The following is a 57,671-nucleotide window of genomic DNA, read 5'->3' as shown; positions in this document are numbered from 1 at the left end:
AGGCCCGGAAGGCGGAGGAGCCCCCGGCCAAGGCCGCCGAGGACGCCGGGAAGGGCGGCGAGCCGGAGAAGGACGCCGAAGCCGGGGAGAAGAAGGAGACGGCGAAGAAGCCGTCCGGGAATTCCGGCGCCGAGAAGAAGCCGAACGCCGGCAAGCCGGCCGCGGGCCCGGCCCTCGGGGCCCCGGTGACGCTGCGCAGCCACCTGTCCGGCCGCTGCCTGGACGTACCGGGGAGCGACTTCAGCGACGGCAAGCGGCTGTGGGTGTGGGACTGCAACGGCGCCGACGCGCAGAAGTTCCACTTCGCCTCCGACGGCACCATCCGCATCAAGGGCCTGTGCATGGACGTCGCGTGGGCCGACTTCAGCGACGGGACCCCGATCCAGCTCGCGCACTGCTCCGGCAACCCCGCCCAGAAGTTCGTGCTCAACCCGTCCCACGACCTGGTCAACACGGTCGTGGGGAAGTGCGTCGACATCGTCGGCAGCGACCGGGGACGGGGCGTCTGGCTCCAGCTGTGGACCTGCACGGGTGCGGACAACCAGAAGTGGAGCGTCTGACCCGGAGCGACGGGGGCCAGGCCCCCGTGCCCGCTCCCACGCGGGCAGGATGATGGCAGAGACGGTTCGCCGGACCGCGGCCCCCACGACGGGGAACGCCCCCGGACGGCGACGAAGCAAGGAGGTTCGCGCGTGTCGCGCCAGGTACTGTCGGTCGGCCCTGACGACCGGGACCGCTACCGGACGATCGGTGAGGCACTCGCGGTGGCCCGTTCCGGCGCGGTCATCAGCGTCCGGCCCGGAACCTACGCGGAGAACCTGGTGATCCACACCCGGGTCACCCTCACCGCCGCCGAGGGGCGGGGCACGGTCGAGCTCCGCCCGCGCTCGGGCAGCGTGCTCGCGCTGCGCGCCGACGCCGTGATGCTCTCGGAGCTGACCCTGCGCGGTCAGGACCCCGAGGCGCCCGCGGTGGACGTACGGCGCGGTCAGGCAGCGCTCGACGGGTGCGAGATCGTCGGAGCGGCCTGGACCGCGCTGCTGGCCGGGGGCACCGGCTCGCTGGCGCTGCGGGACTGCCGGGTCAGCAACCCGCGGGGCGCGGGCGTCGTGGTCACCTCGACCACCCCGTCCACCGTGGAGTCCTGCACGCTGGAGCATCTGGGCACCAGCGGACTGGTCCTCGCCGAGCAGGGCGAGGCGCGCGTGCGCGACTGCACGGTGCGCGACGCCCGCGGCAACGGCCTGCTCGCCAACGGCGAGGCCCGGGGCACGGTCGAGGACTGCGACATCTCCTCCACCGACAAGCCGTCCCTGGCCCTGGAGCAGAACTCCACACTGACGGTCAGCCGCACCGTGGTGCACGACACCAGCACCGGCGTCCACCTCAGCAGCGCGGGCCGCACCACGCTGGAGGACGTCCGCGTCACCGGGACCTCCGGCACCGGGATCACCCTTGCCGCGGGCACCGACCCGGTGCTGCGCCGCTGCCGTGTCTCCCGCAGCCGGGGCCACGGCCTGGTCGTCACCGACCGGGCGCGCGGCACCTTCGAGGACTGCTGGATCGACGCCGCCCAGGACGCGGCCCTGCGGGTCGCCGGGGCCGCCTCCCCGGCCCTGACCGGTCTGACCGTTCGCGACTGCGCCGAGACGGGCCTGCTGCTGGAGGAGGACTCGGCGGCCGAGCTGGACCGGCTGGAGGTGATCGGCGGCGCGCCGGCCGTCGCGGTGCGCGGCGGCGCCAACCCGCTGCTGCGCCGGGCCCGGCTGGTGCAGCCGGTCGGCGACGGCATTTCGGCCGCCAGGGACGCCCGCGGCCGGATCGAGGACTGCGAGATCGTCCGGCCGGGCGGCGCGGGTGTCCGGGCGGCTCTCGGCAGCACCCTGTACCTGGCGGGCGGCGGGGCCTTCGACCCCGTCACCAGCGGCCTGGTGCTGGAGAACGGCGGCAGCGTCACCGTGCGGGACTTCCGGGTCGAGAGATCCGGCGAGGAGGGCGTCGTCGTCGACGCGGGCGGCGAACTGACCGCCAACCGCACCTCGGTGCTCGCCTCCGCCGGCCACGGCTTCCTGCTGCGGGAGGGCGCACTCGCCTCCCTCAGCGGCTGCGAGGCGGCCGGCGGGGAGCAGGACGGCTTCCGGGTGGAGTCCACCGCGCCGGTCTCCCTGGTCAACTGCCTCACGCGGGAGAACCAGGGCGGCGGCCTGGTCCAGACGGTGCCCGGCGACCGGCTGGCCGTGGAGGGGCTGAGCAGCACGGGCAACGGCAAGCGCGACGCCTGGGGGACCGGCAGCGCCGAGAACACCGACCCGGCGGGCTCCGGCGCGGCCGACGCGCCCGCGCAGGACCGCGCCGACGGCCCGCTGGGCGCCCTGAACGCGCTGATCGGCCTGGAGAACGTCAAGGAGCAGGTGCGTACGCTGGTCAACCTCACCCAGCTGGCCCAGCGCCGCGAGCAACTCGGCATGCCCGCGCCGCCGATGAGCCGCCACCTGGTCTTCACCGGCCCGCCCGGCACCGGCAAGACCACCGTGGCGCGGCTCTACGGCGCGATCCTGGCCGAGCTGGGGTCGCTGCGCAGCGGGCACCTGGTGGAGGTCTCCCGCGCCGACCTGGTGGCGCAGGTCGTCGGCGGCACGGCGATCAAGACCACGGAGACGTTCGAGCGCGCCCTCGGCGGCGTCCTGTTCGTCGACGAGGCGTACACGCTGACCTCGGACAGCGGCCACGGGGGCGCGGACTTCGGCCGGGAGTCGGTGGACACCCTGCTGAAGCTGATGGAGGACCACCGCGACGACGTGGTCGTCATCGTCGCCGGGTACACCGACGAGATGCGGCGCTTCCTCGCCTCCAACCCGGGCCTCGGCTCACGCTTCTCCCGGGCGGTCGAGTTCCAGAACTACACGGTTCCCGAACTCGTCGCCATCATGGAGAACATGTGCGCCGGGCACCAGTACGAGCTGGGGGAGGGCACGGCGGCGGCGCTGGCCGAGCACTTCGAGGCGATGCCCCGCGACGCGGGGTTCGGCAACGGCCGTGCCGCGCGCGGGGTGTTCGAGGAGATGGTGGACCGGCAGGCGATGCGGCTCGCCGCCCTGCCGCAGGCCGGCGAGCGCGACCTGCGGCTGCTGCTGCCGGAGGACGTCTCCGCCACCGCCGCCGCGCAGGCATCCGAGACCGGCGTCCCCGACGACGACCCGCTGACCCGCCTCGGCGACATGGTGGGCCTTGCCGAGGTCAAGCACGACGTCACGGACCTGGTCAACCTCATCACCACGGCCCGCCACCGCGCCGCCGCCGGGCTGCCGGTGCCCTCGCTCGGCCACCACCTGGTCTTCACCGGCCCGCCCGGCACGGGCAAGACGACGGTGGCCCGGCTGTACGGGGAGATCCTCAGCAGGCTCGGCATCCTCCAGCGCGGCCAGCTCGTCGAGGCGGCCCGCGCCGACCTGGTCGGCCGGTACGTCGGCCACACCGCCCAGATGACCCGGGAGCTCTTCGAACGGGCCCGTGGCGGCGTGCTGTTCATCGACGAGGCGTACACCCTCACCCCGCGCGGGAGCAGTGCCGACTTCGGCCAGGAGGCGGTGGACACCCTGCTGAAGCTGATGGAGGACCACCGCGACGACGTGGTCGTCATCGTCGCCGGGTACACCGACGAGATGCAGCGCTTCCTCGCCTCCAACCCCGGCCTCGCCTCCCGCTTCCCCCGCCGGATCGCGTTCGCCGACTACACCTCCGAGGAACTGGTCACGATCGTGCGCACCCAGGCCGTCGAGATGGGCTACGAGTGCGGTGCCGGCACCGGACCGCTGCTGCGGGAGTACTTCGACGCCCTGCCGCGCGACCGCTCCTTCGGCAACGCCCGCCTGGCCCGCCAGGTGGTCGAGTCGATGGTCACCCGGCAGGCCGGGCGGCTCAGTTCGCTGACCGCGCCCACCCTGGAAGACCTGCGGGTCCTGCTGCCGGAGGACGTCGTCGCCGCGACCGCGAAGGCGGTCCGGTGAGGCGTCCGGGGCCCGGCCTGTCCCGCCCGCTGTGCGGCGCGGCGCTGGCCGCCGTCCTGCTGCTGTCCGGGACCGCGCCGGCCGGCGCCGGGCCGCCGGAAGGCGTACCCGCCGCCGACGGGAAGGGCCAGGAACTGCCGGGCATGCCCTCCGTGCTCGCCGACCGGGCCGGCTGCACACCGGCTTCCAAGGCCAAGGCGGAGAAGCAGGACTGGTCGCGTCAGCGGCTCGACCTGGAGCGCGTGCGGCGGCACGGCACGGGCGCGGGCGTGACCGTGGCCCTGATCGACACCGGAGTGGCCACCGGCGCCGCCGGAACGGACGGGCGGGTCACCGCCCGGGGCGCGGCCGGTGAGGACTGCGTGGGGCACGGCACCTTCCTGGCCGGGCTGATCGCCGGCTCCGGCCGAGGCGACGCGCGGCTGGCCGGGGTCGCCCCCGGCGCCGAGCTGCTGGCGCTGCGCGGCACCGACGAGCGCGGCCGGCCCGAGGCGTCCCTGGTGACGCGGGCGGTGCGGGACGCCACCGAGGCTGGGGCGGAGGTGATCGCGGTCGGCGTGGCCCTGCCGGAGCGGAACGCGGGACTGACCCGTGCCGTCGCCGACGCCGTCGAGGCGGGCGCGGTGGTGGTCGCCGCCGCCGCCCCGGACCCGCCCTCGCGCGCCGTGGGAAAGGAGATCCCGGCCCGCACCTACTGGCCCGCCGGGGAACCCGGCGTCCTCTCCGTCGCCGACATGCTCCCCGGCGGCGCCCGCCCGGACGGCGCCCTGCCCACCGACTCCGTCGACCTGGTCGCGCCCGGCGCCGGGGTGGTCTCCGGCGGCCCGCGCGGCAGCGGCCACTACCTGGGCTCCGGCCCCTCGGTCGCCGCCGCGTACGCCGCCGGGACCGCCGCCGTGGTCCGCGGCACGCGTCCGGACGACTCCCCCGAGGAGGTGGCCCGTCGGCTGAGGGCCACCGCCTACCCGGCGGACATCCCGCAGCTCGACGCCTACGCGGCCGTCACCGCCGTGCTCGGCGAGCCGGGCGGAGCGGCCGTCGCGGACACCGGCTCCGAACCGGTGGCCCTCCGCGACACCGCGGCGGCGGACCGGGCCACGGGCCGCGCCGTGGTCTTCGTCCTCATCGGCACGGCCGGTGTCCTGGCCGTGCTGTGGGCGGGGTACGCGGTGCCCCGTGCCCGCGCCCGTGGCTGGCGCTCCGCGGACGCGGGCGGAAAATGACGAGGTGACAGGGGGCGGAGCCTTGGACCCTCCGGCACATGTCAGAAGGCGGGGACCCTGTGGGTCCCCGCCTTCTGACATGTGCGGTCCCGGGCGTCAGCCGCCCTGGCCCCGGGCCTCCTCCACCAGCGCCGTCTGCACCAGCCGCGCCTTGCGCCGGGCGACGTGCAGGGCCCGGCCCGGCGGGAAGTTGCGAGGCTTGGTGTTGCCGAACAGGCTGCCCTCGGTGGGCGGGCAGGAGAGCAGGACGGCCGGGTTGTTCGCCTCGTCCAGGCGGCGCAGCAGGGCGTCGCTCAGGCCGCGTCCGGCGCCCATCGCGCTGCGGGCGACGACCAGGTGCAGCCCCATCTCGAAGCCGAGGGTCAGGTGCTCGAACAGCGGCTCGAAGGGGCTCTGGAACGAACTCTGGGACACCATGTCGTAGTCGTCGACGAGGAGGAAGAGGCGGGGGCCCGTCCACCAGTCGCAGTGGCGCATCCGGGCCGGGTCCAGGTCGGCTCCGGGGACGCGGGTCTTCATGGCTCGGGCGGCGCCCTCGACGGTCTCCTTCAGGTTGTCCAGGGAGATCACGTGCCCGATCCGGTACTCCTCCGGGACGGCGTTCACCAGGGTGCGGCGGTAGTCCACCACGATGATCTTCGCCTCGTGGGGTGCGTACCGGCTGGTGATGCCCTCGGTGATACGGCGCAGCAGGTTGGTCTTGCCGCTCTCGGTGTCGCCGACCACGATCAGGTGCGGGGTGCGGCTGAAGTCGTGCCAGACGGGCTCCAGCGCGTCCTGGTCGATGCCGAGCGGCAGCCTCATGCCGCCGCCCTCGGTGGCCTCGGGCGGGGGGAGTTCGGAGAGCGGCAGCTGGTGCGGCAACATGCGCACCTGTGGGGCGCGGGGGCCGGTCCAGTGCCGGGAGACCTCGGCGACCAGATGGGCCACGCCCTCGCCGAGGTCCTCCAGGGAGCCGCTGCCGTCGAGCCGGGGCAGACCGGCCAGGAAGTGCATCTTGCTGTCGGCGGTGATGCCGCGACCGCCGCTGCGCGGCACCGAGCGCGCCTTACGGGTGTCGATCTCGGAGTCCAGCGGGTCACCCATCCGCAGCTCCAGGCGGGTGGCGGACTGGTCGCGGACCTGGGCGGAGAGCTCCACCCAGCGGGTGGTGGTGATCAGCAGGTGGATGCCGTAGTTCAGACCGCGGGCGGCGAGTTCGTTGAACTTCTTGACCAGGTCGTCGTAGTCCTGGCGAACCGTGGACCAGCCGTCGACCACCATGAAGACGTCGCCGAACGGCTCGTCGGGGAACTCGCCGGCCGCGCGGCGGCGCCGGTAGGAGTGCATGGAGTCGACGGCGTGGTCCACGAAGAGCTGCTCACGGTGGGCCAGCAGCGTCATCACCTCGGCCACCGCGCGGTGCACGCGCTCGGGGGTGAGCCGCGCCGCGACCCCGCCCACGTGCGGGAGCCCGGCGAGCTGGGAGAGACCGCCGCCGCCGAAGTCGAGGCAGTAGAACTGCACCTCGGCCGGGGTGTGCGTGAGCGACAGGGCCGTGATCAGTGTCCGGACCAGGGTGGACTTGCCACTCTGCGAGCCGCCCGCGACGGCGATGTGGCCCCCGGCGCCGGAGAGGTCCACGACGAGCGGGTCGCGGCGCTGCTCGAAGGGCTTGTCGACGAGACCGACCGGGACCCGCAGCTTGCCGGTGCCGGGCCAGCCCGCCGCGGTCAGGCCGCGCCCGGGGTCGGCGGTGATGCCCGGCAGCAGGGCGTCCAGCGGCGACGGCTCGGACAGGGGCGGCAGCCACACCTGGTGGGCGGCGGGGCCGGAGCCGCGCAGCCGGTCCAGGGCCACGTCGAGCAGGGTCTGCGTGTCCTCCGTCTCCTCGGCCGCCGGCTCCGGCCCGGGCGCGGTGTCCGGGGTGCGCGGCACCACCCAGCCGCTGGTCCACGGCACCACCTGGCTGGCCACCCGGGCCTGCACGACGGCGCCGGTCCTGCGGGCGTAACCGCCGGAGGAGTAGGCCGCCCGGAACCGGGTCAGCGACTCCACCCCCGATTTCAGGTAGCCGTTGCCGGGCTGCGAGGGGAGCTGGTAGGCGTCCGGCACGCCGAGCACACCGCGGCTCTCCATGGCGGAGAAGGTGCGCAGGCCGATGCGGTACGACAGGTGGCTCTCCAGCTGGTGCATCCGGCCCTCGTCCAGGCGCTGCGAGGCCAGCAGCAGATGGACTCCGAGGGAACGGCCGAGTCGGCCGATCATGACGAACAGGTCCATGAACTCCCGGTGCGAGGACAGCAGCTCACTGAACTCGTCGACCACCACGAAGAGGCTGGGCAGTGGGTCCAGGGCGGACCCCGAGGCGCGGGCCCGTTCGTACTCGAGGGCGGAGGTGTAGTTGCCCGCGGAGCGCAGCAGCTCCTGGCGGCGCATCAGCTCTCCGTGCAGCGCGTCCTGCATGCGCTCCACCAGGGCGACCTCGTCGGCGAGGTTGGTGATGACGGCGGAGGTGTGCGGCAGCTCCTCCAGGCCGAGGAAGGTCGCGCCGCCCTTGAAGTCGACCAGGACGAAGTTGAGGGTCTCGGAGGAGTTCGTCAGGGCGAGGCCCAGGACCAGGGTGCGCAGCAGCTCGCTCTTGCCGGAGCCGGTGGCACCGATCAGCATGCCGTGCGGCCCCATGCCACCCTGCGCCGACTCCTTGATGTCCAGTTCGACCGGGCGCCCGTCCACCCCGACGGCCACCGGCACCCGCAGCCGGGCGGCGCCGGTGTGGCGGGCGAAGTGGGCGCGGGCGTCGTGCCGGTGGAGATCGGCGATGCCCAGCAGCGTGGTCAGCTCGACGTCCGTCTCCATCGGCTGGGCGATGTCGGTGCCGAGGCTGATCCGCCGGGAGGTGAGCAGCCGGGCCAGCGACTCGGCGCCGAGCGGCCCGAGCCGGTCGGGTCGCCCGAGCGGCACGGACCGCTCCTTGCGGCTGCGGTCGGTGCGCACCAGGTTCACCTGGTCCGGACCCACGGTCAACCGCAGCGTGTTGCGGCCCGGACGCCAGCGCATCGCGCCGGAGATGTCCAGGAGCAGGGAGTTGCGGTAGCCCTGCCCGGCCCAGCGGTGTCCCTCGGGCACCGTGACGCCGTCCAGCACCACGACGGTGAACGGCTCGTCGCGGCCCGGCTTGGCGTCCGGGTCGAACCCGGGGCGTTCGGCGAACTCCGAGCCGAGCAGGTCGTCGAGTTCGGTGAGGTCGGCGGTGATCCGGCGGACCGGGCCCGCCCCGTCCTCCTCGTGCGGATGCAGCACGTGCGGCAGCCACTTGACCCACTCCCAGTCGGGGCGCCGCTCGTCGCTGACGCAGAGTGCGAGCCAGAGTTCCTCCGGGGCGTGGAACACCGCGAGCTGGCCGAGCATCGCGCGCACCAGGGCCCGCAGCGCCTCAGGGGACGGGCCGTCGGCGCCGCCGCCCGCGCCGTCCGTGCCGTTCGTGCCGAGGGGCCGGCCCTGCGGCGGCACGGACGGCTCGCCCGCCTCCTCGCCCGTCCTCTCCTGCGGCCGCACCAGAATGCGGGCGGAGGAGCGCAGGTACAGGCCCAGCGGCTGTTCGGGGATGGTGGAGTAGGCGCGGACGAAGCGGCGCAGCGCGTGGGCGCAGAGCGGCTCGAGGTCTTCGACCGGGCGGGTGGAGACGGGGTTCAGGGTGAGGGCGAGCTGCTGCTCGCCGACCGCGATCCGGACCTCGCCGAAGTCCTCGTCGGCCGGGCGGCGCTCCCAGAGCCGCGAGGTGCGGGCCAGGGAGCGCAGGGAGGCGGGCTCGGGGTGCCGCCAGGCGAGCGCCCGCTGCTGTTCCACGATGGTCGCGCGCACCCGCTTGCGGATCTGCGCCAGGTAGCGCAGGTAGTCGCGGCGTTCGCCCTTCAGGCGCTGCTTGCGCTCGCTGGAGCGGCGCATGAGCTGGCCCAGCAGCATGGCGGCCGCGGAGAGCGCCATCACGCCGAGCGCGAGGTACATGAAGACGCCGTTCCCGCCACCGGGGCGCAGGAACATCAGCATCATCGAGACGGACATCAGGGCCATCGGCAGATATGTCCATATCGCCGAGGTGTCCGGCACGGTCTCGGCGAGGACCGGCGGTTCCTGGAGAGTCAATTGCCCTTCGGGCATTTCCGGCCCGCGCCTGCGGGCGGGACGACGGAACAGCACCACGCTCAAGGGGTCAAACCTCCGGTCTCGCAGGACAATCCGGCCCGACCCGACAGCCGGTGCGCCGGAGCGCGGAATTGGCCGCGCCGCACCGGTGCCCGAGGCCCCGCGCATCGTCGGGCGAAGGGGGAATGCGTCCGGCGGGAGGGGAACGGGAGACATCCCGGCCGGTGAACTCCCTGTCCGGCTACGGATTCAGGTCCGCAGCGCGACCCGGCGGGCTTAGGCAGTAGTCTGCATTCACGGGACACGACCTGTCCACGTGGGGCGGTCCGTCACCCGGTGTGCGCACCCGAATTCCACCGCTATCTCCGTAACCGGCCCGCATTCCGCGCCGCGTCGGTGTTCCCCGCACCTCGCTTTGCCCCTTCACCGAAAACTCCCCTGCCAAAGCCCTCACGGAAGACGAGAGTTCTGCTGATGACCGACAGCGCGGTCGCCGGACTGTGCCGCTTGACCGTACGTGCGCCGAACGTCTCGGTGGATCTGGCCGTGCCGGCCGACGTGCCGGTGGCCGATCTGCTCCCCACCCTCCTGCGCTACGTCGGCGACGAGGCCGGGGAGGCCGGACTCGACCACGCCGGCTGGGTGTTGCAGCGCCTCGGCGAGGCGCCCCTCGACGAGGAGACCACCCTCGGCCGCGCGGGACTCGCCGACGGCGACGTGCTCCACCTGCGTCCGCACACCGAGGCCCTCCCCGAGGCGCGCCTCGACGACCTGGTGGACGGCCTGTCCGAGACCGTGTACCGCCGGATGCGCACCTGGGGCCCCGAACCGGCCCGCGCGCTGCTGGCGGGTACCGCGGTGGCCACCGTCGTGGCCGCCCTGGTGCTGGTCTTCTGGCCCGGTGTGCAGGCCGGTGCGCTGCGAGTGGTCTGCGCCGGTGTGGCGGGCCTGCTGCTGCTCGCCGGGGCGGGATCGGCCAGCCGCGCGGTCGGCGACCGGCTGACGGCGACCGTGCTGGGCCTGCTCGTCGCCCCGTGTATGGCGCTGGCCGGCTGGGAACTGCCGGGCGGCGAGGTGGGCGGACCCGACGGGGCCGCGGTGGTGGGCGCGCGCCTGCTGGCCGCGGGTGCCGCGGGAGCCGGTGGCGCGGTGCTGGCCCTCGCGGCCACCGCGGTCGGCGGCCCCGCCCTGTTCGCCACCGCCCTGGTCGGGGTGGCCACGGCGGTCACCGGCGCTCTGCTCGGGTACGCCGGGCTGGACGCGTCGGCCTCGGTGGCCCTCGTGGTGGCCCCGCTGGTGCTCGGCGCCGGGGCGGTCGCCCCGTTCGCCTTCAAGCTGGCCGGGATGCGGATGCCCGCGCTGCCGTCCTCCGCCGGCCAGTTGCAGGAGGGCATCGAGCCCTACGCCGGCGACGAGGTCGCCGAGCGCACCGAACTGGCCGGACGCTGGGTGACGGCGCTGTTCACGGCCACCGGTACCGCGGTCGCGGCCGGCCTCGTGGTCCTCGCCGAACGCCCGGACCTGCCCGAGGTGCTGACCGCGCTCGCACTGAGCCTGCTGCTGCTCCTGCACTCCCGGAGCCTGGTCCATCTCGGCCAGCGGCTGGTGCTGGCCGTGCCGGGCCTGTGGGGCCTGTTGCTGCTCGCCCGCGCCTGGTCGGCCGAGAGCGGCGCGGGCGGCCGGGTCGTGGTCTTCGCGGTGCTGCTGGCGGCGGCGGCCGGGCTGGTCATCGCCACCTGGACCGTGCCGGGCCGGCGGGTGCTGCCCTACTGGGGGCGCGCGGCCGAGCTGGCGCACACCGGCCTCGCGGTCGCGCTGATGCCGCTCAGCCTGTGGGTCGCCGGTCTTTTCGGCTGGCTGCGCGGCCTGTTCGGCTGAGGCCGCCCGCGTGCCGGGCCCCATGGACGACGAGACGAGGAGAGGCCGTGCAGTCCAAGCGCGACCAGGTACACGCCCACACCTTCATGATGGGCAGGCTGAGTTCGGGCCTGCTGACCGCCGACCCGGACGCCCCGGAGAGCCCGCTCGGACGCACCACCCGCGGTGTGGTCTTCGGCGTGCTGATCACCGTCCTGATCGGCGCGGGCACCGTGGTGTACGGACTGCTGCGCCCGGGCGGCAACGACGGCTGGCGGGCCGGTGAGCACCTGGTGGTCAACCGTGAGACCGGCGCCCGGTATCTCTGGACCGCCACCGACGGCGTGCTGCACCCGGTACGCAACTACGCCTCCGCTCTGCTGATCGGCGGCTCCGACCTGGCGACCGAGGATGTCGGCACCGCCTCGCTGCGGGACGTCCCCGTGGGAGCCCCGGTGGGGATACCCGGGGCCCCCGACGCCCTCCCGGACGCCGCTCAGCTCGACGGTTCCGCCTGGCACATGTGCGTCACCGGGCCCGGCGGAGCGCTGCCCGGCACCTCCGGCACGGCCCCCGGCGGCGGGGTGGAGGAGCCGGGCGCCACGACCCTGGTGGCCGGGGCGCCGGTGGACTCCACCGGCGTCGGCGGCGGCCGCGGGCTCCTGGTGCGCGGGCCGGACAAGGCCGAGTATCTGGTGTGGCGGGGCAGCAGGCTGCCGCTGGACCGCGACTCCGACGCCCGCAACGCCCTCGGGTACGGCTCGGTCCGGCCGGTCCCCGTGTCGGCGGCGTTCCTCGACGCGCTGGCCCCCGGCCCCGCCCTGCGCGCTCCCGCCGTGCCGGGGCGCGGGTCCCCGGGGCCGGAGCTAGGCGGCGAGGCCACCCGGATCGGCCAGGTCTTCGAGGTCGGTGTGCCGGGCGGCGCCGGCACGTACCACCTGCTGCGCGAGGAGGGCCTGGTGCCGCTGACCAGGCTCGGCGCCGCTCTGGTGCTGGGCGACCCGGCCACCCAGAAGGACGCCTACCAGGGAAGGTCGCCCGAGGCGCGCCGAGTCGGCGCGGACGCGCTGCGGGAGCACCGGGCCGAGGGCGCGGACGAGGCCGGCTCCGTCGGCCTGCCGACGGCGCCACCGGTCCCGCACACCGTGCCGCGCGGCAGCGCCCTGTGCGCGCAGGTGGACGGCGGCGACGGCGGGGCCCGGATCGGCTCGGTGCTCGTGCCGCTGACCGAACTTGCCCCGGTGACGGCGGCGCAGAGCGGCGGGCAGCCGCTGGAGGACGCCTGCGTGCCGACCGACGCGACGGTGGTGCGCCCCGGCCACGGCGCCCTCGTGCGGGCGCTGCACGCCAGTGGCGCCGCGCACGCGGGCACCACCTATCTGGTGGCCGAGAACGGCGTGAAGTACCGGATCTCCGGCAAGGAGGCGCTCGCCGCACTCGGGTACGCGGCCAAGGACATCGACTCGGTGCCCGCGCCCCTGCTGGCGGCACTGCCGACCGGCGCGGACCTGGACCCCCGGGCGGCCTCCGGAGCGGCGCGGCCGCGGGTCACCGCGCCCGCCTGTGGGGGGCGTGACGAGGAAGGTGCGGGCGACAGCGAGCAGGCGGCGCGTGCCGGGGACGTGGCGGACACCTCCGGCGCACCGGACGGCGTCACCTGATCCCGGAAAATGCTGCAAACGGCCCCCTGTGAAGGAAAAGGGGCGAACGCGGAAGCGAGTTCCCGTCGTACGCGGTCCGCGCGCCGACCGGCCCGCCGGGCCTTCCGTTCACCCGTCCTTGCGGGGGCCGCGGAAGAAGCCCGCGCATTCCGCATCGGTACCGCCCGCGGAAACCGGGCGTACGGTCGCGCGTCTCTCGGCCGGAGCGACCGTTCGCCGTTTTTCGCTGCCCGTTTCCGGCCCGTTTTCCCTGAGCTCGGCCGACGGCCCATGACCGGTACCCCGCGACCTCGGCCCGAGGCGTTCACTTTCTCGAAACGTCGGGTCAACTGGGCTGTGCAGAAGGCGATTTGCGAAGGGCCAATGCTCAAATCTTCCCCAACACGCGTTGCGCGGAACGTGGCATTCTCTTTAGCCTCAGCGAGCAACACCGCGACGTGACCGCCTGAACGAAGGGAGTGCGACATGGCTGACAGTGCCGCCAGGAAAGCGGACTATGCCAAGGGCCTGGGAGGAGTCTCGTCCCTGGAGACGGCCCGCGACCAGGTCGAGAAGATCCAGAACAACGTGGCCGAGATCGCCGCGCGTTCCGGTGTGGGCGGCGACGAGGGCCAAGCCCTGCTGAAGCTGTTCCGTAGCTGGAACGGCGAGGCGCAGAAGGTCGTCGTCCAGATCAGCAAGATGGTCGACGCCCTCCAGGAGAACGTCACCTCCGCCAACCGCCTGGCGCAGGAGAACCAGGACCTGACCGAGGTCCTCAACAGCAAGACCAGCCAGGGCGTCTTCGAAGCGCTTCGCTGACCCGTCCAGCGCCGCCCCGCACCGTCCAGGGTGGCACGGCCCCGCCGGGGGCCGGTCCCCGTCAGCTTTCCGGGCCGAGGCGCCCGCCCACCCCAGAGGAGACGTCATGGCCGACGGCATCATCGACGTGCAGTACCCCGTGGTCCTCAAGGTCATCGAGGAACTGAAGGACCAGACCCAGCTCATCATCAACGCCCTCAACAACCTGGAGGACGAGCTGAAGCCGCTCGTCAGGACCTGGGAGGGCGCGGACCAGGAGATGTACATCCAGGTCCAGGCGGAGTGGGACCAGGCCACCAAGAACATGGCCCTCCTGCTGGGTGACAACGGTCAGCTGATCCAGACGATCCACGACAACCACTCCCGTGACGAGCGTCGTAGCGCCGACAACTGGGGTAACGTGCGCGCCCGTTAGAAGGCGGCGCGCCCCGCAGCGCTTTTCCGCGGCCGGGCGGCAGGGGGGCCGGTGACGGCCCCGGACCCGCGGCCCGGCGCCCGTGCCCCCGGCCGCCGCCTCCCGTCCTGGGCCGGCCGTCCGGCCTCGCGGGCGCCGGCCCGAGCCCCAGGTATCCCGTCCGGCGCCGAACGGCAGGAGACAACCGCATGGCCGGTGAGAAGGCCGACGTCAAGCATTTCGACCTCAAGCAGATGGAGAGCTTCCGGGACAACGAGGTGCAGCCGGTGTACACCGCCGCGAAGAAGCACCGCGAGGACGGCGACGGCACGCACATCCGGCCGCTCGGCGACCTCATCGACGGTCACACCACCCCGGGGAACCTGCTCCAGGACCAGCAACTCCTGCGGATCGGCAAGATGGTCACCGATCCGCTGGTCTCGGGACCCAAGCTGATCGAGGCGATCCGGGAGGCGGCCACCGAGGTCGACAAGCTCCTCGGCGACCAGATGGAGCTGTTCAAGGAGTTGAAGGAGGCCCTCACGGAGACCATCGAGGAGGCCGGCAAGACCAAGGACAAGAACCTGGACGCGATCGACGCCCAGACGCTGCTCCAGACCTTCGACGAGGTCGACACCCTCACGGCCGGCGGCACCGAGGAAGACCCCACCTGAGCCGTCCCGGCAGGGGCCGGCGTGCCGGTGACCGAGCCCGGCCGCGCTCTCGCGCCGACGAGCGGGCGCGTCAGGCCGTACGACTACTGAACAGAAAGGGCGCCCGGTGGCCGATCGCTACGACTCCCAGTCCGACGAGAACCTCGAGAAGTTCGAGAACGCCAAGGACCCGTCGTCCGACACCTGGGCCTCCCTGGTCACGCACATCACCGGCTACCCCGTGCCGGATCGCGCCACCGTCTTCGACACGCTCCGCTCCGACCACGGCGGCAAGCTGTTCCGGATGGACATCCCCGAGCGCAGCCTCAGCATGGTCGTCAAGGACTCCGGCTTCCTGACGAACAAGGGCGAGGACTACGACATCTACTTCTTCGACGCCGGCAAGAAGCGCTCCATCATGCAGGCCCGGATCGTCTTCGAGGGCCGTGTCAAGGCGGGCGACGAGGTCATCTTCGCCTCTCCGGGGTCCGACGACGTCCACGACGCCCAGGTCCGGGAAGGCAACGAGTTCACGGACTACAACAAGGACAAGATGAGCACCATCCCGCTCGCCCGGTACATGAACGGGCCGCGGGCGGCGCTCATCGCCCTGCTGAACGGCAACACCTCCGAGGCCCGCTTCAGCGATCTGGGCGTGGACGACACGGCCGTCGTGGATCTCAAGTCCTTCGACGCCACCGGCCGTTCCTTCGACTTCGCCGCGAAGTTCTTCCGCGACCACGCGACGGTGCTGAAGGACTGGGAGGACCGCTTCGGGCGGGACGACGCGAGCTGGAAGGGCGAGGCGGCCGAGGTCTTCCGCAGCTTGCTGACGAAGATCCGCGAGAACTACGACAGCTACATCGAGACCTTCGACTCCTCCCCGGCCGACGGCGAGGGGACCGAGGTCGGCGGCACGGTGTACTCCCGCGCGCTGGCGCTGGGCCGCGGCTACCTGGAGGACTCCGCCACCAAGCTCCTGGACGCCTGGCTGGCCTGGGCGAAGTCCCCCTACTACGACCCCCATCAGGTGCTGCGTTACGTCCTGGACGACCTGGCCCAGTGGGTGGACGCCAACAACGTGGCGAAGACGGACATCAAGTCGACCACGAGCGGCGCCGGTTACTCGTACTACACCACCATCAGCCACAGCCCGCAGCCCGGCTTCACCCAGACCCACGACGAGTACGGCGACCTGGCCGACAAGGCGAACTGGGCCAAGGTCGGCGACAAGGCGGTGAAGGTCTGGACCCAGGGCGTCGACGAGTACCTCGGAAAGCCCGCCGCGCAGGTGCTGTCCGACCTGAACAACCACTTCCTGGAGCTCCGCTCCGACTTCTCCGACAACATCCCCGCCCCCAAGTCCACCACCACCGCCTCGGAGCAGTACGAGGAGCGGAAGCTGGAGGAGGAGAAGGAGGAGATCAACCGGCAGAACGAGGAGAACCGCCGGTACCAGGACGAACTGCGCGAGGAGCAGGAGCGCCAGCGCGAGGAGGACCGCCAGTACCAGGACGAGCTGCGCGAGGAGCAGGAGCGCCAGCGCGAGGAGGACCGCCAGTACCAGGACGAACTGCGCGAGGAGGCGAACCGCCAGCGCGAGGAGGACCGCCAGTACCAGGAGGAACTGCGTGAGGAGGACCGCCAGTACCAGGACGAGATCCGGGAGGAGCAGCGGGCCGCGCAGGAGGAGGCCGAGCGGGAGGCCGAGGAGCAGCGCAAGGCCATGGAGGAGAGCCTCGGCGGGCTCAACGACCCCAACGCGGTCGACGAGCAGAACCTCGGCAACCTCGACGACCTGCTGAACCAGAACGTCCCCGTCACCGAAAGCCTCGGCGGCCTCGGTGACCTGAACGGCACGGGCGACCTGAACGGCACGGGCAGTCTGAACGGCACGGGCGACCTGAACGGCACGGGCAGTCTGAACGGTACGGGTGATCTCGACGGCCTGGGCGGCGAGAACGGGCGTCAGGTCGACATGGGGCCGGTGACCCAGAGCCTCGGCGCGCTCGGCGGCCTGAACACCGGGGGCGGCGCGCTGAAGAACCCGACCGGCAGCAACAGCCGGCTGGAGGACGGCGGTCTCACGACGCGGTTCCCGGACGGGAGCAGTACGAGTTTTGATCCGGACAGTGGGTTGTTGACGACGACGGGTCCGGATGGTGCGACGACGACGGCGGATTTGGGGAACGGGTTGGAGGTGACCAATCCGGATGGTTCGGTGACGTCGTTGGGGGATGACGGGAAGTTGACGACGACGTTCCCGGACGGGACGACGCAGAGTGTCGACCCGGCGACGGGCCAGGCGGTGACGACCGGCCCGGACGGGTCGACCACGACGACGGACCTGGGCAGTCTGGGGGGTCTCAACGGCGGGTTGAACGGTGATGCGGTGTTGGAGACGCCGACGGGTGGCAGCAGTGAGCTGACGGGTGACGGTGACCTGGCGACGCGGTTCCCGGACGGGAGCAGTACGAGTTTTGATCCGGACAGTGGGTTGTTGACGACGACGGGTCCGGATGGTGCGACGACGACGGCGGATCTGGGGAACGGGTTGGAGGTGACCAATCCGGATGGTTCGGTGACGTCGTTGGGGGATGACGGGAAGTTGACGACGACGTTCCCGGACGGGACGACGCAGAGTGTCGACCCGGCGACGGGCCAGGCGGTGACGACCGGCCCGGACGGGTCCACCACGACCCAGAACCTCGGCTCCCTCGGCGGGCTCAACAGCCAGGGCGGCGGCACCGGCGGCCTGGACTCCCTCGGGGGCCCCGGCGGCGACCTGCCGACGGAGTCGATCGGGGAGCTCGGCAATCTGGGTGACCTGAACTCCGGCCTCTCCGGCCTGGACAGTTCGACCGGCGCGGTCACCTCACTGGCGGGCGACGACTTCCTCACCTCGTTCCCGGACGGCAGCAGGGCGTCGTTCGACACGCAGAGCGGCATGCTGACCACCACTCACCCCGACGGGTCCGTCACGACGACCGACCTCACCCACGGGGCGCGGATCGCCAACTCGGACGGCTCCACCACCTCCCTGGACGACGGCAGGCTCTCCACCACGTTCCCGGACGGCAGCACCCAGGTCATCGACCCCGACACCGGCGTCGCCACCGTCACCGACGCGCAGGGCCGGACCGAGACCATCGACCTGCACGACCTCAACACCGACGGGGCCTTGGACCGTACAGACCTCCTCGACGGACTCGGCGGCCCGGGCTCCTCGGGCACCAGCAGCCAGGACCTCTCCTTCTCCGACCTCGGTCTCAGCGGCGGAGCCCCCGTGACCTCCGGAGGCGGGCTCCCCGGCGCCGGTTCGTCCTCTCCCGGGGCGGGCCTCCTCGCCGGCGACGGGCTCAGCACGCCCGGCGGTGTCGCCCCGCTCTCCGACAGCGTCGCGGCGGGCGCGGGAAGCGGGCTCGGCGGCGCCTCCGGCCCGGCCGCCCCCGGCACGCCCGGCATGCCCGGAACCCCCGGCATGCCGATGGGCGGCATGGGCGGCATGGGAGCCGGGGGCGACCGCGGCAACGGTGAGAGGGTCCGCGCGGTCCTGGTCGACGCGGCGGAGGAGAGCGAGCGCCGCAACCGCAGGCGGCGCAGCCCCTGGAACCGTCAGGAGGACAGCGACACCTTCCTGTCCCCGGCCTCCCGCGTCGCCACCACCGGCGGCGGCTCCCCCGAGGAGGAGACGGAGCAGGAGCGCCGGGCCACCACCTCCGCCGACTACCTGGAGGAGGACGGGGACGTGTGGGGGACCGAGGAGGGCGGCACCCCGGCCGTCATCGGACGATGAGGGCGGTCCCGACCCGGCCCGAAGGGGCACCGAGGACGGGCACGGTCAGGCGCCGTGGGACGAGGATCTCCCGGCCCCGGCTGTCGCCGGCCTGTCCCGACCAGGCAGGATCAGGAGAACATCTGACGGCCCGGCGCACCGGGCGAGCAACAGGCATGACGGCCCGGCGCACCGGGCGAGCAACGGGCACGGGAGGAGCGCCACGGCGCGCGGTCCGGCCCGGTGAAGGGGAGCGGCAGTGACGGAACCACTGGAGAAGCGGCTGGAGAAGGCCATGGCCGAACTCCACTCGGCCCAGGCGGCACTCGAACGCACCGAACGCGAACTGCGGTCGGCCTCCTTCGCCGTGCTCTCCTCCGACCGCGCGGTCCGCGCCACAGCCGGCCCGCAGGGCGAGCTGACCGGGATCGAGTTCCTGGAGGAGAAGTACCGCGACATGTCGCCCCAGGAGCTGGCCGCCAGCGTCCTGGAGGCGGCGAGCGCGGCGCGGCGGAAGATGAACCGGCACGTGATGAAGGCGATGGCGCCCTTCGCCGAGCCGAGCAGCGAGATCCCCGAGCTGAAGGGCTTCGAGCTGGACTGGGAGCGCATCTTCGGCCCGGAGGTGCTGCGCGAGGACGACGACGACTCGGCAGGCCGGGACGGCGCCACCCCCGCCTGGCGCGACGCTCTCGGTGACGACGGGGAGGAATGACCGTGGGGCAGCGCTACTACGTCGACCCGGCCCGCATCGAGGCTCTGGCGGGTCAGCTGGAGGAGATCGGCGCCTTGGCCCGGAGCATCACCGAGGAGTTCCTCGACGAACTCGCCCCCACCGTCTCCTGGCCGGGTACGCAGGGCGAGTTCGCCGAGAAGGCCCGTCCGCAGGAGCAGAAGGAGCGGCAGACCACCAAGGAGACGATGATGTCCATCCGTGACGCCCTGGTCGGCATCACGGACGCCACCTTGAGCCAGGTCCGCATGATGAAGGACACCCGCGACGCCAACCTGGAGGAGATCGAGCGCGGCAACAGCCGTATCGAGACCGGCGGGATCGACGGCGACACGGGTGGGCATGGCCGCCGCTGACCATGGCCGCGCGAGCCGCTCCCGCACGGTGCGGCGGGCGGTCGCACCGGCCTGCCCGCCCGGCACCGGGGGGCGCCGCCGATGAGCATCATGCCCTCGCCCGAGGTCAACGCGATGATCTTCATCCTCACCGGGGAACGGCTCATCGACGCCGACGAGGATCTCGCGTACGAGAGCCGGCGGCCCTACTCCGGGCTGGGCCGCAAGCTCGACCGGATGTCCTCGCTGATCGACAAGTCGGTGCACGACATCGCCGCTTCCATGCCCGACGACCTCGCGAAGGCGTACAGCAAGGCGATGGGCACGCTCATCGACGACGGCGGCCGCAACTACCTGCGGGAGTTCTCCGAGCAGCTGGACAAGATCGCCGAAGGCAGGCGCAAGACCTCCATGGACATCATGGAGTCCAAGTGGCAGGTGATCGCCGAGGTCATCAGGCTGCTCATCGAGATCGCCCTCTACCTGGCGATGTCGTTCTTCACCGGCGGCGCCTCCGCGAGCCAGATCATGATGGCCAAGCTGCGCAGCCGGTTCTTCATCCTGACCACGCTCACCCACCTGCTGCAGCGGCTGCACATCGCGCCCTCGCTGACCGAGGCGTTCTCCGAGGCGTTCACCACCTTCGCGGTGCGGCTGGCCATGATGAACTTCGCGCCCGACGGCCGCCGTCCCGATGGTTTCGACTGGAGCCAGATCCTCAAGGACGCCGCGTTCGGCGCCGCCGCCGGTCTGTTCACCAGCATCCTCGACGACTTCGCCCGCAACATCGTCCGGAGCTTCGACAAGAACTTCCTGAAGAACGGCCCGGACCTCGACTTCAAGAATCCGCCCACCTGGCGGAACAACCCTGACATCGACCTCAACCACCCCGCCCCCAACGCCAAGCCGGCCCCCGTCCCGACCCCGCCCCCGCACCGCGACACCCCGCTCAACGGCCTCGATCCCACGCCGTGGGGAGGCGGCCCGAACGCCACGCGCAAACCGCCCGTCACCTTCCGCGACGACCCGCTCTCCTTCCGGAACAACCCGGCCCTGTGGCGCAACAGCCAACTACTGCGCCACAACGCCGACCGGCCCGGCGCGTTGGCCGGGCACTACACGCTCAAGGGGACGACCGGCTTCCTCGCCGCCGGTCTCGGGGAGTCGGCCGCGGAGATCGTCATCAAGGGAGCCTTCGAGGGGGACTGGTCGACGAGCTGGTCCACCTTCGTCGGCGCGGGGCTGAGCAGCCAGGTCGAGGCCACCCTCAGCAGCACCGCCGTGAACAGCGGGGCCGAACTGCGGCACACCATCGACCAGTTGCGGTTCCCGCCGCCCACCGGCACCGCCGGCACCCAGCCGCGCGACGGCTCTGGTACCACCGGCACCACCGCTCCCGGCACCGACACCGGGCTCCGCACGGAGTCCGGCGGCGGTACCGGCGACGGGGCCCGCGCGCCCGGCTCCGCCGGCACGCCAGGTGCCGCCACGCTCGGCCCGCCCCCGCCGTACACCAGCGGCACCTCCACGCCTCACACGTCGGCCCCGCCGCCGTACACCCCGCTGAGCCCGCCGTACACCCCGCTGCCCGTCACGCCGGGCCCGCTGCCCGCCGCCTTCCCGGAGAGCGAGCTGTGGCAGCAGGTCCACGCCGGTCCCGCCGAAGTCCGCGAGCAGGCCCTGCGCGACCTCGCCGCCCTGCGCGGCACCCCGCCGCCCGGCGCCCAGGAGGCCGGTGTCCGCGGAGGTCTGCACAGTTCACTGTCGCAGGTGCCCGAGATCCGCCTCGTGCCGGAAGCGGGCCCGGCTCAGGACGTCGACGCCGAGCAGGTCCGACGGGCGCTGGAGAACCTCGGCACACCGGTCACGGTGGACAGGCCCGCCACGGCCCCCGCGGACCATCTCGCCGGGAACCCGACGGGCCCCGGCCTCGCCGCGGGACCGGGTACGGCGACCGCGCCTCACCCCGGCCCGGGGACCGGACGCGAAGCCGGCCCGCAGACGGACGTCGCCGACGGGACGGCGCGGGCGCCCGGCAAGGGCGAGCAGAGCGACACCGCCCCCGGGACGGGCGCGGGCCTCGGCGCCACCGGCGCGGGGGCGAACACCGGCACGGGGACGCATTCCGGTACGGGCGTCGCTGCGAACTCCGGCGCCGGTAGCGGAACGGGTATGAACTCCGGTTCCGGTACGGGCGCGGGCCCCAACTCCGGCCCCGGTACGGGCGGCCGACCGGCGGGTACGTTCCCCACGCAGAACGGCACGGCGCCCGCAGGCCCCACCGGGCAGGTGCCGGCGGGCTCCGGCCCCCTGGCACCGAGGGACGGGGCACAGGTCTCCCCGGACGCCTCGCCCGGGGAGCGGTCCCTCACCCCTGCGGCCACCGACGACCTCGCGTCTCCGCCGCGGCCCGTCACGACCGGCTCGCACGGCGGTACCGATGTCCCCGGCGACCTCGGCAGCGTGTTCGGCTCCGACGGCGCCACCGGGGTTCGGGGCGGGGCCGTGGGCACGGTCGGTCCGGACGGTGGCGCCGACGTCTCCGGGGAGGTCGTGAAGACCCCCGAGGGCCCCGCCGGGCGTCAGGCGCCGCCGCTCACCGTCGTGATGTCCACGGGGCCTTTGCCCGCGGCGGGCTCACCGGAGGCCGCGGCGATGCTGGACCGCGCCGGGACCGACCGGGCGGTGGTGCTCGGTCCGCAGGGCACGCCCGACAGCGCGGGACGACCGGCACGCGCGGCCGCCGAGCTGACGCGCGAGTCGCCCGACGCCCCGGTCAAGGCCCGGCCCCTCGCGAGCCCCGCGCCCACGCCCGCCGCGTCGTCCACCCCGGGCACGGCCACCGCGCCGGAGAACGCTTTCCCCGACGCGGACGTGCTGCTGCCGCTCGCCGACGCCCTCGGCGCGGTCCCGGACGCCCGCCCCGCCACCGAGAGCGCCGCCGCCACCGACACGGACACCCCTGCGCCCTCCCCGGACTCCGGCAACCCCCGGAGCCAGGGCACCACCTACGAGCTGCCGCCGACGACAGCCCCCGTGAACGGTGGCGGCACGGTCCAGGACACCGGACCTTCCAGGCAGACGCCCGAGGCGGAACCCGGCCTCCCGCCGCGACGCGACGACGAACCGGCCACCGATCCGCATCTGGAGTCGGGCGGGCCCGACGGCACCAACGGCAGCACCACCGGCACCGCTGCCGCCACCCCGCCACCCCGCGTCGTCGTACGCCCCGCCGACGGCGTCGGGCCCACCGACGGTGACGGAGACAGGACGGGCCGCCCCCGCAGTGAGCGGACCGTCCTCACCCTGGACGGCCACGCCGTACCTCTCGACCAGGTGCGGCGTTGGGCTCCCGACCCGGCCGTGCAGCCCCGGCCGGGCGTGGCCGTACGGACGCTCACCGTCTCGCAGGACCCGGCCGAGGACGGCACGGCGCGCGACCTGGGCCGCCGGGCGCTGCTCGGCCAGGACTCCTTCCGCGGCGTCCGGACGGAGTCGGCGGCGGCCCCCGCCTCCGGCGCCACCGCCGCGGAGGCGTCGCCGCCCGTCCCCCGTACCGTCTTCACCGGTCCGGCGACACCGCTGCCGGGGGCGGGCACCGAGCGGGGCGCCGACTACTTCGTGGGGCACGGCACGCCCCGTACCGTCACGCTCGGGACCGAGGACTCCGCCCGGCCCGCCGTGCGGGTCAGCGGCGTGCAGCTCGGCGAGGTGCTCAAGTCCTGGGCCGCAGACGGCGACGAGGGCCGGCCGCTGGTGCTGTTCTCCTGCGAGACCGGACGCCCGCCGAGGATCGCGGGCCTGCCGGTGGCCCAGCACGTGGCGAACCGGACCGGGCGGCCCGTCCACGCCCCGACCACCGAGGTCGGCACGGCCAGGGACCGGCACGGTGAGGTCCGCGCGGTGCTTACCGAGGGGGAGGGCGGCCCGGGCCGGTGGCGGCTGTTCACCCCTGAGCCCCAGGGTGCGGACCTGGACCAGGCGGCGCGCGACGCCGGTCTCCACGCGGGCCCCGGCCCGGCCGACGCCTTCGCCCGGACCCGCACCCTCCAGCAGATCCGCACCTTGCGCGAGGCCCTCGGCCCGGACGCCGAACAGCGCCCGGAGAACGCGGGGCTGCTCGCCGGACTCGCCCACGTGGACACGGCGCGCTGGCGCTCCTCGCACGGCGCGGCCCGGTACGGCGACGGCCGGATGACCCCGGAGCTGCTGCGCCGGATGGTCACCGACTGGCACGCCGCCACCACAGGACCCACCGCCACCGAGCCCACCACCGCGCAGTACGCCGCCTTCCTGCACGCGGCGGCCGAGGCACGCGCCGCCGCCGGACCCGACACCACCCTCGACACCCTGCTGCCCCCGCCTCCGCCCACCCCGCCCCCCACCGCCCTGGTCTCCCAGGAGGACGTACGCGGACTCTCCTACGCGTCCTCGGCACAGGTCGCCTGGACACTGTCGGACGCTTTGCTGCCGCTGTCCGACCTGGCGCTCGGCCCCGAGGACCTCGCCGAACTCGCCCGGCGCAGGCCCGGTCTGGTGTCCGGGCCGAGCGGCCCGCCGAGCCTCGCCGAGGACCCGGCCCTGTTCAGCGGCCCCGGGCCGACGCCCGGCCCGGCCGGCCTGGTCCGCGCGGACGGCACCACCTTCCTCCGCGTGCCCGCCAGGGGCGACGGGAACTGCCTCTTCCGGTCGGTGCTCGACAGCGCGCGCGGCCAAGAGGTGCCGCCCGCCTGGGCCGCGCGGAGCGTCGACGGGCTGCGCACGCTGGTGCGGGACCGGGTCGCCGGCTCCGAACTGGGTGCCGCCGCGGACGCCCTGGTGGCGGACCCGGTGGCGACCGTCGTGGACGACCTGCGCGTCCGCGCCCTGGCCGGGGTGGCTGACGCGGACACGCGGCGCCGCGTCACCGAGCGGTGGAACACTCTCGCGCGGCAGGTGGTCGCCGACTCCGACCCGGACCGCTGGCGGCAGCTCCTCGCCGACAGCGACTACCCGCACCTGGCCCAGGTGGCGCCCACGCCCGCCGACGCCCGGCGGCTCGGGGGCCGCGGACTGCTCGCCGCCGCCGCGGAGCACCCCGGCCTGTGGTCCTCCCCCTTCGCCGACCTGCTCCCGGACGCGCTCGCGCACACCCTCGACCTCGACCTGCGCCTGGTACGGCCCGACCCGACGGGGACGGGGGACGTCCTGGTCACCGCGGTCCACCCGGGCGGCACCGGCGGCACCCTGCACCTGACGTACAACGGCACCGACCACTACGACGCCCTCGTACCGGCCCCCGCGCCGTCACCGCCGCCCGTTCCCGACCCGCCCGCAACGTCGACCGGCCCCCAGGACCCGGACGGCTCCGACCCGTTCGGGGAGTGGCTGCGCGGCATGGACCGGATCACCGACCTGGACGCTCCGGCGGCGCCCGACCGGGGGGACGTGGTACCGCTGGAGACCCAGCTGGAGCGGCACCGCCCCGCCCGGCTGCTGACCGGCGAGGACGCCCGCCCGCCGGGTCCGGCGCCCCGGACGGTCACCTTCGAGGACGGCAGCAGGCTGCCCGCCGCCCTCATCCGGCCGGGGGCCGGCCCGCGCGACACCGCGCCGGACACGGAGGCGGCGGACGCGACCGGCGGACTGCTCGCCGGGCCCGGCGTCCTGACGCTGCGCTCGCCGGAAGTGGCGGCCCGGGAGATCCTCGACAAGCTGCCGACGGGGCTGCGCGACCGGTTCGACGAGGCGGAACTGCTGCGGCTGCTCACCGATCAGGCCGCCGCCTTCACCTCGCCGCGCGGCGCCCGCCTCGTGGGCAGGGAGAAGTCCGGGGTCGGCCTGGAGATGACGGTCGAGGCCGTGCCGTACCACCGCTGGGAGCGCTTCTCCGACGTGGACGGCGGCACGGTCCGGGTGGACACGATGCGGCGCGGGCAGGCCGGCACGGGCGGCGGGCGCAGCGTTGGCTTCGGGCGCCGGATCGGAGCCGGTCTGAGCATGGGGCCGCCGCTGAGCTGGCTGCTGAAGATCGCCGCCTCCGTGGGGTGGACCCGCCGGACCGACTACACCCAGGGCACGTCGGCGTTCCACCAGGGCGAACACCGCGGCCACGAGGGCTCGCACCTCCACCTGGACGACGTCCACTACCGGGTGCGGGTGGAGCGGGTCACCGAGGCTCCGCCCGCCACCGGGACCGCGCCGCCCGCCGCCGGTCCGAACTGGCGGCGGACGCGGGTGCACACCGCGGAGTTCGGCATGCGGGACGGGCTGAGCTGGCGGCTTCCCGACGACTTCACCGTGCCGTTCACCGGACCCCGCAGGGCGCCCGAGACCCTCGTCTTCCCGGACGGCCGGGAGCCCCGGATGCTCGACTCCACGGGCCTGTACCTGGCGGACCCGCCGGAGGATGTGGCGCTGGCCCTCTCGGCCGCCCGGCCCGGTAGTTCGGCGCACCGCACCCTCGTCTCGTACGTCCGGCCCGGCCGCCTGCTCGGGATCTTCGGACGGCTCACCGGGCCGGTCAGCGGTCCCGAGCTGACCCGGGGAAGCGGCCAGCACCCTCTGGGGCACCTGGTGCTGGAGCGGTCCGTGCCGCACCGCGCCACCCTGGTCACCGAGTCCGCCAAGGTCGAGGTCCGCGAACTGACCCAGACCACCTACCAGAACCAGCGCGGCCACGTCCGCGAGACCCGGTTCGGCCTCCAGGTCACCTCGGGGCCGAACCACACCCTCCCCGGACCGGAGACCGACGTACGGCTCCAGGGCGGCCCGCTGATCCGCACGGACCTCGCCGCCGGGCGCAGCCACCACCTGGGCACCGACGCGGCGCGGAAGGTCACCGGCCGGGTGCGCAACCATCCGGTGGCGCTCTACCAGGTGGAGCGGACCCTGATGGTCCGCAAGGCCGGTGAACCGGCGTCCGCCGCCCGGCCGGTCCGGGTGGTCAGCCTGGACTGGATCTCCACTCAGGACGCCCGCCGGCTGGCCGGCTGGGACAGCCGCACACCCGGCCGCACCGGGCCCCACCCGGACGCCGAGCCGCCGGTGCCGTGGTACCTCACCCGGGAGGACCCCCGGCACCTGGGCGGCCAGGTGCGCGCGGAGGGCTTCCGCCCGCCCGACCGCCCCCAGGCACCGCCGCCCGCCGCCGCGCCCCGGACCACCCCGGTGCCCCCGCCGCCACCCGCCGCGCAGGACGGCACCCCGCCACAGGACCCGGTGCGGGTCTTCACGGACTCCGTCCTGGACACGCTGCACCGCTCGTACCCGTCGTTGTTCGTGCCCCCGGCGATGCTGCGCCACCCCCGGCTGTCCCGGCTGTGGTACGGCGAGGGGCGACTGCGGACCGCGCTGCACAACGACCGGCAGGTGCGGGAGGCCCTGAACCGGCCGACCCTCACCCAGAGCCTCGACGAGCTGGCCACCACCGGCGTCCCGGTCACCCTCACCGAGGACGGCAAGGTCCGCCGCGGCCACCACACGCTGACCCTCCGGGCGCGGCTGACCGACCGCCGCTTCGAGACCACTCTGAGCGAACGCTCCCTGCGCAACGCCGTCGTCGGCAACGAGTTCTCAGGACAGGGGCAGCAGGAGGCCGCCACCTACTCCGCCGGGGTCGAGGCGGGCATCTCGCCCCGCGACCACGACACCGTGCCCGGCCCCGACCTGCCCCGCCGCATCGGCAACATCTCCGTCGGCGCCCGCCACGCCCGCACGTACCAGAAGGCCGGCCGGAGCACGGTCACGGTCGTCCACGACCACCTGACGGCCCAGAACGGCGCCGACCTCTACAGCTACCAGGTGGAACTGGGCGCCTCCTTCGAGGGCCACCGCAGGCCGCGCGGCTGGGCCCGGCTGCTGTCGCTCGGCTCGCTCGGCGCGGGGGTCTTCGTCAGCAAGGTCGAGGAACGCCCGCTGTTCAGCCGGGGCACCGAGACCGTGGGCCGGGTGGAGCTGGCGGTTCCCGCCGCCCACGGGTCCGGGCACCATGCCCCCGCCGAGCCCGCGGCACCGCCCGCCGCCGTGCCGCCCCGCCACCTGTCCGCCGCCGAGGCCGACCAGCTCGTCGACGGTGTGCGCCCGCTGCCCCGGGCCGACGCGGCCGACCGGCGGACCGCGCTGCGGCTGCTGAGCGCCCCGCACGCGGTGCTCAGCACCGAGGGCGGCCCCCAGCGCCGGCAGCTCATGCAGGAGACCGCCGAGCGCGCCGGCCCCTCCTGGCACGTCACCGCACCAGGCGCGCCCGTACGCACCGCCTTGCGCCGGGCGATGGCCAACCTCGCCGTGGCCGGTCAGCTCGGCCAGTACCTCGGCCCGTTCGGGTCGCGGATCACCGGCCTCAACGGCGCCGGGCCGCTCCGCGCGCACTACCTGAAGGCCGTGATCCGCGGCGAGCTGGACAACTTCCGGGTCAAGAGCGACCCGAAGGCGGCCAGCCTGGAGAGCACCGTCGGCAACGAGCACCGCGTCGTCGGCAGTTCGAGCACCGTCTCGCGCACCACGCTCGGCCTCCAGGGCACCACCACCCACCTCCAGCAGGCGCCCGGCGCGGCGCCGGTCTCCGGGGCCTACTCGACGGCGCTCCAGTACGCCTGGGGGAGGGGCCGCGGCGTCTCGCAGGCCCTCACCAGGGGGCGCAACACCACGCTGACCTTCGCCGGGCGGATGTACCTGGTGGTGGCCGACGCGGCGGAGACGGTCGCCGTGCGGGACCGCTGGACGGCCGCGATGGGCGCGGTCGGCACCCGTGCCGGGAACCGCCTCTCGGCCACCGCGGGACGGCTGTCCACGCGCCTCGGGCGCGGCCTGGCCCCGCGCGGCGCGGCCGCCGCGCTCCACCGCGTCCGCGACGCGGTGATGTTCCACCTGCCCCTCCAGGACGCCATCGAGGCCGGGCTCGCCCCGGACGGGCTCGGCACCGGCACACCCCGCAACCTCGGCGGCGGCTACCGCGTACCGGCCTTCCTGCGCGGTCGCCGCTTCCTCACCCACCCCAGTGGGCAGCTCGACGCGAGCGGCGCGGCGCCGCAGCTCATGCGGCGCCTGGAGAAGGCCGGGGTGCCCTCGCACGACCGGGAGCAGGCCCTGCAACGGCTCTCGCCCGACTTCCTCCGCGCCCACCTGCACGAGCTGACCACCGACGGGATGAGCCTGCCCGTCCGCCACCGCGCCTGGTCCAGCCCGCACCGGCTGCCGACCGGGGGCAGTCCCGGACAGCTCCGGTTCAAGCTGACCCCCGTCACCACGCGGGTGGAGCGGCTGCGGACCGGGTTCGAACTGGAGGACTACCGGAGCATCGCCCGCGACGACGCCCGCAGCGCCACCCAGGACCGGGGTGCCGACGTCACCCTGAGCGCGGGGGAGCGGACGCCGGACAACGGCGTGCTCTCCGCCAACCCCTCGCTCCAGGGCACGGCGGCCGAGCAGCGGTCGGGCAACCGCACCGAGACCGACGGCAGCACCGCGATGCCCAACATCGCCACGACGCAGGCGCACATGGAGGTCGTCACCAGCTACCTGCTGACCGTCACCATGACCGACGCGGCCGGTGACCCGCTCCCGCCGCGTGCCGTCGCCCAGGTCGGCACGCTCAACGAGTTCGCCCCCGCCGGGCTGTTCACCCCCGTGGGGACCGGCGACGACGGCGCGCTCACCGCCCAGGACGTGCCCGGGCCCGAGCGGGCCGTACGCCTGCTGACCGCCCCCCAGGCGCTCCCCGACGCGATCGCCGACTGGCGGAACTCCGACGACGGCACGGGCGGCTCCGGCTCCGGAGTCCTGCCCTTCGACGACCGCGTCGGCTCCGGCGTCCTCGCCGTGGACATCCGCGGCGCCGCCGCCGTCCACGACGCGCTGACCCTCGCCACCGCCCGCGCCGACGGCCTCGGCGACAGCGGCCTCGGCAGCACGCTCTCCGGCGACGCCCTCGCCGCACGTGTCCACACGGCCCGCCACACCCCGCTCACCGCACTGGGCACCGCCCCCGCCCAGGCCCAGGAGGAGGCCACCTCGCAGGGCGGCCTGACGGCCGGCTTCCGCGAGGCCCTCGGCCCGGACGGGTCCCGGCTGCCGACCCAGGCGTCCGCCCGCCTGTTCGGCCAGTCCCACACCGCCGACGCCCGCCTCTACGCCAAGATGCACCGCGACGGCGCCCGCCTGCTCGCCGTGGAGAGCAAGCCCCGTATGGAGGCCATGCGGCGGTCCAAGAGCTCCGACGCGTTCGAGGCGGGCATCACCGACAACACCGAGGCGGCCGCGGGCACCGCGCCGCTCGCCGGCACCAGCAACGCGGGCCTGACCAACCCGGGCGTCGCCCTCCCGGTCGGGGGCGCCAACGACTCCACGGCGCTCAAGGGCGCCGCCGACACCACCCTCGGCACCCACGTCAAGGTCGTCACGGACCGCAGCATGCTCTTCGCGGTGCCCGTGACCTGGCTGGCGGTGGCCGAGGCGGACCACCGGATCACCGACAGCCGCCCGTTCAGCGCCCTCGGCAAGGCCCGGCGGGGACCGCGCGCCGCCGAGGCCAGGACCACCGCACTGATCTGGCTGCGCGAGGACCTCGCCCGCGACCACGGGCTGCTGGACGACACCACCTTCCCCGACGAGGCCGCCGCGGCCTGGGACGCCATGGCCCAGGCCGCCGCCGATCTCGCCACGGCCGAGAAGGAGTACTACGACGCCCGCGCCCGGGCCCGCGAGAGCTGGCTCGCGCTCGGCCCGCGGGAGCGCGCGGCGCTCGGTGACGACGATCCCCGGACGGCGACGGTGCTGCCCCGGGACCTCGCCGCCGCACCGGGCGTCATCGCCTGGCAGGCCGCCCGCGACGAGGCCCGCACCTGGCGGCAGCGCACGGACGCCGCCGCCGCGGACCACCATCGGCTGCACCTGGCGGCCTCCCGCCTCACCGCCCACCACCAGGGCTCGTCCGCCGTCCCCCTACGGGACCTGCCGCAGGAGTACACCGCACCCGCCTGGCGCTCCCGGGCGCCCGAGCCGTACACGGTCACCGACGCCTCAGGACCGGCCCCGCTCACTCTCACCTCGCCCGACGGGGCCACCGCGCGCGAGGCGCACGCCGTGCCGCACGACGGGGCGTCGTTCTTCCACGCCCTGCTCGCCGTGGCCCAGGTGCGCGGCAGGCTGCCCCAGTTGCTCGGCACCGGCCTCGCGGCCCGGTTCGCCGCCGCACCCGGCGACCCGGCGGTGACCGCCGAGGCCGTCGGCGCGGCCCGCGACCGCCTCGCCTGGGCGCTGGGCGAGGACGGGAACGAGGACCTGCTGGACGCCCTGGCCCTCGACGCCGCCGACTCCTTCACCCAGGACGAACTGGACGCCGCCGGTGTGGTCCTGACCCCGGCGCAGCAGGCCGAGTTCGACGCACTCGGCCGCCTTCCGACGACCCTCTGGCCGACCCCGGGGCAGCGGGCGGCGCTGGCGGTCGCCGCGCTCTCCCGCCCGTTCGCGGACGAGCCGGTCGCGGCCGGGACCGGGCAGCCGCCGGGCACCGGGGCTCCCGCGCGCCGCGCGGGCGACCACGGGGGCGCCGACCTGCTGCCCGCCCTCGCCGCCCGGGTCCTCGGCACGCCGCTGACCGTGGTCACCGGCGAGGGACGCGACCAGCTCTTCCTGCCGCACGGCGGCGACCCGGCCGCGGTGGACCCGGCAGCCGACCCGGTGCTGTTCCTCGCCGACGGCTTCTTCCACGCGGCCCTGCCGCCGGGCACCCCGGCCCCGGTCGCCACCGCACTGCCCGCCCCGGCGACCGCCGGGAGCACAGCCGCCACGGCGGAGGGGACGGGGAAGCCGCCCGTCCACCGGAGCCACCCCACCGCGCCCTGGCTGCCGCCCGCCGACGGCGACGGCCCGCGCCACCGGCTCGGCAAGGACGGCGTCCTCACCGCCCCCGACGGCGCCACCTACACCCAGGGCACGCCGACCGGCCGCGGCAACGGCTTCTTCGGTGCCCTCTCCACCGCCCTGCGCGCCGCGGCCGACCGGCCGGGCACGGACCGGCACGAGGCAGGCCGACTGCGTCTGCGCGCCGGTTCGTCCCCCGCCCTGCTGATGCGGCTGAACGGCCTGCCGGGGACTCCGGCCGAGCGGGACGCGCTCTTCGCGCCCCCGCCGTTCACCCCTCGGCGCGGCGCCCCCACGCCGAGCGCCGAGGCGCTGGAGGGCCACTTGCGGCGACACCTGGCCGAGGCCCCCTGGGGGCCGGGGGCCGACCGCGCGCTCGCCGAGTGGGCCGCCGCCGCGACCGGGACCACCGTCACGCTCGTCGAGGAGAACGGCACCACCCACACCTACCCCGGCCCGGCCGGTCCGTCCGGCGCCGAGATCCGGCTCCGCCGCCGGGGCGGCGACTTCGTCCCGCTGCTCCCGCGCACCCCGGCCCCGTCGCCGGGAACGACACCACCCCCGGCGACGGGGAAGCGGCCACCGCGACCGGAGGACGGCGGCCACCGTTCCGCCGCCCCCCTCCCCGCCACCGCTCCGCCGCTCCCTTCCCCGCCCGCGCCGCCGCCCGGCGACACCGCCGAGCCGCCGGGCCTGCCGGGGGAGGAGGCGTACGAGCTGAGCACGCTCTCGGGTGGGCGGGACGGGAGCGGCCCCGCGCGCGGCCCGCTCCCGCAGAGCGAGGCGCTGCGGCGTTTCCGGTTCACCGACACCTCCGGCAGCGACACCTCGGACAGTGACGTGTCCGACGACGAGGCCGAGGGCGGGGGACGGGAGCCGGAGCCCACCCCGGAGGCATGGCTCGACCTGCTCTTCGCCCCCGCTCTCCGCGCCGACCACGAACCCGCCATGCTGCTCGGCACCGCGATGGCGCTGCGTGAACTCGCGCTCGCCCCCGCCGGGACGCCGGGCACGGCCACCGGTCCGCTCGACGCCTCCCGGGACCTGGCCCGCAGGGTGCTGGGGCTGCCCCGGAACACCCCGGTCGAGGACCGCCACTTCCTGTTCCTCGGGTCGCTCGCGCTCAGCGCGGCACCGGCGGATCTGACCGACGCGGACGCCCTCGTCGCCTTCCTGAGCCGCCACGACGCGGCCCTGGGCCGGGACAGCCGGCTGGTGCGCGGCGACGACGCCGTACGCAACTGGACCGGTACCGGCGCTCAGGTCCCGCCCCTCGACACCTACGCGGTGGAGGGCGGGGACGGGCACCTGAGTGCCTGGCCCGCCCCCTGGTCGAAGCCGTACGCCGTACTCGCGCAGGAGCACGGGGAGGGCCTGCTGCTCCAGACCCGCCGGGGGCGGATCACCGTGGACGCCGCGGAGTTCGCCCGGCTGGTCGCACGGGACCCCGCGCGCCGCCCCGGAGCCGACGTGGTCCTCGCCTTCCCGCACGAGGACATCGCCTCCCTGGCCCGGCACGTCGCCGAACTGACCGGCGCCCGCGTCTGGTTCTCCGAGCACGCCCCGCGTCCTTCCACGGACTGGCGGACCGGCGGCGAGCGCGTCACGCTCGGCCCCGTCCCCGAGGGCACCGGCACGGTGTGGAACTCCGCCCGGCCCGACCAGGAGACCGACACCGTCCTCGACGACCTCCTCGGCCTCTACACGCACGACCCCGAGCCCGGCTCCCCCGTCCAGGCACGCCGTCCGGACCCGCTGACCACCACGCACTACGGCGTCACGGACCTCGCGGGCGAGGGCGTGCTGTTCACCAGGCCCGGCGGGTACGGAGGGGCCTGGCGGACCCCGCGCGCGCTGGAGGGCACCGAGGACGCCCCGGAACTCGCCATGTCCCGGCAGGAGTACCACCAGACCCTCGTCACGGAGCGGCCCGCCCTGCGGATCTCCGCCGACCGGACCCTCGCCGTCGAGGACGGGGCCTACGGCCAGCAGGTCTTCGCCACGCCGCAGGCGGTCAGCGGCGCCTCGGCCCGGCTCGCGCGCGCGGGCCTCGCGGTGCGGCTGAGCATCGACGAGTTGCTGAGCGTCGTGCTGCCCACCCCCGACGGGGGCGCCCGGCGGCTGTACCGCGTGACCCCCGTCTTCCTGACCCGCTCCGGCCGGTCCACGGAGGAGGTCTGCCGGGACTTCGCCGACATGCTGGCGGGCACCTCCCGCACCTCGCACCTGGTGTTCCGCCCGGCCGAGGGCGGACAGCCCGTCACGGCGCCGGCCAACGCATCGGACGGGGCCGAGGTCACCGGCACCCACTTCCTCGCCGACGCCCTCGCCGAGGTCGCCGACGGCGGGACGCCGCCGGAGCAGGCCGACCCGGCGTGGGCGGCCTCGCACGTCCGCCGGGACGACCGGCCGGCGGGCGGCGACGGCGGTCCCCTGCCCGGCCGCGCCTACGGCAGCGCCCTCAGCCTGGCCCAGGACGCCGACCCGCGCCGCGACGCCCTCTCCGAGGCGGCCCGCCGGATCGGCGTCAACGAGCACGCCTGGGCCGACATCGGCGAGGGGTACGTCGTCCAGTCCGTCGCGGCGCCCGGCGCCCAGGGCGGGCCGAGCCTGGAGCGCAACTACGCCAAGCCCGCGTCCGCCGCCTCCGGCGCGCACTTCGGCTACCACTTCGCCACCGTCGTCCTGGCCAGCGAGGACGGCACCCACCAGATCTCCCTGGAGAACCACGCCCGCGCCTCGGTCCGCGCCCACCGCCACCGCAGGGCGGTCGAGCAGAACCTGCGCAGCCACGACCTGGACGAACTCCGCGAGATCGCCGCCCGGCTCCGCGCGGAGACCGAGCGGCGCGAGGCGGACTCCACCGGCGACGACCTGAAGGAGCTGCGGGGCCACCTGAACCTCGCCTACGCCCTGATCCGGGCGAAGCAGGCCCAGACCGAGACGCACACGACACCCGCCGGTTCGCCGGAGCGGGCCGCCGCCCAGCGTGCCCTGGAGGGTGCCACCCGCGCCGCCGCCCAGCGGCTGGCGGACCTGGAACCCGTCATCCCGGGCAAGGACCAGTGGTACCTGCGCATGTACTCCCGGCGGCAGGGGGAGTCGGCGCACGACACCAACGCGGAGCTGCTGCACGACAGGCCCTCCGCGGAGGCCAATCCGCTCACCGCCGTCGTGGTCCGCGGCCAGCAGGCGCTGCCGGTCTCCGTCACCTTCGCCAAGGACGACCAGGAGACCCCCGAGTCGGCCACGCACGCCCTGCGGCATCTGGCCAAGGTGGTGGCGAGGACCGGGCTGTGGAACGCCGCCAACGGGCTGCCGCTGCCCGCCACCACCGTCAGCGGCCCGCGCGGCGCGCGCCTGGTCGGCCGGGACCTCACCAAGGCGCGGGCCGAGGCGGTCGCGGCCTCCTTCCGGCGCGAACTGGCCGCCGCCCTCGTGGAGTACCAGGACGGCACCCCGGGGCCGCACCTGACCGAGGACCGGTTCACCGTCGAAGCGGTCTCGGTGCGAGGCCGCCGCTCCTCCACCGGGAGTTCGGGCACCACCGCCCTGGAGGTCACGGTCGACGACCACCGGGGCGGGCCGCGGCGGACCGCCACCCGCGGGCTGCGCGGCGGCTCCCGCGAGGACGGCCTCGACCCGCTGGCGGAGCAGTGGGCGGTCGGCCGCCCGGTCACCGTGGCGGGCCCCCGGTACGGCGGCGTCCACCCCGGCTCCGTGGTGCCCGCCTCGCAGGCGCCCGCACGGACCCCGCAGGACCCCCCGGCGGGCGTGCGGGCCAAGGGCAAGGCCCCTCTCACCCCGGACGGCGGTCCGGCGGCCGGGCCCTGGTTCACGTACACCCGCCCCGCCGAGTCCCGCTCGGAGCCCTTCCGGTACGAGATCTCGGCCGGCGGGCGGGTCCGGCTGCCCGACGGGGAGGAGATCCCGGCGGACGGCTGGACGCGGTTCGGGGACGACTTCGTCCACGAGCCGACCGGTGTGCTCCTGCGCGGCGACAGCGGCTGGATCGGCCGCGTGGCCAACATCGACACCCTCGCCCCGCTCATCGCCGACCTGGACCCGGACGGCGCGCCCCACCACCTGGCCGCCGACGCCGAGGCCCTCTACGTGGTGCCGGACGACGGCGACCAGGCCCTGCGCATCCCGCTCCGGGCGCCCGGAGCGGCGGTGACCGCCCTCCCGCACACCGGGCGCCAGGAGCCGCCCCGCGCCCGCCTGGACGACCGGCCGCGCCGCGTGGTGCGCGGCGCCTTCGACGTCCGGCGCTTCACCCACGACGGGCACACCGTCACCGACCTGACCGTGCGTCTCGCCTTCCGCGAGGGGGACGGGGAGCACGATCCGGACACCGTCCTGGCGCGGGTGCGCGAGGGCGTCACGGAGTTCTTCAACCGCCCCGGGCACCGGCTCCCCGGAGGCGATCTGCTGCACGTCACCGTGGAGCGGGTGCGGCCGGACGAGGGCCCCCACCTGACGGTCGATCTGGTCGGCCGCGACCGGCCGATGGACCAGCGGGCGTGGTGGGCCGACGCCGACCCGGCGGAGTACGCGCACGAGCTGGCGCACCAGCTGGCCCTGCGCGACGAGACACGCGACGCGAGCAACCCCCGGCGCCTGCACGCGCCCGGCAGCCTGCTCGGCTCGTTCTGGGAGCAGGCTCCCGAGGGCCTGGCGCAGGGCGGGCTGCGCCCGCGCCACCTCCACCTGTGGGCCGCCGCCGTCCAGGACGTCGTGCCGCACATCGCCCCGCAGGGAACCACCTGGGACGAGGCGCGCGGCGGCGCGACGCCCGAGCGCCGGGAGCCCGTGTGGCTCGACCCGGTGTCACTCCCGGCGGCCTCCGCCGGCACCGGCCCGGACGGCGCGGTGCCGCCCCCGCTGCCCGGCGGACGCGACCTGTCGCCCGTGGCGGAGGTGTCCGACGAGTCCGACTCCTCCGACGACTCGGACACGGAGCGGGAGCCCGCGCCCTGGACCGCGCCCGGCTGGCTGGACACCGTGTTCGGCCCTCGGCGCTCGGACGTCCCGCGCGTCCGGCTCCTGGAGACGTCCGAGGCGCTGTACGACCTCGTCCGCACCGAGGCCGGGGCACGACCGGGTCCGCAGGCGCTGCCGCACGCGCTCGGCCGCGTGACCCGGCGGGTCCTGCACATGGCGGGCGGCGCCCGGCCGGGCTCCGCCGACTTCCGCCTCCTCGGCTCCCTCGCGCTCGACGCCTCATCGGACGACCTGGCGAGCACCGACGACCTCGCCCGGTACTTCGTCGAACGGCAGATCGAGACCGGGCGCGGCGCGCTGGACGAGGGCACGCTGCTGCGCGACGAGGACGGCGACACCGTCGGCCGCGACTTCACCGGCGACCGGCGGCCCGCGCCCGAGCTCGCCTCGTACGCCGTGCGCGGCAGGGGCCGGGTCGTGCCCCGGCCCGCCCCGTGGCGCAACCCGTACCTGATCGTCGCCCGGGCGGGCGACCGCTCCGTCGAGATCGCCTTCCCCGGACGCACCTTCCGGGTGCGCGACCCCGAGGAACTGGCCATGCTCATCTCGTACGACTCCCGGCGGCCCCGGGGCGCGGACATCGTGCTGGCGCTGCCGCACCAGTACGCCGCGGGCGTCGCCTCCCTGGTCGCCGGCACGACCGGCCGCCGCGTCTGGTACCCCGAGGCGCCGGTCGACGTGGTCACCCGTCCCACGGCCGGGACCCGCCATCTCCTGCTGGACGTGGGCGACGGCGGCACCGGCGCGGGCTGGGCCTCGGCCGAGCCGCCCCCGGAGGGCGGTCTGCCCGGCGCCGCCGACGCCGACGAGCCGGACAGCGCGTCCGAACCGGAGAGTGACGACGACCGGTCCAGCAGCGAGGGCGACGCCGACTTCGACCGCCTGGCCGACGAGGCCGTCCGCGAACGGCAGATCGAGGCACGCCGCCCCCGGCCGCTGATCACCCGCGACTACGGCGTCATCGACAAACGCGGCACCGGCACCTGGCCCACCGGCCCGCTCCCGCCCTCCGTCGGGGAGGTCGTGCCCGGCACCGGTCTGCCCGCGCTGGTCCTGCCGCGTCAGGACCAGGGCACCGTCCGCCTGGCCGACCGGCCGCCGCTGCACATCTCCGAGGACCGCACCCTGGCCATGCTCGCCCCCCAGGACGGCACCGCGGGCCGGGGACGAGCGGTGTACGCCACCCGCGCGGCGATCGCCCGCTCCTCGGCCCGGCTCGCCGCGGCCGGAGCCGGAGTACGGCTGAAGGCCGACGAGTCGTCCGGAATCCTGCTGCCGGGCGAGGACGGTGCCTACGGCGAGCCCCTGCTGCGGGTCGAGCCCGAGTTCCTGACCGGCTCCGGCGCCTCCGAGCACGCCTTCACCCGGGACTTCGCCCGGATGGTGGCCGGAGCGCGGCCTGCGCCCCTGTCCCACCTCGCCTTCCGCGGCCCCGGCGGTGAGGCCGCCACGGTGGAGGTGAACGCGCTGCACGGCCGGGAGGTCACCGGTACCCACCACCTCGCCGAGGCACTGGCGGAAGCCGCCGAGGACACGCGGACCGCCGGTGCCCTCACTCCGGGCTGGGCGGCCCGCCGGGCCGGCCGCGACCCCCGGTTCACCGGCGGCGTGGTGGGCGCCCCCACCCCCGGCGAGCGCTACGGCCGCGCCCTGCGTCCCACACCGGAGAACACGCTGCGCGCCCCGCTGGCCGCCGCCGCCCGGCGCCTGGGCGTCAACGAGTACGCGTGGGCCGAGGTCGGCGAGGGCTACCTGATCCAGTCCGTCAGCACGACCAACGACAGCGGCGCCCAGCTCTTCACGCACAACCACGCCAAGCCCGGCGACCGGGTCGGCCCGCACGCCCCGTACCACCTCGCACAGGCCGTGCTGGCCAGTGAGGACGGCACGCACCAGATCACGCTGGAGAACGAGACGCACTCCCGGACCGGCCTCCCCACCCCCGTCCTCGACGACATCGTCGACGAGAACCTCGACCGCTACGGCGAGGACGAACTCGCCGGACTCGCCGCCACCGCCGAGCGGCGCGCGGGCGAGGCGCGGCGCGGCGGCGCGGACGAGGAGCCGGCCGACCGCCTGGAGAGTTTCGCCCGGGCGGCCAGAGCCCTCGCCGACGTCCACCGGGCCGAGCAGATGCCCTGGTACTTCGACGAGGACCGGCCCGAGCACGCGCTGGCGCTGCGCGAGGTGGCCGACGCCCGCAGCCGTGCCAGGGAAGCCGTCCGGGAGGCCGCGCCCCTCGCCGACGACAAGGACCTGTGGTTCTTCCGGGCCTACAGCAAGCGGCCGGGTGAGTCGGCGCACGAGGCCAACGCGGAGCTGCTGTCCGAGCGGTCACCCGCGGTGGCCAACCCGCTGACGACCGTCGTGCTGCACGGCCACACCCTCCGCGCCGACCAGCTCACCCTCCACTTCGCCGAGGAGCAGCACACCCTCACCGGCGCCGACGACACCATCGACGCCCTGGCCCGGACACTGGCCCGCTCGGGCCTGTGGAACCGCGCCCACGGGCTGCCGATGCCCGCGATCACCCTCACCGGGCACGGCAACCGCTCCCAGGCCGTCGCACGCACGCGCGCCGACGCGGTGAGCCGGGCACTCGCGCGCCGGCTCGGCCAGGTCCTGGCCGAGTCCCAGCGGGGGGCGAGCGGCACGCCCGTCGCCGTACGGGACTTCCCCCTCACCCTGTCCGCCCGGCGGACGCGCGGCGCCACCGATCCGGCCCGGGGCCGGGTGGTGACGGTCGAGATCGACGACCACCGCGCCGTTCCGCCCGGTACGCCCGGGCGCACCGCGCCCGTCGCGGCACCGCCCCGCCCCGAGGAGCCCGCCGCACCCGAGCCCGTCGCCGACACCGCGACCGAGCCGGTGGGCCCGGGGCCCGAGGCGGAGGAGTCCGCGGCACCCTCCGAGCGCGCGCGCTCACGCTCGCCGCGCCGCACCCCTCGTCCGAGTCCGGAGCGCCGCAACAGCGACGCGCCGCCCTGGGTCCTGGCCCGCATCCGCTACGCCGAGGAGTCCGCCGACTTCGACCGGCGGCTGGGCGAGTACCTGGCCCAGCACGAGGCGGTGACCGCCGAGTTCCGCAAGATGGCGAGCGCCGCCTGGGCGATGGCCCGACGGCACCACCCCCGGGACCTGGCGACCTTCGGCGACACCAGCAAGTACAAGGCCGGGGTCGTCGGCACGTCCCGCGAGGCGCTCCAGCGGGTGGTACGCGGCGGCAACCTGCGCGAACTGGTGGCGTTCCTCTACGAGGGGATCTCCAGCGACCTCGTGCCGCAGATGCTCGGCGGCGCCGAGGAGCAGCACCCCGAGATCGCCGCCGAGCGGCCGAGCAGGCGGCAGCGGGACATCTACGCCGAGTTCCTGAGCCGCGCCACGGAGATCCAGGCGTCGCACTCCTCCGCCGAGGAGAAGGAGGCGGCGATCGCGGAACTCCAGCGGTCGGTCGTGACCGGAACCCGGCCGGACAGCGTCCTCCCGCCGCTGAGCGAGGCGGAGCGCCGGTTCGCGGTCGACGGGGCCGGGCTGACGTGGATGCCGGCCACCTCGGTGTACGACATCGCGATGAGCGCCGGCTTCCAGGGCCGCTCCGAGGACACCGGCGGCCTGGTGGCGACCGGTACCGCCGGGTCGACGTACCGCTTCATGCTGCACGCCGGACGGATGCGCGACCAGTGGGGCCTCGACCTGGACCTCGGCCTGATCCGGGCCGGGATGGCCGCCCTGTCGCTCGGAGTGGGCCACCACACTTTCCACGAGGTCATGCGCGGCGCCCAGTTGGCGCTGAACGACATCCCCGGCCACGACCCGCGCCTGGACTACACCGACAACTGGGGCCGGTACTGGAACGTGTACCCGCTCGACGAGCGCGAGCTGCGAGAGCACGTGGCACGGGACGGGCTCTTCCCCGACGAGCACGCCCAGGCCGTGCTCGACGAGGCGGAGGGCCGGGCGACGACCGGGACGGGCGCCACCCGGCCCGTGATCGAGGCGGCCCGCGACCGGGCGGAGGACGCCGAGGCGCGGCTGTGGGCCCTCGGCACCGTGCCGCAGACGCCGGGCGCCGGCGACGCCGCCCCCGGCCCGGCCGCCCCGAGGACCGGCGCCGAACTCCGGTGGCTCGCCGAGCGGCTCACCGCGGAGGACCTGCCGTCCGGCCTGCCGCGCCCCGCCGAGGGCGAGACGGTCGGGCCGGCCGAGCTGGAGGCCGCGGGCGTCACCCTCTCCGCCGGCCAGCGCACCGAGCGGGAACTGCGCGGCGACGGCCTGCTGCCCGCAAGCGCGCTGTCACCGCTGGACCTGGCCCGGGTGAGGCTGGCAGGGCAGCCAGGCCGCGGGGACACAGCGGACACGGTGGCCGCGAACGTCGCACGACGGCTGTGGGCGCGGGCGTACGCCGCCTTCGCGGACACGGCACCGGACGGCGCGGACGCCGGTCGCGTATGGGCCCGTGCCGTCCGCCTGGTGCTGCCGATGGAAACCCGCCCGGTCCTCGCCGACTCCCGGTACGCCGGTGACGGCTTCCGCGACGCCGTGCGCCGGGTCGCCGACCACCTGCTGACCGAGGGCGCCGGGGCCGCCTCCGCCGGCGCCCTGGCCGACGACCTGCGCGTGGACCTGGGCCTGGACCTGTAGCCGTGGCGGGTCACGGCTCCGTCGGGGGCCGTGACACAGACACAGACGAGGTTGCCGCGGTGTCCAGGTCGCCGGAGGTGAAGGGGATGTCCGCGCGGTGCCAGGCCCGGACGACGCCGTTCGGGCCGGTGCGCCGGCGGTCGAAGCGGGAGAGGAAGGCCCGGACGACGCCGTTCGGGCCGGTGCGCCGGCGGTCGAAGCGGGAGAGGAAGGCCCGGCTGCCGGCTCGGGAGTGCGTGCGGCTCTCGGAAAGGTGGCTGCTGAGCAGATCCCCGGCGAACTCTCTATTGACCGGTCAATTGGTCGATTGTACGGTCTGGAGGTGCCGGCGCTGCCGGCCGTGCAGATCAGGCGGGAGGCCGACATGGCGCATCAGGCAGGGGGCCAGTTCCCTGGCACCCGACCACCGGCTGAAAGAGATGATCCGCACTGCCGGTGCGGCGCCGGCTGTGCCGGGACCCGTCGTGGCCCCAGCGGATCGGCGGTGGCGGGTCCGGTCACCCGTCGTCGGTGTCCCACAAGGCTCCATGGGCACCCGCGCCCGCGCCGTCGTCGGCTCGGTTCCGGGGGCGCCCGCGATGTGGCTCAGTACCCGCACGGGAGGGGGCGGGGACAGCACCCCGCCGGCAAGGCGCGGACGCCGAAGAACTGGCTGGTCAGCCCACCCTTACCAGTCAATTGACTGAATGTACGGTCTCCCCATGACCGTGCCACTTTATGTACAGATCAGGCGAGGGATCGAAGCGAAGATCCGGTCCGGGGCCCTGCCTCCCGGCGCGCGACTGCCGACGGAGATGGACCTCTCCGCGCAGTACGGCGTCAGTCGGGCCACGGCCCAACGGGTCCTGAACGACCTGGCCGAGGCGGGACTGGCGATCCGGCGGCGGCGCCACGGAACCTTTGTCGCGGATGTGATGCGGCAGATCAACCTGCTCAACTTCGTCACCCCCGCGGCAGCCGCGAAGGGCGTACCGGGCAGGCACGAAGTCGTCTCCGCGCGGATCGTCAGAGCCGCCGACGCCGTCCTGCCCCTCCCCGGTGCCTCCGCCGACACGGCCGTGGTGGAGCTGGTCCGCCGCAAGCTGGACGTACGCGAGGAGCCACACTCCGTCGAGCGGCACGTCGTCCTCTTCGCAGCCGCTCCCGACCTGATGAACGAGAACCTCGAAGAGCTCGTCACCTTGCCGTACCTCCAGCGCAGAGGAGTACCGGTCGACTCGATCCGGCTCTACCTCGACCCGGTGGTCCTCGACGAGGACGACGCCCTGTTGCTGCACTGCGAGACCGGAACGCCCGCGCTGATCAGGCGCAGGGAGTTGCGTGCCGATGACGGCAGCACCGTCGAGGTGGTCACGACCCTGGTCCGGCCGGGAACCGCCGAGTTCTTCCTGGAGCTTCCCGCCCCCGCCGTATGAGCAGCGTGCCGCTGCCAGAAAGGAAACGCGCACAACAATGAAGGTCATCATCATCGGTGCCGGTGTACTGGGCGTAAGCGTCGCGAGGCAGCTTGCCGTCGCGGGCGAGGAGGTTCTCCTGCTCGATCAGCGGGGAGCCGGCACCGGCACGACCGCGACCACCTTCGCCTGGACCAACTCGTACCGCAAGCTCAACCCGGACTACCACCGGCTGGGCCTCGCGGGGATGGAGGAGCACGCCAGGCTGGCCGGGCAACTGCCCGGAGCGCCCTCGTACTTCCGCAGCGGGGCGCTGCAGTGGGCGGACGCCGCGAGCGAGCAGTGGCTCGCCGGCAACGTGGAGCGACTGCGCTCCCTCGGCTACCCCACGCGCTGGGTCACACCTGAGGAAGCAACGCGGATCGCGGGCGGCCTGCGGATTCCGGCGACCATCACGTCCCTCGCGCACTTCCCCAGCGAGGGATACGTCCTGCCGGACCTCTTCGTGAACAACCTGCTGGCCGACGCCGAGCGGCATGGAGCCAAGTGCGCGGTCGGCGAGGTCGTGGCGGTCGACGACGGGCCTGGCGGGGTGTCCGTCACCCTGGCCGGAGGCGAGGTCTGCACGGGCGACCGAGTCGTCCTGGCGGCAGGCCGCTGGACAGAACGGCTCGCCGCACAGGCCGGGATCGACGTTCCCATGGTGACGGACACCGGTCGTGGATCGCAGACGGTCGGTCTGCTCGGGTACGCCAGTTCCCCGGGACTCGACCTGCGCTGCGTGGTCCACAGTCCCGGCCTCAACCTCCGCCCCGCTGCCGGCGGCCATGCCGTCCTGCAGGCGCTCGACCTGAACGCCGACGTCGATCCGGCAGACCCCCCGACCGCGGACGGGGAGATCGCGCGCACCCTCGCTCGGCGGTTCTCCGCACTGCTGCCCGACGCGAGTCGGCCCGAGATCGACCTGCGCGTCGGCTTTCGGTCACTGCCCGCGGACGGCCACACCGTCGCGGGCTACGCCTCCGCGCACTCCCGCGTCTACTGCCTCATCTCGCACAGCGGGATCACCCTGGCGCCGGTTCTGGGACGCCTGGCCGCGACCGAGATCACCACCGACCAGGAACAGGAACTCCTCCGCGCCTTCCGGCCCACACGCTTCGCCGGCGTACGGCGCGCGGACATCGAGACGGACCAGCACGCCACCAGTATGGGCGAGCAGTAGCGAAAGCCTCCCACCGCGATTTCCTTCCCGGAAGGACTGATGGCATGTCAGTCATAGAGACCCGCGACACGTCCACCAAAAGCAGCATGGGCAGACTGCTCCGTGTGATCGGCGCGATCGAGCGTGCCGGGAACAAGCTTCCTCACCCGTTCTGGCTCTTCTGGATCCTGGCCGGAGCGCTGAGTGTCGTCAGTCTCGTGCTGGCCCTGCTCGACGTCTCCGTCACCCTGCCGGAGTCGGGAGACCATGTCGCGGTCAAGAGCCTGCTCTCGCTCGACGGGGTCGAGTTCGCCGCGAGCTCCGCGCTGGACAACCTCGCCACGTTCCCGCCGCTCGTGGTCATCCTCGTCATGCTGCTCGGAGTCAGCGTCGCCGAGAGGAGCGGCCTCCTCGAGGTGCTCCTGCGGGTCACCGTGGTCCGGCTCCCCGGCCGCTGGGTGACCTTCGCGATCGCCTTCAGCGGGATGATCGCCCACATCATGAGCGACTCCGCGTACCTCGTGATGATCCCCCTCGGAGCCCTGGCCTTCCGCGCGGCGGGCCGCAGCCCCGTGCTCGGGGTGATGGTCGCCTACGTGGCAGTGTCAGCGGGATTCAACGCCAGCCCCCTGGTCACGCCGTCCGACGCGATCCGCTCCTCCCTGGCGACCACGGCCGCGCAGACCGTCGACCCCCACTACGTGATCACGCCCGTGGCCACGTACTTCTTCTCCGCCGCATCGTCCCTGCTCCTGGCAGTGGTCATCACGGTGGTGGTCGAGACCGTCCTGGCCCGACGGCCGGAATTCGCTCCCTCGCCGAGCGACCACGCCCCGGCCGCTGCCGCCGGCGGCAGCGCGGACGAGCAGGCCGCCGCCCCGGCCATCAGCCTCACGCCGACGGAACGGCGTGCGCTGAAGCTGGCGGCCGGCGTCTTCGTCCTCTACGCGGCCCTGGTGGTGGCCCTGGCGTCGGTGCCGGGCTCGCCGCTGCTCGGTGAGAACGGCAGCATCGTGAATTCGGTGGTCGTGGTGAACATCAGCGTGTTCATCGCCCTCCTGTTCGCGTTGCTGGGATTCGTCTACGGCCGGTGCGTGGGCACCGTGCCCTCGCTGTCCCACGTGCCGACGATCATGGCCGATGGGGTGAGCAGAATCGCCCCGGTCATCGTGCTCTTCTTCGCCGTTTCGCAGTTCCTGGCCTACTTCGAGTGGACAGGTATCGGAGCCGTGCTGACCGTCCAGGGCGCCGGAATCCTGCACTCGCTGAACGCCCCCCACCTGCTGGTACTGCTCGCCGTCCTGCTGGCCGTATGCCTGCTGAACATGCTCATCACCAGCGGCTCGGCGATGTGGGCGATCCTGGCCCCCATCCTGGTGCCCATGATGATGTACCTGAGCATCAGGCCGGAGGCGGCCCAGGTCGCCTTCATGATCGGTGACTCGGTCACCAATGCCGTGACACCGATGAGCCCCTACTTCGTACTCGCTCTGGGATTCGTGCAGCAGTACCGAAAAGACGCGGGAATCGGGACCCTGATGTCCTTCACCGTCCCGACCGCCGTCTCCATCCTGATCGCGTGGTCGGCGTTCTTCGCGATCTGGTACGGCCTCGGTATCCCGCTGGGCCCCGGTGTTCCCCTCCGCTGATCACCGCACACCGGCCGTACGCTCCCGCCCCGTTCGGGCCGGGCCGGGGGCGCTCTGGGGCACCTGCGCTCGGACGCCGCTACAGTTTTCGCGCCTCCACGCGTCGGGCGGCCTGCGCCCACGGCGCGACCCGGCCCCGATGCCCTCGACCAGGACCAAGAGGCGGGTCCCCAGTTCGCGGGCACAGGACGTTCGCGGGACCGGATGGTGCCGCACCTTGCTGCTCGTTGGCGGCATTTTCGGGAGCAGACGCCTCGGAATCGGAGCGTTCCGCATGGGCTGAGAGCCTGGTGACCGGGGGCGCGGGGACGGGGAAGAGCGCGATTGGTCTGCAGATCAAAGCGGAGCTGGAGGCCCAAGGCCGTACCGTCATGTACGCCAGTGGCAGCCGTGCCTTCAACGGCGCCCTCCAGGAGCATGTCGGCTACGGAGACCGGCAGTTCAAGGAGACGTTCACGTACTTCAGTAGCTTCGTCACCCCGCCCGACCCTCCCTTGGACGTGTTGATCCGCGACGAGGCACATCGTCTCCGGGATCGGTCGACCAGTCGGCTCTGGAAGCAGAAGGACTGGGGCACGGGCCCGCAGGTGGACGAACTCCTCGCCGCGTCCCGCTTGACGGTGTTCTTCTTGGACGAGGGGCAGTCCGTGCGTCCGCACGACGTCGGTACCGTCGATCTGATCAAGGACGCCGCCGCCCGGCACGACGCTATGGTCGTCCCGTACAAACTGCGGGAACGGTTTCGATGTGGTGGCAGTGACGCTTACGTCCGATGGGTGAGGGCGTTGCTCGGTGTGGCCGATGGGGAACCCGGCGCCTGGCGACCTGACGGGCTGGTGCACATCGAAGTGGCGGACACTCCGGAGGAGCTTGAACAGATCATCCGCACGCAGGCGCTTGCCGGCGCGTCCGCGCGCATGGTCGCCGGTTACTGCTGGCCGTGGACGAAGCCGCTCGGCAAGGAGCGGCGACACGGGGACGGGACCCGCGGTGCTCGGATAGCTCTTGGAGACGGCCGCAAGCTGGATGGCGGGGAGCTGGATGTCGGTGAGCAGGGGCATGTTCCCAGTCCAGCAGAGACGACGGCGCGGGGCAGTGGGCCTGCGGAGAGTCTCGGGGGAGGGTTTTCCCTACAACCGGCGCCCGCCACAGGACCGTTAGAGTTCCCGGTGCAGCCGCCCGCGCCACGGCCCTCGGAGGAACACGCACCATGACCGTAGCCGTCTGGGAGGCCGTGCGACGGCGCCCGGTGCGCTTCCTGTTCTCCGCCTGGCCTCTGCGCTCCTGGGCCTTCCTGCTGAGCGGCCTGGTCGTGGGACCCGTGGTGCTCCTCCTGTGCGCCACCCTGCTCCTCGTCGGCGTGGGCCTGTCGGTGGTGGGCGTGGGGCTGCTGGTCCTGCTGGCCCTGGCCGTCGTCGGCATACCCGTCGCGGCCCTGGAGCGGCGCCGGTTGCGGCTCGTCGAACCGGATCCGCTCCTCGACCCGCACGGCTCCCTGCCCGGGACCAGTGCGCTGCCGTGGCTGCGCACCCGGCTGCGGGAGCGGGCGACCTGGCGGGAGCTGGCGTACATGCTGCTGCTCGGGGTCGTCTTCACGGCGACGGGGATCGGCTTCGCCGCCCTGCTCGGGCTCTCGCTGATCCTCACGGCGACCCCCGTGATCGTTTGGGCCATCGCCCCCGACACGGTGATGCTGGTGCCCGGACAGCCGATCTCCGACCCCGTCGCCGCTCTGCCCGGCAGCGCCACCGGGCTGGTGGGCCTGGTCGTCTCGGCGTACGCGGGCGGGCTGCTGGCCGGGGTCCAGGTGCGCGTCGCCCAGTTCCTGCTCTCCGCCCGCGACGAGGACTTCAGCAGCAGGGTCATCGAACTCACCCGCTCCCGGGCCCGGTTGGTCGACGCCTTCGAGGCCGAGCGCCGCCGCATCGAGCGGGACCTGCACGACGGGGCGCAGCAGCAGCTCGTCGCCCTCACCATGACGCTGGGCCTGGCCGAACTGGAGCTGGGTGGCCAGGACTCGGGCGCCGGCCCGCTCGTCACCCGGGCCAGGGGTGAGGCTCGCCGAGCCCTGGACCAGCTGCGTTCCCTGGTACGCGGCATCCACCCGCAGGTGCTCACCGACCACGGGCTGCCCGCGGCGGTCGCCGAACTCGCCCTGCGCAACCCCATTCCCGTCACCGTCGACCTGGACCTGCCGCACCGGCTGCCGTCGGCCGTGGAGACCACGGCGTACTTCACCGTCACCGAGGCGCTGACCAACGCCTCCAAGCACAGCGGCGCGGACCAGGTGTCCGTCGTGGGCCGGCTCAGGGGCGACACCCTCGTCCTGCTCGTCACCGACGACGGCCACGGCGGCGCCGACCCCGGGGCCGGGGCCGGTCTGCAAGGATTGGCGGACCGGGTGGCCATTCTGAAAGGCAGGCTCATCGTGACCAGTCCCGTCGGCGGACCCACGCAGCTCCGGGTGGAGGTGCCGTGCTCCGTGTAGTGCTGGCAGAGGACGCCGTCCTGCTCCGCGCCGGACTGGTCGAACTGCTCTCCCGGGTCGGGCACGAGGTGACCGCCGCCGTCGGCGACGCCGCGGAACTGGCCCGCGCCGTGGCGGCCGGCCGGCCGGACGTGGTCATCACCGACGTACGGATGCCGCCCGGCTTCCGCGACGAGGGGCTGCGCGCGGCCCTGGAGCTGCGCCGAGAGGACCCGTCCCTGCCGGTGCTGGTGCTGTCGCAGTACGTCGCCACCGCTTACGCCACCCAGTTGCTCAGCGGTTCGTCGGCCGCGGGCGGTCTCGGCTACCTGCTGAAGGACCGGGTCGGCGAGGTCACCGACTTCCTCGACGCACTCGACCGGGTCGCCTCCGGGCAGACCGTGATCGACCCGGAGGTGGTGCGGGTGCTGCTCCAGCAGGGGACCGCCGACAAGCCCCTCCAGCGGCTCACCCCGCGCGAGCGGGAGGTGCTCGCCGTGATGGCGGAGGGCCTCAACAACCAGGCCATCGCCCAGCGACTCACCATCACCGAGGCGTCGGTGGTCAAGCACGCCAGCAGCATCTTCATGAAACTGGAGCTCGACCCGGCCGAGGGCAACCGCCGGGTCCTGGCGGTGCTCGCCCACCTCCGCCGCGAGGACCCCGCCGCCTGAGCCCTCCGGGTCATTCGCCAAAGGCGGTCCGCAGCCGGTCCGTGCCCGGGGTGAGCAGCTGGTTCAGGCGGTCCGCCGACGCGTCCCAGGACCAGTGGCCCTCCACCCACTTCCGCCCGGCCCGCCCCATGGTGGCGGCCCGCACCGGATCGGTGAGGACGGCAGCCACGGCGTCGGCGACGGCGGTCAGGTCCGTGCCGTCGACCACCGTGCCCGTCTCCCCGTCCCGCACGGTGTCCGGCGCGCCGCCCGAGTCGCCGGCCACCACGGGCAGGCCGCTGGCGGCCGCCTCCAGGAAGACGATGCCCAGCCCCTCCGCCTCCAGCCCCGCCTTCCGGGTCCGGCAGGGCATGGCGAAGGCGTCCGCGGCCGCGTAGTAGGCGGCCGTCGAGGCGTGGTCGAGGCCCCCGGCGAAGACGACGTGGCCCTCCCCGTACAGGCCCGCCAGCCGGTGCAGCCGCTTCTGGTCCGGGCCGTCGCCCACGATGAGCAGCGCCGCGTCGGGCACCGCGTGCCGAATGCGGGGCAGCGCCCGTATCAGCGTGTCCTGGCCCTTGCGCGCCACCAGCCGGGAGACGCACAGGACGACCTTCCGGCCAACCAGGCCGTGGCGCTCGCGGACCTGCCGGGCCTGGCCGGGCGCGGGCCGGAACTCCGCCGCGTCCACCCCCGGCACCAGCCGAGCGAGCCGGGCGCGCGGCCCGAGGGCGGGCGCGATGCGGCGCCGGGTGTACTCGCCCAGGTAGGTGACGACGTCGACGTGGTCCCCTATACGCCGCATCACCTGCCGCGCCCCGGGGGTGCGGGCCCACCAGATTTCGTGGCCGTGCGTGGTGGCGACCAGACGGCGCACCCCGCCGCGCCGCAGCGCGGGCGCCATCGCCGCGAGCGGCGCCGCCGCCCCGAACCACGCCCGGTCGCAACCGTGTTCACGGGCGATCTCCAGGGCCCGGCGGGTCACCCGGGGAGTGGGCAGCAGCATGCGGCTCGGATCTCTGATCACCGGGAAGGGCAGCGTGGCGTCGTACGCGGCGGCGCCCGGCTCGGACGAGGTGTGGACGACCACGTCGTTGCCGGGGACGCGTGCCGCCATGGCGTGCACGAACGTCTCGATGCCGCCTTGGCGCGGCGGGAAGTCGTTGGTGACGATCAGGGTGGTGTTCATGGGTGGTCGCTGCCTCACGGAGGTTGCGGGGACGGGGGACAGGGCGGTCAGGCGGTGAAGAGGTGGTTGCGGCAGCCCTCGGTGATCCAGGGAGCAGAGGGCACGGGGCGGAGCGCGGGGACCCAACGGCCGTGCTGTCCGCGGTGCTCGCGGTAGCCGTAACTGGTGGCTCAGCAGCTCGGCCGGGCCGCCGCCGGACTTCGCGAGGTGCCGGTGCTCGATCTCCAGGAGCAGCGTGGGCCGGTGGCGCCGCGGTGGGGCCGAGTCGCCGCGTAGCACGGCCGATTCGGTGCCCTCGACGTCGGCCTTGATGAAGCCGCCGTACGCCGCGCGCTCACCGGCCACCGCCGACCGGGACGGGACGGGCCGCGGGCCCGGCCGCCACGACGAGGCTCCTGGCGGGGGCCGCCCGTGAGGGCGCCTCGGCCAGCCGGGCCCACACGCTGAGGAGGACCGGCAGCGCCAGGTAGCCGAACCGGCCCGCCGGTGCCAGCAGGAAGGCGGTGCAGAGCCCCACCGCCAGCCGGTCGGCGGCCGGGACCAGGCCGTGCGGCGGCCGGACCCACAGGGAGGCGGCGACGGCCGCCCCGCCCGCCGCCAGCAGGGCCACGGCCGCGTACCAGCCGAAGGGGCCGAGGTCGGCGAGGAGTCGTCCGGGCAGCGGGCTGGCCGCCGGGGTCTCCCACTCGCCCCGCCCGGTGGGGAAGGCGAAGACCTGCTCGACCAGGGGGCCCGGCGACAGCAGGGCGCTCGGCAGGACCGCCAGGACCGTCCCGGCCACCGCCACCCCCGTGGCGCGGACGGCGGCGCCCGCTCCCGCGCGGTGGGCGAGGAGGGCCGCGACGACGGCGACGGCGGGCCACGCCGTCCACTTCAGGGAGCAGGCCAGGGCCAGGGCGAGCCCGGCGGCCACCGGGCGGCGCCGGGCGGCCGCCGCCAGGGCCAGGCAGAGCAGTCCGATGAGCGGCAGGTCGACACCGCTGACGGCGAGCGGCAGCGCCACCACCGGCGAAACGATCAGTGCTGCGCCCACGAGCTGTCCGGCGCCTCTGCCGCCGAGGACACGGCCCGCCGCCCAGAGGCAGCCGAGGAAGGCCGCCGCGCACCAGAGCCGCGCGTCCCCGAGGAACCGCAACGGCTCCCAGCCGCCGGCCGTCAGCGCCCCCGGCAGCCCGAACAGCGCCATGCCGGGCAGGTAGGGGGTGACCTCCACGACGGCCTGCGGATCGGCCAGGTAAGGGGTGCCCTGACTCGCCGTCAGCAGCCCGGCCCGCTCCACGACACCGACCTCGCTCTGCGCCCCACCGGACAGCACGAGCACCGTGAGGGGCGCGAGGACGGCCCCGAACCCGGCGATCCCCACCGAGAGGACCCGGCCGCGCGAGCGCCAGGAGAGGACGGCGACGGCCGCGCACAGATACCCGACGCAGGCGCTCGTCCCCCAGACGCGGTGCGGCCCGAGCGCGGAGACCAGCGGGAAGGCGGCGGCCCAGACCGCGGCCACGAGCCATCCGCAGCACCACAACGTCCGGGTCTTCCACGACTGTTGCACCTGGTGAGTCAGCACCAGTCCATTGCAGCCAACTCTGCGCCCCAGGTCATGACAGCCAGGTCGAGACCTGGTGGTGGGGTTTTCCCCACCATGGGGCGCGGGGCGTGCGGGCTGGCCTCTCCACAGGTTCTGCGGCGCTGGAGACGATGCGTGATGGCCGGTAAGCGGGGGAGCGTCGCCAATGACGTGATGCTGCTCGACCGGGAGCAGCGGCCGTTGGTCGTACCGCTGTTGTCGTCCCAGGAGATCGATCAAGAGGACTTCTGGCGGCGCATCCAGCCACTGGTGCACGTCAAGCCCCTGCTTGAAAGCGGGGTTCAGGACACGGAGAACTTGCAGCACCTCATGCGCAGCGCGGTCGGCGCCTGGAAGGCCCATGTCTGCGTGGTCCTCGAAGGGCGTGCCGCGGGTTCCGGTGCGGGTGGCAGCTGGCGGTGGACGGTGGACCGGGGACGCCTGGCTCTGCAGGGTCCCGATTTCATCGCGTACGTCGCCGGGAGCCGCAAGGATCTGGAGTACCCCGAGGAGCGGGAGGCCCCTCTTCTGGCAGAGGTCCGTGAGCGGGCGAACAGCCATGGCATCACGCTCACCTCGATTCGCATGACGACGCCGAACCGGAGTATCGGCTACGAATCCCCTGGGGAGGATGTCACCAACGATCCGCAACTGGACGGCTTCAGCGCGGCCTTGGGACAGCAGGAGGAGGTTGTCGAGGCCCTGGCGAAGACCCCGGGAGGGTACGCCTTGCGATGCAACTTCTCCACCCGGACGGCTGGCCCGCCCGGCGCTCGGGCGTTGCTCTCGTATGCCGACCTTCTGGGAACTGCGCTCCGTCTCCTACGGCCACTCGGGGAGGAGGACGCGGCCATGCTGCGCCGCTTGCTGGGCGGGGGATCAGTGCCTCCGGCTCGGTGGTCGCAGCCGACATTGTCGCAGGAGTAGGCAGGCGCGGACCGAGGCACTGCCTCGGTGTACTGGACGGGACTGGGCCGGCAGGAGTCCGGCCCGGTCCCGCCCACCACCGGCGCTCAGGGGACGTGACCGCCCCCCCCGGAGGCCCTCACCCCCAGGGCTCCACCACGATCTTCCGCCCCTGGCCCGCCTGGAACCGCTCGATGGCCTGCGGGTACTGGTCCAGCGGGAGCCGGTCGCTGATGAAGACGGCCGGGTCGAGGACGCTGGAGGCGAAGAGGGCGGCGGCGCGTTCGTAGCTGTGCAGGACGGCCATCGAGCCGGTGATGGTGATCTCCTGGTTGTAGATGCGGTACGGCTCGATGACGGCGGTGGTGGCGTAGTCGGAGACGCCGAACTGGAGGAAGGTGCCGCCCTTGGCGACCCGGCCGAGGCCGTCCTGGATGGCCTGGGCGTTGCCGGTGGCGTCGATGACGACGTCCCAGCCGCGCGGGCGGTCGAGTTCCTCGGCGCGGGCGGCCGTGGACGAGCAGCCGAGGAGGTCGGCGGTGGCCAGCCGCTCCGGGTTGACGTCGAGGACGTCGACGGAGGCGGCGCCGGTGCGCTTGGCCAGCTCCAGCATCATCAGGCCCATGGTGCCGGAGCCGTAGATGAGGACCTCGGAGCCGAGGTTGCCGCGCAGCACGTCGTAGCCGCGGACCGCGCAGGAGAGCGGCTCGATGAGGGCGGCGTCGCGGACGTCGACGTGCTCGGGGAGGCGGACGCAGTTGGCGACGGGGGCGACGGCGTACTCGGCGGCGCCCCCGGCCGTGGTGACGCCGATGGCGGCCCAGTTGTCGCAGAGGTTGCCGCGGCCCGAGCGGCAGTAGCGGCACTCGTGGCAGTGCAGGGACGGGTCGACGGCGACCTTGTCGCCGACCGCGAGTTCGGTGACCCGGGAGCCGGTGGCGACGATCTCCCCGGCGAACTCGTGGCCCGGCACGATCGGCAGCGTCGGGGCGAACTCGCCCTGGAGGATGTGCAGATCGGTGCCGCAGAGCCCGCAGGAGGCGACCTTGACGACCACGTCGCGGGGGCCGGGCTCCGGGTCGGGCACGGTGGTGAGGGACACCTTGCCGACGGTTTCGACGATGGCTGCCTTCATTTGACTGCTCCCAGAGAAAGGCCCTGGACGAGTTTGTCCTGGGCGGCGTAGCCGGCGGCGAGCACCGGCAGGGACACGACCACCGAGGCGGCGCAGAGCTGAGCCAGGAAGAGGCCCTGGCTGGTGACGAAGGTGGTGAGATGGACGGGGGCGGTCGAGGCGACGACGCCGGTCAGCACGCGGGCGAAGAGCAGCTCGTTCCAGCTGAAGATGAAGCAGATCAGCGCGGTGGCCGCGATGCCGGGCGCGGCGACCGGCGCGACCACCCGGCTCAGCACCGTCGGCAGCCGCGCCCCGTCGACCTGCGCCGCCTCGATGATCGAGACGGGCACGTCGGAGAGGAAGGACTGCATCATCCACACCGCGATCGGCAGGTTCATCGAGGTGTAGAGGAGGACGAGCAGCCAGATGTTGTCCAGCAGCCCGGTGTTGCGGGCGAACAGGTAGACCGGCAGCAGCCCCGCCACGACCGGCAGCATCTTGGTGGAGAGGAAGAAGAAGAGCACGTCGGTCCACTTGCGGACCCGGCGGATGGAGAGGGCGTACGCCGCCGGGAGCGCCAGCAGCAGGACGAGCAGGGTGGAGAAGAAGGACGCCGTCAGGGAGTTGACCAGGGGCGGCCACGGGGTCGGGCCGCCTCCGCCGCCGAAGAAGGTGCGGTAGCCGTCGAGGGTCAGGGAGGCCGCGAACGACGGCGGGTTGGTCGCCGCGTCGGACTCCGCGTGGAAGGAGGTCAGCACCATCCACAGGGCGGGGAAGCAGAAGAGCAGGGCGAGCACCCACGCGGTGACGGCGACCCCGGTGGCGCGCCGTCGCGGCGGACGGTTCAGGGGGCGGGCCTCGGCGGTGGTACGGGGTGCGACCGGGCCGGTCGGCGGGGTGGCCGGGGCTGTGGTCGAGGCGCTCATGCGCGGCTCGCCTCCTCGCGGAAGAGGGACGAGACCACCCGCAGGGCGACGGTGGCGATGAGCACCGTGCCGATCACCGCGACGACGCCGACGGCGGAGGCCAGGCCGTACTCGTGGGCCCGGTAGAAGGTCTCGTAGACGGTGTAGGGGAGGTTGGCGGTGCCGAGACCGCCCGAGGTGAGGGTGAAGACCGCGTCGAAGTTCTGCACGATGTACACCGAGCCGAGCAGGATGCCCAGCTCCAGGTAGCGCCGCAGGTGGGGGAGGGTCAGGAAGGCGAAGGTCTGCCACCGTCCGGCGCCGTCGATCCGGGCCGCCTCCATCATGTCGTCCGGGCGGCTCTGCAGCCCCGCCAGCAGGATCAGCATCATGAACGGCGTCCACTGCCACACCAGCGCGGCCACCACGGCCGCCAGCGGCATCGACGACATCCAGTCCGGCTGGGCCACGTCCTCGACGCCGAAGAGCGAGCCGAACCAGTTCAGCGCGCCGTTGAACAGGCCGTACTCCGGGTTGTACAGCGCGTGCTTCCACAGCAGCGCCGCGGAGACCGGGACCAGCAGGAACGGCGTGATCAGCAGCGTGCGGACCATGCCGCGGCCGAAGAACCGGCGGTTGAGCAGCAGGGCGAAGCCCAGGCCCAGCGCCACGCTGACCAGCACCACCGAGGCGGTGAGGATCACCGTGGTGATCACCGCGTCGCGCAGGGCGGCGTCGGTGAAGACCGAGGCGTAGTTGGAGAAGCCGGTGAAGTGGCGCTTCTCCGGGCTGAGGGCGTTCCAGTCGAAGAGCGAGAGGACCAGGGTCGCCACGAACGGCAGCTGGGTGACGAGGACGAGGAAGACGAGCGCCGGAAGGAGCGGCGCGCGGGTCGCCCACGCCTTGGCCCGGCTGCCCCGGGTGGCGGCGGGTGGCACGGGGGCCGGTGGCCTGGTGGCCTTGGCCGGGGCGGTGGATGCGGTCATCGGTACTCCTCCGCGACCTTCTCGGCCAGCTTCTGGGAGGTGGCGAGCGCGGCGTCCACCGACTGGCGGCCCGCGATGGCGGCGCTGATCTCCTGCGCGACCCGGGTGCCCAGGTCGGTGAACTCCGGTACGCCGACGAACTGGATGCCCGCCGTGGGCCGTGGCTGGGTACCCGGGTTCTTCGGGTCGGCCGAGGAGATGGCCTGCTCGGTGACGTCCGCGAAGGCTCCGGCCTCGGCGCGGTAGTCGGGGTTCTCGTAGGTCGAGGCGCGCTTGCCCGCGGGCACGTTGGACCAGCCGCTGGTGGCGCCGACCAGCTCCTCGTACTCCTTGCTGGAGGCCCACGAGATGAACTTCCAGGCGTCGTCGGTCTTGATGGACGCCTTCTGCAGGCCCCAGGCCCAGGTGTAGAGCCAGCCGGAGCTCTTGGTCTGCTCGACGGGCGCCGGTACGTACCCGATCTTGCCCTTCACCGGTGAGCCGGACGCCTCCAGCGAGCCCGCGCCGGCGGTGGCGTCGTACCACATGGCCGACTTGCCCTGCGTCATGTTGTTCAGGCACTCGGCATACCCGGACTGCGGGGCGCCGCGCTCGCCGTGGGAGCGGACCAGGTCGACGTAGAACTTGGTCGCCTTCTTGAACTCCGGCGAGGTGAGCTGGGGTTCCCAGTCCTCGGTGAACCAGGTGCCGCCCATCGTGTTGACCACGGTGGTGAGCGGGGCGATGACCTCGCCCCAGCCGGGGAGTCCGCGCAGGCAGATGCCCTTCATCCCGGGGCGGCTGCCGTCGGTCCGCTCGGCCAGCTCCGCGACCTCCTTCCAGGTGGGCTTCTCGGGCATGGTCAGCCCCTCCTCCTCGAAGATGTCCTTGCGGTACATCAGGAAGGAGGACTCGCCGTAGAACGGCTGGGCGTAGAGCTTGCCGTCCTCGGCGGTCAGCGACTCGCGCAGCGGGGGGAGGATGTCGTCCTGGTCGAAGCCGGGGTCCTCGCGCACGTAGCCGTCGAGCTCCTGCAGCCAGCCGTTCTTGGCGAAGAACGGCAGCTCGAAATTGCTGATGGTGGCGATGTCGTACTGGCCGGCCTGGTTGGAGAAGTCCTGGCTGACCTTGTCGCGCACGTCGTTCTCCGGCAGCACCGTGAAGTGGACCTTGATGCCGGTCTCCTTCGTGAAGTGCTTCGCGGTGAGCTTCTGCAACTCGACCATCTGCGGGTTGTTCACCATCAGGACGTTGAGCGCGTCGCCGCCCCCGAACGAGGTGCCGCCCGCCCCGGCGCATCCGGAGAGCAGCGCCAGGGCGGCCGCCGCCGCACCGGTACGGAGGAGGCGGCGCGGTCCGTGGCGTGGTCGCAGGTGGGCCATGGGAACTCCTGAGGGGTCGCGGCTCGGTGGGGAAGGTGGATGGTGCGGGCATGACAGGCCCCGCCCCGGCGGTCGCGGGGCAGTGCCCGGGGGAGGGCTTGGGGGGTACGTCGGGGTCAGGTCAGACGCGGATGACCTGGGGGCCGAGGAGGGAGTAGCGCTGGGCCTCCGCGGAGGTGAGGCCGGTGTCGGTGACGATCGCCTCGAAGTCGGCGACCTCCGCGAACCGGCAGAAGCTCACCGCGCCGAACTTGGTGTGCAGCCCGGCGAAGATCCGCCGCCGCGAGCACCGCACCGCCTGCGCCTTGACCTCGGCGACCGTCGGGTCCGGGGTGGTCAGGCCGTACGAGCGGGAGATGCCGTTGGCGCCGATGAACGCCAGGTCGACCACGAAGTCACCGAGCATCCGCCCGGCCCAGTGCCCGACGGTGGCCAGGGTGGCGCCGCGCACCCGTCCGCCGAGCAGCAGCACGGCGGTCTTCTCCGCCCCGGCCAGCGCGGTCGCGACGGCCAGCGAGGCGGTGACGACGGTCAGCTCCCGGTCCTTCGGCAGCGCCTCGGCGATGAGCTGCGGGGTGAAGCCCTCGTCGACGAAGACGGTCTCGGCGTCGCCGAGCAGGTCGGCCGCGGTGGCCGCGATCCGCGACTTCTGCGGCACGTTGCGGGTGGTGCGGACGGCGAGCGTGGTCTCGAACCCCGCCGACTCCACCGGATAGGCTCCGCCGTGCGTCCGGCGGACGAGGCCGTGCTCCTCCAGTACGTGCAGATCGCGGCGGATGGTCTCCTTCGCCACACGGAACAGGGCAGCGAGCGCGTTCACCTCCACCGACCCGTCGCGGCGGGCCGTGTGGAGAATCCCTCTGCGGCGTTCCTCGGTGCCCACGGCGCCCTTCCGGTTCTGCTTCGGTGCGGTCCAGGTCGGAGCCCGCGCCAGTCCGTTCGGGCTCACGTGTCGTTTGTACAAGCATCTCCCGTGGCTCGGCCAGCTTCTGCGCGGGGCCGGTGATGCCCGTTCTTGCCCGTTCGGGCTGGGTGGGCAGCACTGGTCAGCGGCGGGAAGGGGGCAGGGGGCGGGCGGAACGCTGCCCGTTTCGGGCCGATGAGGGGTCCGGAAAGTGCCCGAATCCGTTCCGGGTACCCGATCGGGCGCGGTCCTGCGGGGAGGGCGCCAAAGGTTCCGCCTGCGGGCCGGGGGAGACGGGGGACGCCGCGGGCGCGTACGGCTGCCG

27 protein-coding genes and 1 pseudogene (1 of these 28 running past the window's edge) are annotated in these 57,671 nt (G+C 74.0%); 19 read left to right on the top strand and 9 right to left on the bottom strand.

The annotated features are described in order from the left end of the window. The 3 genes from ACFWMZ_RS11575 to ACFWMZ_RS11565 form a co-directional block, all read left to right on the top strand. Positions 1-560: the 3' portion of a ricin-type beta-trefoil lectin domain protein gene (locus tag ACFWMZ_RS11575; protein ID WP_383201009.1), read on the top strand. 637 nt of this gene lie to the left of the window's left edge; the window shows 560 of its 1,197 coding nt (coding positions 638-1,197); its start codon lies beyond the left edge, outside the window; the stop codon is at positions 558-560. A 132-nt stretch (positions 561-692) separates the two neighbouring features. After that, positions 693-4,007, top strand: coding sequence for a right-handed parallel beta-helix repeat-containing protein (locus ACFWMZ_RS11570; protein ID WP_383177801.1), 3,315 nt, complete (start codon positions 693-695; stop codon positions 4,005-4,007). Beyond that, entirely contained in the window at positions 4,004-5,230 is a 1,227-nt protein-coding gene (locus ACFWMZ_RS11565) for a S8 family serine peptidase (RefSeq protein ID WP_383201006.1), read from the top strand. Before ACFWMZ_RS11570 ends, ACFWMZ_RS11565 begins: the two co-directional genes overlap by 4 nt. Before the next feature lie 96 nt (positions 5,231-5,326). On the opposite strand, the gene eccCa is transcribed toward ACFWMZ_RS11565, so the two are convergent. Then, a complete protein-coding gene (gene eccCa, locus ACFWMZ_RS11560; RefSeq protein WP_383201003.1) occupies positions 5,327-9,418 on the bottom strand; it encodes a type VII secretion protein EccCa in 4,092 nt (1,363 codons plus the stop codon). A 411-nt stretch (positions 9,419-9,829) separates the two neighbouring features. Between eccCa and eccD the strand changes: the two genes are divergently transcribed. The 9 genes from eccD (at position 9,830) to ACFWMZ_RS11515 (ending at position 41,050) form a co-directional block, all read left to right on the top strand. Next, on the top strand, positions 9,830-11,233 hold the full coding sequence (eccD, locus tag ACFWMZ_RS11555) for a type VII secretion integral membrane protein EccD (RefSeq protein ID WP_383201000.1): 1,404 nt from the start codon (positions 9,830-9,832) through the stop codon (positions 11,231-11,233). 47 nt (positions 11,234-11,280) lie between these two features. Then, a complete protein-coding gene (gene eccB, locus ACFWMZ_RS11550; protein WP_383200998.1) occupies positions 11,281-12,873 on the top strand; it encodes a type VII secretion protein EccB in 1,593 nt (530 codons plus the stop codon). A gap of 465 nt (positions 12,874-13,338) precedes the next feature. Beyond that, positions 13,339-13,674 carry a hypothetical protein gene (locus tag ACFWMZ_RS11545; protein ID WP_383177787.1) on the top strand — a complete coding sequence of 112 codons (336 nt, stop codon included), beginning with the start codon at positions 13,339-13,341 and terminating at the stop codon, positions 13,672-13,674. A 106-nt stretch (positions 13,675-13,780) separates the two neighbouring features. Continuing rightward, a complete protein-coding gene (locus ACFWMZ_RS11540; protein WP_383177784.1) occupies positions 13,781-14,089 on the top strand; it encodes a WXG100 family type VII secretion target in 309 nt (102 codons plus the stop codon). A 188-nt stretch (positions 14,090-14,277) separates the two neighbouring features. After that, positions 14,278-14,742: a type VII secretion system-associated protein gene (locus ACFWMZ_RS11535; RefSeq protein WP_383177782.1), complete on the top strand. Its 465-nt coding sequence runs from the start codon at positions 14,278-14,280 to the stop codon at positions 14,740-14,742. A 106-nt stretch (positions 14,743-14,848) separates the two neighbouring features. After that, positions 14,849-18,517 (top strand): AAWKG family protein, encoded by a 3,669-nt coding sequence (locus ACFWMZ_RS11530; RefSeq protein ID WP_383200995.1) that lies wholly within the window; start codon positions 14,849-14,851, stop codon positions 18,515-18,517. Positions 18,518-18,755: 238 nt separating this feature from the next. Further along, positions 18,756-19,211, top strand: coding sequence for a YbaB/EbfC family nucleoid-associated protein (locus ACFWMZ_RS11525; protein ID WP_383200992.1), 456 nt, complete (start codon positions 18,756-18,758; stop codon positions 19,209-19,211). Positions 19,212-19,213: 2 nt separating this feature from the next. Continuing rightward, a complete protein-coding gene (locus tag ACFWMZ_RS11520; protein ID WP_383177773.1) occupies positions 19,214-19,585 on the top strand; it encodes a hypothetical protein in 372 nt (123 codons plus the stop codon). A gap of 81 nt (positions 19,586-19,666) precedes the next feature. After that, complete coding sequence (locus ACFWMZ_RS11515; RefSeq protein WP_383200989.1) at positions 19,667-41,050, top strand: hypothetical protein; 21,384 nt, start codon at positions 19,667-19,669, stop codon at positions 41,048-41,050. 61 nt (positions 41,051-41,111) lie between these two features. Here the strand turns inward: ACFWMZ_RS11515 and ACFWMZ_RS11510 are convergent. Continuing rightward, positions 41,112-41,324: pseudogene (locus ACFWMZ_RS11510) on the bottom strand (carboxylesterase/lipase family protein); the annotation flags it as partial. A 427-nt stretch (positions 41,325-41,751) separates the two neighbouring features. Here ACFWMZ_RS11510 and ACFWMZ_RS11505 point away from each other — a divergent pair. The 6 genes from ACFWMZ_RS11505 (at position 41,752) to ACFWMZ_RS11480 (ending at position 48,435) form a co-directional block, all read left to right on the top strand. Next, the gene (locus ACFWMZ_RS11505; RefSeq protein WP_383200986.1) at positions 41,752-42,465 is read left to right on the top strand and encodes a GntR family transcriptional regulator; all 714 of its coding nucleotides are present in this window, start codon (positions 41,752-41,754) and stop codon (positions 42,463-42,465) included. Between the two features lie 37 nt (positions 42,466-42,502). Continuing rightward, the gene (locus ACFWMZ_RS11500; protein ID WP_383177765.1) at positions 42,503-43,666 is read left to right on the top strand and encodes an NAD(P)/FAD-dependent oxidoreductase; all 1,164 of its coding nucleotides are present in this window, start codon (positions 42,503-42,505) and stop codon (positions 43,664-43,666) included. Between the two features lie 44 nt (positions 43,667-43,710). Then, positions 43,711-45,294 carry an AbgT family transporter gene (locus ACFWMZ_RS11495; RefSeq protein ID WP_383200983.1) on the top strand — a complete coding sequence of 528 codons (1,584 nt, stop codon included), beginning with the start codon at positions 43,711-43,713 and terminating at the stop codon, positions 45,292-45,294. A gap of 290 nt (positions 45,295-45,584) precedes the next feature. Then, positions 45,585-46,508, top strand: a complete 924-nt coding sequence (locus ACFWMZ_RS11490; RefSeq protein ID WP_383200981.1) for a DNA/RNA helicase domain-containing protein — start codon at positions 45,585-45,587, stop codon at positions 46,506-46,508. Further along, entirely contained in the window at positions 46,505-47,782 is a 1,278-nt protein-coding gene (locus ACFWMZ_RS11485; protein WP_383200978.1) for a sensor histidine kinase, read from the top strand. Before ACFWMZ_RS11490 ends, ACFWMZ_RS11485 begins: the two co-directional genes overlap by 4 nt. Next, the gene (locus tag ACFWMZ_RS11480; protein ID WP_383177759.1) at positions 47,770-48,435 is read left to right on the top strand and encodes a response regulator; all 666 of its coding nucleotides are present in this window, start codon (positions 47,770-47,772) and stop codon (positions 48,433-48,435) included. Before ACFWMZ_RS11485 ends, ACFWMZ_RS11480 begins: the two co-directional genes overlap by 13 nt. 10 nt (positions 48,436-48,445) lie before the next feature. Here ACFWMZ_RS11480 and ACFWMZ_RS11475 read toward each other — a convergent pair whose 3' ends face one another. Then, complete coding sequence (locus ACFWMZ_RS11475) at positions 48,446-49,600, bottom strand: glycosyltransferase family 4 protein (protein WP_383201081.1); 1,155 nt, start codon at positions 49,598-49,600, stop codon at positions 48,446-48,448. Between the two features lie 334 nt (positions 49,601-49,934). Further along, positions 49,935-51,104 (bottom strand): glycosyltransferase 87 family protein, encoded by a 1,170-nt coding sequence (locus ACFWMZ_RS11470; RefSeq protein WP_383201078.1) that lies wholly within the window; start codon positions 51,102-51,104, stop codon positions 49,935-49,937. A gap of 198 nt (positions 51,105-51,302) precedes the next feature. Between ACFWMZ_RS11470 and ACFWMZ_RS11465 the strand changes: the two genes are divergently transcribed. Further along, entirely contained in the window at positions 51,303-52,094 is a 792-nt protein-coding gene (locus tag ACFWMZ_RS11465) for a hypothetical protein (protein WP_383200976.1), read from the top strand. Between the two features lie 118 nt (positions 52,095-52,212). Here ACFWMZ_RS11465 and ACFWMZ_RS11460 read toward each other — a convergent pair whose 3' ends face one another. The 5 genes from ACFWMZ_RS11460 to ACFWMZ_RS11440 all read right to left on the bottom strand — a co-directional run bounded on the left by ACFWMZ_RS11460 (position 52,213) and on the right by ACFWMZ_RS11440 (position 57,325). Beyond that, positions 52,213-53,208 (bottom strand): zinc-dependent alcohol dehydrogenase family protein, encoded by a 996-nt coding sequence (locus ACFWMZ_RS11460; RefSeq protein ID WP_383200973.1) that lies wholly within the window; start codon positions 53,206-53,208, stop codon positions 52,213-52,215. Continuing rightward, the gene (locus ACFWMZ_RS11455; protein WP_383200970.1) at positions 53,205-54,116 is read right to left on the bottom strand and encodes a carbohydrate ABC transporter permease; all 912 of its coding nucleotides are present in this window, start codon (positions 54,114-54,116) and stop codon (positions 53,205-53,207) included. Before ACFWMZ_RS11455 ends, ACFWMZ_RS11460 begins: the two co-directional genes overlap by 4 nt. Continuing rightward, complete coding sequence (locus tag ACFWMZ_RS11450; protein WP_383177747.1) at positions 54,113-55,081, bottom strand: carbohydrate ABC transporter permease; 969 nt, start codon at positions 55,079-55,081, stop codon at positions 54,113-54,115. Before ACFWMZ_RS11450 ends, ACFWMZ_RS11455 begins: the two co-directional genes overlap by 4 nt. Beyond that, positions 55,078-56,442: an ABC transporter substrate-binding protein gene (locus tag ACFWMZ_RS11445; protein WP_383177744.1), complete on the bottom strand. Its 1,365-nt coding sequence runs from the start codon at positions 56,440-56,442 to the stop codon at positions 55,078-55,080. Before ACFWMZ_RS11445 ends, ACFWMZ_RS11450 begins: the two co-directional genes overlap by 4 nt. 121 nt (positions 56,443-56,563) lie before the next feature. Next, a complete protein-coding gene (locus tag ACFWMZ_RS11440; RefSeq protein WP_383177828.1) occupies positions 56,564-57,325 on the bottom strand; it encodes a DeoR/GlpR family DNA-binding transcription regulator in 762 nt (253 codons plus the stop codon). Positions 57,326-57,671: the final 346 nt, after the last annotated feature.

The sequence above is a fragment of the Streptomyces sp. NPDC058373 genome (assembly GCF_042723275.1).
GTDB lineage: Bacteria > Actinomycetota > Actinomycetes > Streptomycetales > Streptomycetaceae > Streptomyces.
The sequence above is the reverse complement of the archived record's forward strand: the minus strand, read 5'-3'. Positions and strand labels throughout refer to the sequence as shown.

Bases quoted from the DNA above. Each gene is read 5' to 3' on its own strand.
- ACFWMZ_RS11545 (WP_383177787.1), top strand. From the start codon at position 13,339: ATGGCTGACAGTGCCGCCAGGAAAGCGGACTATGCCAAGGGCCTGGGA.
- ACFWMZ_RS11485 (WP_383200978.1), top strand. From the start codon at position 46,505: ATGACCGTAGCCGTCTGGGAGGCCGTGCGACGGCGCCCGGTGCGCTTC.
- ACFWMZ_RS11535 (WP_383177782.1), top strand. From the start codon at position 14,278: ATGGCCGGTGAGAAGGCCGACGTCAAGCATTTCGACCTCAAGCAGATG.
- ACFWMZ_RS11515 (WP_383200989.1), top strand. From the start codon at position 19,667: ATGAGCATCATGCCCTCGCCCGAGGTCAACGCGATGATCTTCATCCTC.
- ACFWMZ_RS11460 (WP_383200973.1), bottom strand. From the start codon at position 53,208: ATGAAGGCAGCCATCGTCGAAACCGTCGGCAAGGTGTCCCTCACCACC.
- ACFWMZ_RS11505 (WP_383200986.1), top strand. From the start codon at position 41,752: ATGACCGTGCCACTTTATGTACAGATCAGGCGAGGGATCGAAGCGAAG.
- ACFWMZ_RS11455 (WP_383200970.1), bottom strand. From the start codon at position 54,116: ATGAGCGCCTCGACCACAGCCCCGGCCACCCCGCCGACCGGCCCGGTC.
- eccD (WP_383201000.1), top strand. From the start codon at position 9,830: ATGACCGACAGCGCGGTCGCCGGACTGTGCCGCTTGACCGTACGTGCG.
- ACFWMZ_RS11445 (WP_383177744.1), bottom strand. From the start codon at position 56,442: ATGGCCCACCTGCGACCACGCCACGGACCGCGCCGCCTCCTCCGTACC.
- ACFWMZ_RS11475 (WP_383201081.1), bottom strand. From the start codon at position 49,600: ATGAACACCACCCTGATCGTCACCAACGACTTCCCGCCGCGCCAAGGC.
- ACFWMZ_RS11500 (WP_383177765.1), top strand. From the start codon at position 42,503: ATGAAGGTCATCATCATCGGTGCCGGTGTACTGGGCGTAAGCGTCGCG.
- ACFWMZ_RS11540 (WP_383177784.1), top strand. From the start codon at position 13,781: ATGGCCGACGGCATCATCGACGTGCAGTACCCCGTGGTCCTCAAGGTC.
- ACFWMZ_RS11495 (WP_383200983.1), top strand. From the start codon at position 43,711: ATGTCAGTCATAGAGACCCGCGACACGTCCACCAAAAGCAGCATGGGC.
- ACFWMZ_RS11450 (WP_383177747.1), bottom strand. From the start codon at position 55,081: ATGACCGCATCCACCGCCCCGGCCAAGGCCACCAGGCCACCGGCCCCC.